The following is a 49,003-nucleotide window of genomic DNA, read 5'->3' on the forward strand; positions in this document are numbered from 1 at the left end:
GACGGCGGAGACGGGTGCGGCATGTCCCCAGGTCATCACCGGGGGCGACCCGCCCGGATCAGCCCGGGGGACCGACCTGGTCCGGCGCCGTCCCCCCGGGGCACGACCCGGTGTCGGAGCCTGGTCCTACGCTGCCGGGCATGACGATCTCGTCGGCGCAGGCGCTGGCGTGGCGGCTCGGCCGGCAGCACCTCGTGTCCGGCGCGGCGACCGCCGCCGACGTCGTGCGCCGCCTCGGCGCCGTCCCCGCGTGGTCCGGGGACCCCGACCTCGCGGTGCGCCGGCGACTGGCGGACCCGGCACCGGACGCCGTCGCGGCCGCCGTCGGCTCCGGCGACCTGATCCGCACGTTCGCGCTGCGCGGTTCGACCCACCTGCTCGCGGCCGACGAGGCGGGCGTGCTGCTCACCGTCCGGACCGCGAGCCGGCAGTGGGCGCTGCGCAGCTGGCAGGAGCACTACGACCTGCGGCCCGACGACTGGCCGGCACTGCTCGACGCGGTCCGCGCGGCGCTCGCCGGCGGGCCGCTGGACCGGGAGGCGTTCGCCGCCGCGGTGACCGCCGTCCCCCGGTTCGCGCACCTCGGGCCGGCGCTGCTGCACCCGAGCATGACGCTGCTCAAGCCGATCGCCTGGCACGGGGAGCTCTGCTTCGGCCCGGTGCTGGACGGCCGGCCGACGCTGGCCTCACCCGCCGCGAGCCCGGTGTGGGGCGGCCTGCCCGACCTCGACGACGCGGGCCGCCGCGCCGTCACCGGGTACCTGGCCGCATACGGCCCGGCCACCCGGGCGAACCTGCACTACTGGCTCGCCGAGGGCCTCAGCGCGGGCCGCCGCCGGGTCGAGCGCTGGACCGACGAGGTGCTGCGCGACGCCGCGGCCGAGGTCCCCGTGGACGGGGCGCCCGCGCTCCTGCTGCGGGAGCACGTCGCGCAGGTCGAGGCCGCGGAGCCGACGGACGCGGTCACGCTGCTCGCCGGGCACGACCAGTGGGTGCTCGGCCCCGGGACGGCCGACACCCGGGTCGTGCCCGCGGCCCGCCGACCCGGGGTCACCCGCGGGGCGGCGCTCGTGCTGCAGGGCGGGGTGGTCGCGGGCACCTGGGCCGCGCGTTCGGGGGTGGTCGAGGTGACGTGGTTCCCCGAGGCCGGAACCCCGCCCGCCGGCGCGCTCGCGGCCGAGGCCGCCCGCCTGGGCGCCCTGCTCGGGCACGCGGGCGAGCTGCGGCTGACCGCGGGCTGACCCGCGGACCAGGCCGCGGCCAGGCGCAGCACGCACGGCCCGGTCACGCCGCCCGGCGCCGCTCGACCGCCCGCGCGGCGCCGTTCGCCCGCGCGTCCATCGCCAGCGCCCGGTAGGTGTCGGCCACCGGCGTCCGCCGCCGGTCGAGCCCGCCGGCGCCGTCCTCGACCAGGTCCCACAGCCCCATGGTCAGCAGGTACTCCTCGCGCTCGGCGGTGCCGTGCCGGTACGTCCACTCGTACATGTCGAACACCGGCCACCAGGTGTACCCGACGACGCGGTGCCCCACGGACCGCAGGGTCCGGATCGCGGCGACGGACTCGTGCAGCCACGCCACCCGGTCGGCGACGGGCGCGGTCACGGCGGTCTCGGTCAGCATCACGGGCGCCCCGTGCCGGCGCTCGGCCTCGAGCAGCACCTCCACCAGCCCGGCCACCCCGGCGTCCTGCGCGGGGCGGGGGTCCGCGAACCCGCCGCCGTGGTGCACGCCCTCCTCGAACACCTCGGTGGAGATGCGCGGGTAGTAGTTCACGCCCATCACGTCCGGCCGCACGGCGTGGTCGGCGAACCACGCGAGCGCGTCGTCGGACGTCCCGTGCGCGCGCAGCACGCCGACCAGGGGGTGCGCGTCGTCCACGCGCCCGGTCACCAGGTCCTCGACGAGGTGCGCCTGGTGCGTGAGCCGCTCGGCCTGCGCCCGGTGCTCCCCGTGCACGTCGCCCGCGTACCGCATGGACGCGTCGACGTGCATGAACGTCGCCCGGTCGCCCAGCACGTCCGCGATCCCGCGCTGGGTCCGGACGAAGCCCTCGCCCAGCGCGCGGACCATCGTCGTCAGCCCTGCGTCGCCCGTGAGGTACGGCGGCCAGTAGCCGTAGACCCCGCAGAACAGCGCGTGGATCATCGGCTCGTTCACCGGCGTGTAGTCGGTGACCCGGTCGCCGTACCGCTCCGCGAACGCGACGCCGTACTCCGCGACCACCTGCGGGTAGTCCGGGTGCGCGAACTGCCCGTCGAGCCACAGCGGCGTGCCGTAGTGCAGCAGGTCGATCACCGGCCGCAGCCCGAGCTCGCCGAACCGGTCGATCACCCGGTCCACCCAGGACCAGTCCCAGACCCCGCGCCCGGGGTTGACCCGGTGCCACGGGACGCCCCAGCGCAGGAACGTCGCGCCGGCGTCCGACGCGAGGCCGAGGTCCTCGGCGTACCTCGCGTAGTGGTCGGTGAGCGCGTACTCGTCGATCGGGCGCTCGCCCGGGCCGCCCTGCGGCACGAACGTGTCCTCGATGCCGAGCCCGAAGTGCAGCGCCCCGTCCTCGAACCAGCGACCCCCGGCCGCGACCCCGGTCACTTGAGCCCCGTGGTGGCGATGGACTCGATGAACTTGCGCTGCACGAGCATGAAGGCGAGGACCAGCGGGACGACGGCGACGAGCGCGCCGGCCATCATGACGCCGTACGGCACGATGCCGCCGGGGCCGGTGAGCTGGGTGAGTCCGGAGGTGATGGTGCCCATCTCCTGCTGCGTCGTGAAGACCAGCGGCCAGAGCAGGTCGTTCCAGTTGTTGACGAAGATGTAGATCGCCAGGGTGAGGATCGCCGGCCGGGCGTTCGGCAGGACGATCTGCCAGAACACGCGCAGCTCGGACGCGCCGTCGATGCGGGCGGCGTTGTCGAGGTCCCGCGGCAGGCCGATGAAGAACTGCCGCAGGAAGAAGATGCCGAACGCGTCGGCGGCGCGCGGCACGATGAGGCCCGCGAAGGTGTTGACCCAGCCCAGGTCGGTGACGATCTGGTAGACGGGGATCAGGGTCGCCTGGAACGGGATCATCAGCGTCGCGATGATCGCGACCAGGAGCACCTGCCGCCCCCGGAAGTCGATCCGGGCGAGCGCGTACGCGGCCAGGGCGTCGAACGCCACGGCGAACAGCGTGACCCCGCCGGCGAACACGAAGCTGTTCGCGATCAGCCGGGCGAACGGCAGGTCGGAGAAGATCCGCTCGAAGTTCGCCGTCGTCCAGGCGTCGGGCAGCAGCGTCGGCGGGTAGGCGTTGACCTCCGCCGTCGGCTTGAACGCCGTGAACAGGACGATGAACAGCGGCAGCAGGACGATCAGCGTGGTGACCGTGACGCCGGCCGTCATCAGGACGGTCGACACGCGGACCCGCCGGCGCCCGGCGCGCACGACGCGGGCGTGCTCGGGGGCCGAGGTCGGCGCGAGGGTGGCGGCGGACATCAGGACTCCTTCTCGCGGCGCCCGAAGAACACGAGCTGGACGACGCTCAGCACGAGCGTCGCGAGCAGCAGGACGTAGGACAGGGCGGAGGCGAACCCGAGCTCGAGCTTCCGGAAGCCGGACTCGTAGATCTCCATGACGACGGTCTGGGTGTTCCGGTAGGGGCCGCCGCCGGTCATCACGTAGATCTGGTCGAACGCCTGCAGCGCGGCGATCATCGCGAAGATCAGGACGAACGCCATGGTGTTCGACAGCATCGGCAGCGTGATGTGCCGGAACCGGGACCAGGCGCCGGCGCCGTCCATCTTGGCGGCCTCGTACAGGGAGCCGGGGATCTCCTGGAGTCCGGCCATGAAGATCACCATGTAGAAGCCGAAGTTCTTCCACACGGCGACCAGCGCGACCGCCGGCATCGCCAGCGTCGGGTCCTGCAGCACGTCGCCGAGGTCGATCCCGATCCCCCGCAGCCAGTAGTGCAGGAGCCCGACCTGCGGGTCGATCAGGTACGACCACGCCAGGGCGGCCACGGCCAGCGAGATGATGAAGGGCAGGAACAGCGACGTGCGGAACAGCCCGCGCAGCGGCAGCCGGTCGTTCGTCAGCAGCAGCGCCAGGGCGAGGGCCACGACGACGGCCGTCGGCGTGAAGATCACCGCGTAGAGGACGGTGTTGAGCACCGCGTCGCGGATGTCGCCGTCCGTGAAGATCCGGGCGTAGTTGTCCAGCCCCACCCACTGCGCCTCGCCGAAGCCGCTGGCGTCGGTGAAGGAGAGCTGCAGCGCGGAGACCATCGGCCAGGCGACGAACACCGCCATGATGATCAGCGCCGGGGCGAGGAAGGCGAGAGCGGTGCGGTTCCGGCGCCCGCCGGTGCGCGTGCGCTGCAGGCTCCGGTCCGGTCGCCCGCCGAGGGGGGCGGGGGCACGGTAGGCCCGCTTGCGGGATCCCGTCACGTGCGCGGTGGTCATGGGGCTGTGCCTCTCGGGAGGGAGGCCGTCCCCGGGGTCGCTGCCCCGGGGACGGCCGGTCCGGGTGGGTCGGTCAGTCGTCGAGCGCGGCCTGGATCGCGGTCTGCGCCTGGGCGAGCAGGTCGTCGACCGGCTCGCCGGCCATCGCCCGCTGGGTCAGGTCGTCGACGGCCGTGAGCACGTCGGTGCTGTTCACGACGCCGGGCAGCAGCGGGCGGCCCAGCTCGGCCTGCTCGGTCAGCGCCGCCACGACCGGGTTCTCGTCGACCTCGTCCGCGGCGATGTCGGTGCGCAGCGGGGGCCAGCCGGAGCCGAGTGCCCAGTCGACGGACTCCTCGCGGGACAGGAAGTAGGAGAAGAACTCCTGCGCGGCCTGCTGCTGCGCCTGGTCCGCCTGACGGGTCAGCGCCATCGAGACGCCGATCGCGGACGCCGCCTGCTCCTGGGGCCCGGCCGGGATCGGCGCGATGCCGTAGTCGATCCCGTTCTCCTCGGAGACGGTCGCCATCCACGGGCCGCCGATGTACATCGCGACGCGGCCGCTGCTGAACAGGCTGTCGCCGCTCACGCCGTCGACGCCGGTCGGGCTGATCTTCCCGGCGGTGATCGCGTCGTGCCAGAACTCGAGCGTCTCGGCGTTCTCCGGGGAGTCGATGACGGCCTCGCCGTCCTCCACGATCGCGCCGCCGTTGCCGTAGAACAGCGACGGCCAGACGCCGTTGCCGACCGTGGCGTGGTCGGCGAGGGCGAGGCCGTACTGCTCGGGAGTGCCGTCGCCGTTCTCGTCGATCGTGAGCGCCTCGGCGGCGGTGACCCACTCGTCCCAGGTCGTCGGGACCGCGACCCCCGCGGCGTCGAACAGGGCCTGGTTGTAGAACATCGTCAGCGGCACGAAGCCGGTCGGGACGCCGTAGGCGGTGCCGTCGACCGTCACCATGTCGAGCGCGCCGGCGTTGAGGTCCGGCGTGGCCTCGTCGTCGGCGTAGAAGTCGTCCAGGTCGACGAACGCGCCGCGGTCGGCGTAGACCGGCAGCCGCTCGGCCGGCATCGCGACGATCTCGGGGCCGTTGTCCGCCGACAGGGCCGGCAGGAACGTGTCGTCGATGACGTCCCAGGGGTTCACCTGCGTGGTGATCGTGATCTCGCCGTCGTGGGCGGCGTTGAAGTCGTCGACGATCTGCTGGAGCACGTCCCCGTCGGCCTCGGTGTACCCGTGCCAGAAGGTCAGCTCGACGGGGCCGGCGGAGTCGGAGGAACCGCCGCCGCCGGAGCAGGCGGCGAGGGCGAGCGCCAGGCAGACCGGCGCGACGACGAGGGCGGGGGTGCGCTTCATTGCGTGGTGTCCTTTCGGGATGGGCCCGCTTACAACGTTGTAAGACAACGTTGTAAGTGCGATCTTGCGGCCCCAGGTGGCGGCGTGTCAACCCGGGGGGCGGGTGACCCGGCGGGCGACCGCGCGCGTCCGCGGCGGGCGCGCGGCGGCCGGCGGCGCGGAGCCGCGGGTCAGGCGCCCGTCGACTCCCGGACGACCAGCCGGAACCCGGGCGCGATCACGCGCGGCTCGAGCTCGCCGCGGGCCCGGTCGTCGATCCGCTCGCGCAGCAGCCGGACGGCCTCCCGGGCGATGGCGTGCCGCCCGGGCTCGACGGTCGTGAGGCTGGGGAACGTGTACCGGCCGTCGGCGACGTCGTCGAACCCGACCAGCGCGACGTCCGCCGGGACCGCCACCCCGCGCTCCTGCAGCGAGCGCAACGCGCCGAGCGCGAGGTCGTCGTTCATCGCGAACACCGCGTCCATCCGCACGCCGGCGTCCAGCACCCGCGCCATCGCGTCCGCCCCGCTGCTGCGGTCCCACGTCTCGACGGGCACCACGAGCGCGTCGTCGAGCCGGAGCCCGGCCGCCTCGACCGCGGCCCGGTACCCCGCGTACCGCAGCGCGGCCACGCCCGTCTCCTCCGTGGCGTGGGCGCCGAGCAGCATCACGCGCCGCCGGCCGAGCCCGAGCAGGTGCTCCGTCGCGGCGCGCGCGGCCGCCTCGTGCTGCATCGTCACGTGGTCGACCGGGCCGGGGAACAGCGGCTCGCCCAGCACGACCAGCGGCCGCCCCGCCGGGTCCGGCGTGATGTCCTCGCGGGTCAGCCCGAGGGGGGCGAGCAGCAGGCCGTCGGTCAGCGACAGCCGCGGATTCCGCAGCGCCTCGAGCTCGCGCTCGCGCAGCCCGCCCGTCTGCTCGACCAGCACGACCAGGTCCTGCTCCGCGGCCACCCGGATCACCTCGTCGGCGAGCTGGGCGAAGAACGCCTGACTCAGCTCCGGGACCGCGAGCCCGATGACGCCGCTGCGCCCGAGCCGCAGGTTCCGCGCGGCGAGGTTCGGCCGGTACCCGACCTGCTCGACCGCCGCGAGCACCCTGGCCCGGGTCGCCTCCCGCACCTGCGGGTGGTCGTTGAGCACGTTGGACACGGTCTTGAACGACACGCCCGCCACCTGCGCGACGTCGCGCAGCGTCGGGGCGGCCCTGCCCTCGGGTTCGATCGCCACGGTGTGAGGTTACAACGTTGCAACCAAAGCATGGGCGTTCTGCTCGCGTCAGCGTTCGCGCTTCGGCGCGGTGATCGCGGTGTACGCGTGGGCGACCGCCACCGCCGTGGCGAGCACCGCCATCACGAGGTCGAGCGTCCCGCCGCGCAGCACGAACGTCACCGCCAGGCAGGCGAAGACGACGGCGCCGATCGCGCCGATCACCCGCGTGCGTCTCATGGGCACCACTGTGGCGAACCGCGCGGTCCTGCGCAGGCGATCCGCGGACGGTCCGGCTGTCCGCGCTCGCCTAGACCCGCGGGCCGCGGGCGGTGCGGGGCACGAGGTGCCGGCGGGCTGATCGCGCGGGAGCGCCCGCGATTGCCCGCGGCACCCGTCCGCGGGATGCTCGACGCGCACGCCCGGGCGGTACGCAGGGGGCTCGGGCGCCGACGACGAGCGAGCCCGACCGCGGCCGCGAGGCGCTCCGGTCGAGGTGCCGCTCCAGCAGGGGGGCAGCGACATGTGCACAGGAATCCGGTTCTCGGACGGCCAGGGACATCTCTACCTGGCGCGCAATCTCGACTGGACCAGCGGCTACGGCGAGCGCGTGGTGGTGACGCCGACGGGGTACCGCCCGCGGTCGCCGTTCGGCGCCGTCGCGGAGGTCCGGCACGCGGTCATCGGCATGGGGATCGTGGAGGCGGGCACGCCGCTGTACTTCGACTGCGGCAACGACGCCGGGCTGGCCGTCGCGGGCCTCAACTTCCCGGGGTACGCGCAGTACGCGCCCGGACCGGTCGACGGCGCGACCAACGTCGCCGCCTTCGAGGTGCCGTTCTGGGTGGCCGCGCAGTTCTCCTCGATCGACGAGGTCGAGGCGGCGCTCCGCGACGTCGTGATCGTGGACCGGCCGATCGACGAGCGGTACCCGAGCTCGCTGCTGCACTGGGTCGTCGGCGACGCGGACCGCGCGATCGTCCTCGAGCAGACGGCCGACGGCCTGCGCGTCTTCGACGACGACGTCGACGTGCTGGCGAACCAGCCGGGCTTCGGCTGGCACCACGAGAACCTCCGGAACTACCTGAACGTCTCGCCGGAGTTCCCCGAGGAGACCGTGCTCGGGCGGGCCAAGCTCGCCCCGTTCGGCTCGGGGTCGCACATGCGCGGGGTCCCGGGCGACTACTCCTCGCCGTCGCGGTTCGTCCGCGCGGCCTACGTGAACACCCACTACCCGGAGAAGGCCACGGAGGAGGAGAACGTCAGCCGCGCCTTCCACACGCTGCAGCAGGTGGCGATGGTGGACGGCTGCGCGGCGATGGCGTCCGGCGAGTTCGAGCGGACGATCTACACCGGGCTGTTCTCGTCGCGGACCTCGACGTACTACTGGAACACGTACGAGGACCCGGCGATCCGCAGCGTGGCGCTGGGCGACCAGCCGACCGACGGGGCGGACCTGGTCGAGGTCTGACCCCGTGGCGTGACCCTCCGGCCGGCAGGACTCGCGCCCTCAGGCCCCCTCGGCCCGCCCCTCGCGCCAGTACCCCATGAACGCCACGGCCTTCCGGTCCACCCCGCAGGTCCCGACGAGGTGCCGCCGCAGCGTCTTGATCGCCCCGGCCTCCCCCGCGAGCCACGCGTACAGCGCGGCGGACTGGCGCAGCGGCTCACCGGTGGCGTGGTCCACGGGGACCTCCCACAGGATGCCGGAGTCGATGTCGACGTCCTCGAGCTCCATGCCCTCGGGCAGCGGGGCGTCGTGCGGCATGAGGCGCTTGCACGCGGCCTGGACGGCCGGGACCAGCAGCGAGCCGTGCGCGGCGCCGTCGCGCGGCAGCCAGCGGACGGTCACGCCGGCCGGGGCGTCGACGGGGATCGCGTCGCCGGTGACCGGGACCTCGATCAGGGCCTCGCCGCGGGCGTCGCGGGGCAGTCGCTCGAGGATGCCGGCGATGGCCGGGGCGGCGGTCTCGTCGCCGGCGAGCAGCAGCCGGTCGGCGTGCGCCGGCGGGACGAAGTCGACGCCGCCGGTCGGGCCCTGGTGCTCGCGGTTGGGGCCGAGGACGACGAGCGAGTCGCCGACCTGGGCGCAGCCGGCCCACGCGGACGCCGGTCCGCCGTCGCCGTGCAGGACCATGTCGACGTCGAGCTCGCGCAGGTCGTTGCGGGCGGTCCGCGCGGTGTAGGTGCGGATCGGGTGCCGGAGCTCGTCCGGCAGCTCGCGCCACTGCAGGTACCAGGACTCGCCGGTCGGGACGACGTCGTAGCCGCAGGGCAGCGGGAGCAGCAGCTTGATGCGCTGGTCGAAGCCGTTGTCGGCGAACTGGTCGAGGTCCTCGCCGGTGAACGTGAACCGGCGGAACGACGGGCTGAGGTCCACGATCCGCGACACCCGGACGTCGAAGAACCGGAACGGCGTGGTGACGGCCGGCGCGGCGGTGGACGCTGTCATGCCGTCACCGTAACCCGAAGGCAAGGCTTACCTCACCCCCCGTGTGACACATCCCACAGAGTGGACGGATCGGGGCCTCAGGCCGCCGACGTCCCGAACGCGAGCCCCAGCAGGTACGTCGCCGCGGCGGCGCCGAACCCGATCGCCAGCTGCCGCAGCGCGCGCTTCGCCGGCGAGGACCCCGACAGCACGCCGACGGTCGCCCCGGTGCCGAGCAGCGCGATGCCGACGAGGCCGGAGGCCAGCGCCACGGCGGCCCAGCCCTCCAGGCCGATCAGGTACGGCACCACGGGCACGATCGCGCCGCCGGCGAAGAAGCAGAACGAGGCCAGCGCGGCGCCCACGGCGCTGCCGACGGTCTCGTGCTCGTCGACCTCCTCGCCGGCGCTCGCCGCCTCCTGCGCGGGCAGCGCGGCGGACGCCCCGCCGACCGCCGACAGGTCCGCCAGCACCGTGGCCGCGCGGACCTGCGCCTCGTCGGCGCCCATGCCGCGCGCCCGGTAGACGAGCGCGAGCTCGTTGGCGTCGAGGTCGAGGTGCGGGAGCGCGTCCCGCGCCTGGGCGCTCGGCCGCGAGGCCTCCAGCAGCTCGCGCTGCGACCGCACGGAGACGTACTCGCCCGCGCCCATCGACAGCGCCCCGGCGAGCAGGCCGGCGAGGCCGGTCAGCAGGACGGTCGACGTGGCGACGCCGCTCGCGCCGATGCCGAGCACCAGGGCGAGGTTGCTCACCAGGCCGTCGTTGGCGCCGAACACCGCGGCGCGGAACGTGCCGGACATCCGGCTGCGCCCGCGCATCGCGAGGCTGCGCACGACCTCCTCGTGGATCCGCTCGTCCGCGGCCATCGTGGGCGTCGCGTCGACGTCCTCGCCGTAGGTCGACCGGGCCTCGGCGCGCTGCGCGAGCGCGAGGACGAACACGCCGCCGAACCTCCGGGCGAGCGCGCCCAGCACCCGGGACCGGATGTCGCCGGGCAGCGGGCGGCCGACCTTGTCGCCCAGCAGGTCGAGCCAGTGCTGCTCGTGCCGCTTCTCCGCGTCGGCGAGCGCGAGCAGGATCGCGCGCTCCTCGCCGGTGCGGCGCGAGGCGAGGTCGCGGTAGGCGGCGGCCTCGGCGCGCTCGTCGGCGAGGTAGCGGCGCCAGCGGCGGATCTGGCGCGCGGTGGGCGCGACGGTGAGGGCCTCGGGGGCCCGGTCGGTGGGTGGCACGGTGCTCCATCGTGGGCGACGCACGCCCGCGAGTCACGCGTTCCGCGCCGATTCGGCCGCCCGAATCGGGACGTCCGCACTCCCGTCGGGCGGCGCCCCGGGAACCCCCGCGCGCGGGTGCGGTGAGGCGTCGCGCCGAGCCGGGGCCGCGGCCGGCCCTCAGTCCTCCCAGGGCGGCGTCTCGTCGAGCTTCGCGTAGTACTTCGCGAGGTGGCTCTTGACCCGGTCGACGTCCTTCGCCGGCAGGTCGACCCCGCCGCGCGAGCCCTGCATGACGGCCGCCGCGGCGAACACGCCGCGCGGCACCGCGACGAGCTTCCCGCCGACCACGTCCGCGATCAGCAGCTTGTAGGCGGTGAAGTTCTGCTTGGCGTCGGCGTCGTACCAGACGTGCGCGCCGCGGTACTGCTGATTCGGCTCGTCCTCGGCGTCCGCCCACGCGCGGACGCGCTTTTCGGCGGCGGCACCGTCCCACTCGCGGTCGCGGTCGGCCAGCGGCAGGTCCTGGAACGCGGTGACGGCCATCGGCCGCACCTCCTCTCAACTCCTCGGGTGCGAAACCTGGCGGTTGCGCAAGCGCGCGGTTCAGGACGACGGCGCGGCGGCCCGGAGCTTGTCGAGCAGCGGCCCGGCGACCTCGTCGAGGAACCGCTGCTGCGCCTGGTCGCCGACCTGGACCAGCGCGATGTCGGTGAACCCGGCCTCCCAGTACGGCTGGACCTTCGCGACGATCGCGTCGAGGTCCGGACCGCACGGGATGGTCTCCGCGACGTCGTCCGGCCGCACGAACTGGCTCGCGGCGTCGAAGGCCTCGGTCGTCGGCAGGTCGGCGTTCACGTGCCAGCCGCCGGCGAACCAGCGGAACTGCTCATGCGCGCGCTCCTTCGCCGTGGCGAGATCAGGGTCCCACGAGATCGGGATCTGGCCGATCTTGCGGGACGGCGGCGGGGTCTCGCCGCCGATCGCGTGCGCGGCCTGGGCGCGGGCCTCGTCCCAGGACGACAGCAGGTCCGCCTCGGGGTCGGTCGCCACCAGGTGGTCGGCCAGCGGCGCGAACCGGGACACCGACTGCGCGCCGGACACCGCGACGCCGATCTCGACCGGCGCGTCCGGGAGGTCCCAGAGCTGCGCGGAGTCGGTGCGGAAGTGCACGCCGTCGAAGGTCAGGCGCTCGCCGTCCAGCAGCGACCGGATGATCTCGATGGCCTCCTCGAGCATGTCGTGCCGCTCGCCGACCGCGGGCCAGCGCTCGCCGACCACGTGCTCGTTGAGGTTCTCGCCCGCCCCGAGGCCCAGGGTGAACCGGCCGTCGGACAGCACGCCGAGCGTGGCGGCCTTCTGCGCGACGACGGCCGGGTGGTACCGGACGGTCGGGCAGGTCACGTAGGTCATCAGGTCGACGCGGGACGTCACCTGCGACACCGCGCCGAGCAGCGACCAGGCGTACGGCGCGTGCCCCTGCTCGTCGACCCACGGGAAGTAGTGGTCGGAGGAGACGAGGAAGTCGAAGCCGGTCTTCTCGGCGTCGGCCGCGTACCCCACGAGCTGCTTGGGCCCGGACTGCTCGGTCATGAGGGTGTACCCGAATCGCGTCATGCGATCGAGCCTCACACCGACCGGCCGCCCCGGCATCCGGAGCGGCCGGCCAGCACCGAGGAGACGGAGTCGTCAGGCCTGCGCGAGCGCGGACCGGAGGGCGTCGACCAGCGGGGTGGTCGGGCGGCCGATGAGGCGGGAGAGGTCGCCGGGGGTCTCGGCGAGCAGGCCGTCGCGGGTGTTCTCCTCCAGGGCGACGACGAAGCCGACCGTGCCCTCGTCGAGCCCGGCGGCGGCCAGGTCGGCTGCGCGCTGCTCGGACGACACCGTGCGGTAGGTCACCGGGCGGCCCAGCACCTCGGACGCGGCGGCGGCGAGCTCGTCGAAGCCCCACGCCTCGTCGCCGGACAGCTCGTACACGGCGTCGTCGTGGCCCTCGGTGCGCAGCACGACGGCGGCCGCGGCGGCGAAGTCGTCGCGCGGGGCGGAGGCCACCCGGCCGTCGCCGTAGGCGCCGACGATCTCGCCGGTCTCGGCCGCGCGCTGCACGTCGCCGACGTAGTTCTCGGTGTACCAGCCGTTGCGCAGGATGGTGAAGGTCAGGCCGGAGGCCCGCAGGATCTCCTCGGTGGCCTTGTGCTCCGGGGCGAGCACCAGCGGCGACGTGTCGGCCTTCGGCGCCGACGTGTAGACGAGGCGGCGGACGCCGGCGGCCTTCGCGGCCTCGATGACGGCGCGGTGCTGGTCGACGCGCTGCCCGACCTCGCTGCCCGACACCAGGAGGACGGTCTCGGCGCCCTCCAGCGCGGCGGCGCTCGTCTCCGGCTGCCCGTAGTCGAGGGTCGCGACCCGCACGCCGCGCTCGGCCAGGTCGGCGAGGGTCTCGGTGCGGCGGCCCGCGGCGACGATGCTGTCGGCCGGGACGCCGTCGGCGAGCAGGTGGGTGACGACGAGGCGGCCGAGGTGGCCGGTGGCGCCGGTGACGACGATCGACATGGTGGAGCTCCTCCGAGATGGGCGTGGCCGGCCGCCTGACGCGTCCGGCACCTGCACCAACGGCGGCCGCGCGGCCACCCTTCCCGGTCACCGGTACCCACTTTCGCGTAAGGTACTGGCATGGCGGTAAGCATCGAGGACACAGCACCGGCGGCCCCCGGATCCGTCCTGGGCGACCTGCTCACGGACGGCGTGCTCGCCTCGGCGTGCCCGAGCCGGGTGGTCCTCGACCACGTGACCAGCAAGTGGGGCGTGCTCGTCCTGGTCGCGCTGTCCGAGCGGACGCTGCGGTGGGGCGAGCTGCGCCGGCTCGTCGAGGGCATCAGCGAGAAGATGCTCGCGTCCACCCTGCGCACGCTGGAGGCCGACGGCCTGGTGCTCCGCGAGGCCACGCCGTCCATCCCGCCGCGGGTCGACTACTCGCTGACCCCGCTCGGCCGCGGGCTCGCCGATCACCTGCTGCCCCTGATGGGCTGGATCGTGCGGCACGCGGACGCGATGGTCGCCCGGCCCTGAGGCCGCCTCCCGGGCCACCCGCCCGGGAGCGTCACAGCGGGGGCGCCTACGATGGCCCACCGCAACCCCCCGCACCCGACCGAAGGACGAGCACGTGCGCCGTACGGCCGCCACCCTCCTCGCCGCGTCCCTGCTGCTGCTCGCCGCGTGCAGCGACGGGGGCTCCGACGACTCCGCCTCCCCCAGCACCTCCCCGTCGGCGACGGCCGAGGCGACCGCGTCCGCCGAGGACGTCGCCGCCCTCGAGGCCGTGACCCTGACCGGCGACGCCGGGCAGGAGCCGGTCTTCGACTTCGAGCAGCCGTTCACGGTGTCGGCCCCGGTCGCGCGGGTCGTCACCCCCGGCACCGGCGACACCGTGGCCGAGGGCGACCTGGTCACCGTCAACATCGCCGCCGTGAGCGGCGAGGACGGCAGCACCCTCGGCGGCACCTACGGCGCCGAGCCGCAGCAGTACCTCGCGACCAGCGACAACCTCCCGCCCGCGCTGCTCGAGCAGCTCGTCGGCCAGCAGGCCGGCGCCCGGGTGCTGTTCGCCAACCCGGCGGACGACGTGACCTCGCTGCTCGCCGTCGAGGTCGTCAGCACCGAGGCCGTCCCGACCCGCGCCGAGGGCACCGCGGTGACGCCGCTGCCCGAGGGCCTGCCGACGGTCACGCTGGACGAGGACGGCGCGCCGTCGATCGAGCCGCTCGAGACCGACCCGCCCACGGAGCTCGTCGTGCAGCCGCTGATCCAGGGCGCCGGCGCGCCCGTCGAGGCGGGCCAGACCCTCACCGTGCAGTACAGCGGCTGGCTGTGGGACGGCACGTCGTTCGACTCGTCCTGGGACCGCGGCTCGGCCACGACCTTCCCGCTGAGCAACGTCATCCAGGGCTGGCAGCAGGGCCTGGTCGGCCAGACGGTCGGCAGCCAGGTGCTGCTGATCATCCCGCCGGACCTGGGCTACGGCGACCAGGAGTCGGGCAGCATCCCGGCCGGCTCGACGCTGATCTTCGTGGTGGACATCCTCACCGCGTCCTGATCGCACCCGGCGGGGCACGCGCAGCACAGGGACCTCGGTCGCACCAGCGCCCGAGGTCCCTGTCGTTCCCGCGACCCGCGTGGTTAGCCTGGCCGTCCTGGCACCTGATCCTCGAAGGACGTGCGATGGACGCGGCAACGACGCCGACGGTCCGCAACGTGGCGCTCGTCGGCCACGCCGGATCCGGCAAGACGACACTCGCCGAGGCCCTGCTGCTGCGCGCCGGGGCGATCCCCCGCGCCGGCCGGGTCGAGGACGGCTCGACGGTCTGCGACCACGAGCCCGAGGAGGTGGCCCGCGGCTCCTCCGTGGCGCTCGGCGTCGCCGACCTCGACTGGACGTGCAGCCAGGGCCACCCGCACCGGGTCACCCTCCTGGACACCCCGGGGGCGCCCGACTTCGCCGGGGCGGTGGACGCGGCCCTCGCGGTCGCGGACCTCGCGGTGGTGGTGGTGAGCGCCGTCGACGGGGTCCAGTCCGGGACGGAGGCGGTGTGGCGCAGGTGCGACGAGGCGGGGATCCCCCGCCTCGTCGTCGTCTCCCAGGAGGACCGCGCCCGCGCCGACTTCCACCGGGTGCTCGACCAGGTCCGCGACCTCGCGGTCCGCACCGGGCACGACGCCGCCGCGGTGCTGCCGCTGGAGCTGCCGCTCGGCGAGGAGCAGGCCCTGCACGGGGTCGCCGACGTGCTGTCCGATCGGGGCCTCGACTACGGCGCCGACGGCCGGCACCGCGACTGCGACCTGCCCGCCGACGTCGCGGAGGAGGAGCACCGGCTGCACGGCGAGGTGACGGAGGAGATCGTCGCCCACGACGACGACCAGCTGGAGCGGTACCTGTCCGGCGACGAGCCCGGCCCGGCCGACCTCGAGCGCACCCTGGCCCACGAGGTCGCGGCCGGTGGTGCGGTGCCCGTCCTCGTCGCGTCCGCGGCCACGGGCGTCGGGATCGACCGGCTGGCCGACCTGGTGTGCGAGATCGGCCCGGCACCGGCCGACCGGCCCGCGCGGCTTCGGGTCGGCGGCGGACCGGACGACGGCGCGGAGACCGACCTGCCCGCCGACCCGGCCGGCGAGACGGTGCTGCACGTGTTCCGCACGGTCGCCGACCCGTTCGTCGGGCAGGTGTCGGTGTTCAAGGTGCTGTCCGGCACCGTGCGCTCCGGCGACCGGCTGACGACCACCACGGGCACCGAGGAGCGGCTGCACGGCCTGTTCCGGCTGCGCGGTCGCGAGCACCTGCCGGTCGACGCGGTCGCCGCGGGCGGGATCGCCGCGGTCGCGAAGCTCGGCTCCGCCCCGACCGGCACCCTGCTCGCGGCGCGCGCGCAGCCGGTCCGGCCCGCCACGCTGCCCGCCCGGCCGCCGGTCCTCGGCCTCGCGCTGGTGCCGGTCAGCCAGGCCGACGACGACAAGCTGTCCGGCGCGCTCACCCGGCTCGCCGCCGAGGACCCGACGCTGGTCGTCGAGCGCACGGCGCACCAGGCGGTCCTGCGGGGGCTCGGCGACGCGCACCTCGCCGTCGCCGTCGAGCGGCTGGCCCGGGTGTTCGGCGTGCACGTCACGACCGAGCCGGTGCGGATCGCCTACCGGGAGACGATCGCCCGGCCCGCCGAGGCCGAGGGCCGGCTGAAGAAGCAGTCCGGCGGGCACGGCCAGTTCGCGGTCGTGCAGCTCCGGCTGCGCCCGCTGCCCCCGGGGTCCGGGTTCGCGTTCGTCGACTCGGTGGTCGGCGGGGCGGTACCCCGGTCGTACCTGCCCGCCGTCGAGCGCGGCGCCGCGGAGGCGCTCGCCGCCGGCGGCCCGCTCGGGCACCCCGTCGTCGACGTCCAGGTCGAGGTCTACGACGGCAAGGCGCACGCCGTCGACTCCTCCGACATGGCGTTCCGGACCGCCACCGCGGCCGGGGTCCGCGCGGCCCTCGCGTCGGCCGGCACGGTGCTGCTGGAGCCGACGCTGCGGGTCACCGTCGTGGTGCCGGGCGAGGCCCAGGGGGACGTGCTCGGCGACCTCTCCGGGCGCCGGGGGCGGATCAGCGCCAGCAGCACCACCGACGACGGGCGGGTCCGGATCGAGGCGGTCGTGCCCGAGGCCGAGGTGGTCCGGTACGCGCTCGACCTGCGGGCGCTGACCGGTGGGCGGGGCGAGGTGCTGCTGGAGCCCGGGGACTACGAGGTCCGGCCGGGGCACCTGGCCCCGGTGTGACGCCGGGAGGGCGCATCCGTGGACGAGCAGCGGACGGGGCGACGGGCTGTCGCGTAGGGACGCGACGATCTGTAGCGTAGGCAGGCGACGATCTGTAGCGTAGTGGCGCGACGACCTGTAGTGTGCCGTCGTGCACACCCCCGCGGCACCCCTCCCGTCGTATCGGCGGCGCGTGGTGGACGACGAGCTCGACGACCTGGTCACCGGTGTCGCGGCCCTGGCGATCGAGGGCGCCAAGGGCGTCGGCAAGACCGCCACCGCGACCGCCCGCGCCGCGACCGCGCACCGGCTCGACGACCCGACGACCCGCGCCGTGCTCGGAGGCGACCCGGCCCGGGTGCTGCAGGGCCGGTCGCCCGTCCTCCTGGACGAGTGGCAGCTGATGCCGCAGACGTGGGACCTCGTGCGGCGGGATGTCGACCGCGATCCGACTCCGGGCCGCTTCCTCCTCACCGGGTCCGCCTCGCCCCGGACCCCGGGGACGCACTCCGGCGCGGGGCGCATCGTCCAGGTGCGGATGCGACCGATGAGCCTCGCCGAACGAGGCTTCGCACCGTCCGTCAGCCTCGCGGAGCTGCTGCGGGGCGGACGACCGCCGATCTCCGGGTCCACGAGCTCGGCGCTGTCCGACTACGTGCGGGAGATCGTGGGCGGCGGTTTCCCCGGGCTGCGCGGCCTCCCCCGCCGGGCGCTGCGCGCGCAGCTCGACGGGTACCTCGCCCGCGTCGTCGACCGCGACTTCGCCGACCTCGGGCAGGAGGTGCGCCGACCGGACGCCCTGCGCCGCTGGATGGCGGCGTACGCGGCGGCGACGGCGACCACCGCGAGCTACGAGACGATCCGCGACGCGGCGACGTCCGGCGAGGGGGACAAGCCCGCGAGGACCACGACCGGGCCCTACCGGGACACCCTGGGACGACTCTGGCTGCTCGATCCCGTCCCCGCCTGGTCTCCGTCCGCCAACCACCTGAAGCGACTCGGGTCCGCGCCCAAGCACCACCTCGCGGACCCCGCGCTCGCGTGCCGCCTGCTGGGGGTCAGCGAGGAGATGCTCCTCGACGGACGGGAGGCCGGCCCGGTGGTCCCGAGGGACGGGACCCTCCTCGGAGCGCTCTTCGAGTCGCTCGTCACGCTCGGCGTGCGGGTGTTCGCGCAGAACGCGGAGGCCTCGGTCGGCCACCTGCGGACCAAGGGCGGTGAGCGTGAGGTCGACCTCGTCGTGAGCCGCGACGACGGCCACGTCGTCGCCGTGGAGGTGAAGCTGGCAGCCGAGGTCGGGGAGCACGACGTCCGCCACCTGCACTGGCTCCGGGAGCAGCTCGGCGCGCGGCTGCTCGACGCCGTGATCGTGACGACCGGGCGCGAGGCCTACCGGCGACCGGACGGCGTGGCCGTGGTGCCCGCGGCGCTGCTCGGGCCGTGACGCCCGCGACGGCGGCGCGCGGTCAGCCCGCGGCCGCCTCCGGCACCGGCGTCCCCGACGCGAGCCGCCCGGCGTAGACGTCGATCTTCATCTCGATCGCCGCCAGGTGCTCGGTCACCTCGGCCAGCTGCGCCCGCACCGCGTCCCGGTGCGCCTGCAGCAGCGCCATCCGCTCCGGCTCGGTGCCCTCGCCCTGCCGGACCAGGTCGGCGTACTCGCGGATCTCCCGGATCGGCATGCCGGTGGCGCGCAGCCGGGTCAGCAGGTGGATCCAGCCGAGGTCCCGCTCGGTGTACCGCCGGTGCCCCGAGGACGCGCGCTCCACCGCGTCGAGCAGCAGCCCGTCACGCTCGTAGTAGCGGAGCGTGTACGGGGTCAGGCCGGTCGCCGCGGCGGCCTCGGCGATGGTGAGGGTCCGGCTCTCCTCGGTCACGCCCCTCAGCATGCGCCGCTCACCGCCCGATGGTCGACATGTCGGGGTACCGGTCGCCGACGACGGCCTGCGGCGGCACGGCGTCCGCGAGCGCCGCGAGGTCCTCCGCGCCGAGCCGGACGTCGGCGGCACCGACGTTCTGCTCCAGGTAGCGGACCCGCCGGGTGCCCGGGATCGGCACGACGTCCTCGCCCTGGGCGAGCACCCACGCGAGGGCGAGCTGCGCCGCCGTGACGCCCCGGTCGGCCGCGAGCGCCTGCACCCGCTCGACCAGCGCGCGGTTGGCGTCGAACGCCTCGCCGGCGAACCGCGGGTTGGCCCGCCGGAAGTCGTCGGCCGCGAGGTCGTCGGCCGCGGTGATCGCGCCGGTGAGCATCCCGCGGCCGAGCGGCGAGTACGGCACCAGGCCGATGCCGAGCTCGCGGAGCGTCGGCAGCACCTCGGCCTCGACGTCCCGGGTCCACAGCGAGTACTCGGTCTGGACGGCGGTGATCGGGTGCACGGCGTGCGCGCGGCGGATCGTCGCCGGGCCGGCCTCGGACAGCCCGAGGTGCCGGACCTTGCCCGCCTGCACGGCCTCGGCGAGCGCGCCCACCGTGTCCTCGACGGGGACCTTCGGGTCCATGCGGTGCATGTAGTAGAGGTCCACGTGGTCAACCCCCAGCCGCTGCAGGCTCGCGTCGAGCGCCGCGCGGACGTACTCGGGGCGGCCGTCGACGCCGCGGGTCGTCACGGTCGGGTCGGGGTCCCGGACGATGCCGAACTTGGTCGCCAGCACCACCTCGTCCCGGCGGCCGGCGATCGCCCGGCCGACCAGGCGCTCGTTGGTGTGCGGGCCGTAGATGTCGGCGGTGTCGAGCAGCGTGACGCCGAGGTCGAGCGCGCGGTGGATCGTCGCGACCGACTCGCGCTCCTGGTCGGAGCCGGGAGCGGACGTCGCCCCGTAGAACTCGGACATGCCCATGCAGCCGAGCCCGAGGGCGGAGACGGTGAGGGCGGTGCCGTTCGTGGCGCTGCCGAGGGTGCGGGTGGAGAGGCTCATGGCGACGACGCTCCACCTTGGAGCGCGCTCCAAGTCAACCCGTCGCGCTGCGGGCCCGGGCGCCCGGTCGTAGCGTCGAGCCCACACCCCGCTCCCCGAGGAGGACGCGTGAAGCTCCGCCACCTGCCGCTGCGTCTCGGCGCCGGCGCCTACATCCTGAACTCCGGCCTCGACAAGCTCGGTGCCGACGAGGAGACCGCGAAGGGCCTGCACGGCACCGCGGCCGGCGCGTACCCGTTCCTGTCCGGCGTGGACCCGAAGACGTTCACCACGGCGCTCGGCGCCACCGAGGTGAGCCTCGGCACGGCCCTGCTCGTGCCCGTGCTCCCCCGGGTCGCGGTCGCCACCGGGTTCACCGCGTTCTCCGCCGCGCTCGTCGGCCTGTACCTGCGCACCCCGGCGCTGCACCGCGGCGAGGGCGACCCGCGGCCCAACCCGGACGGCGTCGGCATCGCGAAGGACGTCGTCATCCTGGGCGCCGCCGCGTCGTACCTGATCGACACCCTGACGTCGTCGGCCAAGAAGGCGGGCACGAAGGCGGCGAAGAAGGCCGCGAAGGCCGTCCACCGCTGACGCCCGCCGGTCCCGGACGGCGGGGCGGCCCGGGCCCTAGGCTCGGGCCGTCGTCAGCCGCCGTCCCGAGGAGCGTCATGCGCCGGCCCACCCGCTGGGAGCAGATCGGCCAGCAGAACCCCGACCGGTCCGCCTGGTACGTCGAGCGGTTCCGCAGCATGGCGGCGGAGGGCGCCGACCTGGCCGGCGAGGCCCGGCTGGTCGACGCCATGCTGCCGCGCGGGTCGCGGGTCCTGGACGCCGGCTGCGGCCCGGGCCGGGTCGGCGGCGAGCTCGCGCGACGCGGGCACACGGTCGTCGGGGTCGACGTCGACCCGCTGCTGGTCGAGGCGGCGCGCGCCGACCACCCGGCCGGCGACTGGCACGTCGGCGACCTGGCGGAGCTGGACCTGCCGGCGGCGGGGGTCGCCGAGCCGTTCGACCTCGCCGTGATGGCGGGCAACGTGCTGACGTTCGTCGCGCCGGGCACCGAGGCCGAGGTGCTGCGCCGCATCCGGGCGCACCTGGTCCCGGACGGCCGGCTGGTCGTCGGGTTCGGGGCCGGGCGCGGGTACGCGTTCGACGCGCTCGACGCCGACGCCGCGGCCGCCGGGTTCGTCGTGCAGCACCGCTTCGCGACCTGGGACCTGCGGCCGTTCGGGCCGGACGCGGACTTCCTGGTCGCGGTCCTGGGCTGAGCCCCGGCCGGTGGTCCCGGGCTGGTCCGGCCGCGCGGGCCGTGCCACCCTCGACCGCATGGCCCGGTTCTTCGACGTCCACCCCCACGACCCGCAGGCCCGGTCGATCGGCCAGGTCGTTCAGCTGCTGCGCGACGACGCCCTGATCGCCTACCCCACCGACTCCGGGTACGCGCTCGGCTGCCGCATGGAGAGCCACACCGGCGCCGACCGCATCCGCGCGATCCGGCACCTGACCGACAAGCACCACTTCACGCTCATGTGCACGGACTTCGCCCAGCTCGGGCAGCTCGTGCGGCTGGACAACGCGCCGTTCCGGGCGATCAAGGCCGCCACCCCGGGGCCGTACACGTTCATCCTGCCGGCGACCAAGGAGGTCCCCCGGCGGCTGGCGCACCCCAAGAAGAAGACCGTCGGCGTGCGGATCCCGGACTCGCGGGTGGTGCAGGCGATCCTGCGCGAGCTCGGCGAGCCGCTGCTGTCCTCGACGCTGATCCTCCCGGGCGACACCGAGCCGCAGACCGACGGCTGGACGGTCAAGGAGGAGCTCGACCACGTGGTCGACGCCGTGCTCGAGGCGGGCGAGGTGTCCGCGGAGCCGACGACGGTCGTGGACTGGTCCGAGGGCTTCCCGGAGGTGGTCCGCGTCGGCGCGGGCGACCCGGACCGGTTCGCCTGAGTCCGTCGGGACGGATGTCAGACACACGTAGTACGTTGGCAGCATGGAGACGGTCACCAAGCGCGAGCTGAACCAGCACACCGCCACCGTCCTCGCGCGGGTCGACGGTGGCGTGGAGGTCGTCGTCACCGAGCGCGGGCTCCCGCGGTGGCGGGTGTCCGGCTACACCGAGCCGTCCGGGGGGCTCGACCGGCTGCACCGCGAGGGGCGGTACACGCCTCCGGCCGGCGCGGCCGTCGCCTGGCCGCAGCACGGCGCGGGTGACCCGATCTCCAGCGACCGCGTGGACGAGCTGCTCGCCGAAGCCCGGGGCGAGCACTGACCATGACGTACTACCTGGACTCGTCGGTCGCGCTGCGCGCCGTCCTGGAGGTGCCCGAGCGGCCGCGGGTCCTGCGGTGGCTCGACGACCGCGCCGGCCAGCTCGTCTCGTCCCGCCTGCTCCGCACCGAGATCGTGCGGGTCCTGCGTCGCGAGCAGCTCCCGGTCTCGGCGGCGGCTGCGCTGCTGTCCCGGGTGGGACTGATCTCGCTCTCGGACGAGGTCGCGTCCGTCGCGGAGTCCATCGAGCGCCACGTCAAGACGCTCGACGCCCTGCACCTCGCCACGGCGCTGGTCATCGGCGACCCGGTGGTCGTCGTGACCCACGACGCCGGCATGGCCGCGGTCGCCGGACACCTCGGGCTCGACGTCGAGGACCCGGTGGCATGACGGTGCCCGCCCTGCCCGACGACCCCGGGTTCCCCGCGGCGACCGCGCCCGGCGCGCGCGACCTCGCCGAGCTCGACGGCGCCGTGGTCGAGTGCCGCGCCTGCCCGCGGCTCGTCGCGTGGCGCGAGCACGTCGCGACCGTGAAGCGCGCCGCCTACCGGGACCAGGAGTACTGGGCCCGCCCGGCGCCGGGGTTCGGCGACCCGGACGCGTCCGTCCTCGTGGTCGGCCTCGCCCCCGCCGCGCACGGCGCCAACCGCACGGGCCGGATGTTCACCGGCGACCGGTCGGGCGACTTCCTGTTCGCGGCCATGCACCGGGTGGGGATGGCGTCCCAGCCGACGTCCACGCACGCCGGCGACGGGCTGACGCTCACCGGCGTCCGGATCACGGCGCCGGTGCACTGCGCGCCGCCGGACAACAAGCCGCTGCCCGAGGAGCGGCACCGCTGCGGGCCGTGGCTGGCGCGGGAGCTCAACATCGTGCGGCCGCGGGTCGCGCTCGTGCTGGGGGCGTTCGGCTGGGACGCGCTGCTGCGCACGCTCGGCGAGCAGGGCTGGGCGGTGCCGCGTCCGCGCCCCCGGTTCGGGCACGGCGCCGAGGTGGTGCTGGACCACCCCGGCACCGGCGAGCGCCTGACCCTGCTGGGCTGCTTCCACGTCAGCCAGCAGAACACCTTCACCGGCCGTCTGACGCCGGAGATGCTCGACGCGGTCCTGCTCCGCGCCCGCGCCCTCGCGGGCTGACCCCGAGTTCGGCACTCCGCTGCCGAGGTCGGCAGCTGGAGGTGCCGAACTCGGCGCGGGAGTGCCGAACTCGGCGGGGGCTCAGGCCAGCGGGCGGCCGCCCGTGACGCCGATGCGCTCGCCCGTGATGTAGCTGCTCTCCTGGCTCGCGAAGAACACGTACGCCGGGGCGAGCTCCGCCGGCTGGCCCGCGCGGCCCAGCGGGGTGTCGGCGCCGAACTCCTTGACCTTCTCGGCCGGCATCGTCGCGGGGATGAGCGGGGTCCAGATCGGCCCCGGCGCCACCGCGTTGACCCGGATGCCCTGCTCGGCGACCTGCTGCGCGAGCGCCTTCGTGAAGTTGAGGATCCCGGCCTTGGTGGTGGCGTAGTCGATGAGCTGCGGGCTCGGCTCGTAGGCCTGGACCGACGTGGTGTTGATGATGCTCGACCCCGGCTGCAGGTGCGGGAGCGCGGCCTTGGTGATCCAGAACATCGCGTACAGGTTGGTCTTGAACGTGCGGTCGAGCTGCTCGGTGGTCAGGTCCAGCAGCCCGTTCTCCTGGGACATCTGGAACGCCGCGTTGTTGACGAGCACGTCCAGCCCGCCGAGCTCGGACACCGTGCGCTCGACGATCTCGGAGCAGAACGCCTCGTCGCGGATGTCGCCGGGCAGGGTCAGCGCGCGGCGGCCGGCGGCCTCGACGAGCCGCACCGTCTCCTGGGCGTCCTCCTCCTCGTCGGGGAGGTACACGATCGCGACGTCCGCGCCCTCCCGGGCGAACGCCAGGGCGACGGCGCGGCCGATGCCGGAGTCGCCGCCGGTGATGAGGGTGCGCTTGCCCTCGAGCCGGCCGGAGCCGACGTACGACTCCTCGCCGTGGTCGGGCTGCTGCCGCATGTCGTCCGTGAGGCCGGGGTGCGGGATCCTCTGCGCCGGCTGCTCGGGCTCCGGGTGCTGGGTCTGGGGGTCCTGGGGCGTGGTCTGGTCGCTCATGCTCACCCATCGTCCGCGCCCGTCGGCGAGCCGCCACCGGAGCGGGTGAACCGTCGGCGTGTCGGCTCCCGGCGCGTCGCCCCGAGTTGCCCCGTCGGGCCAGGTCACCCCACAGTGGCGGTCGGCCACCGCGCTCCGACCCGCACGTCCACGTCGCGCGCACAACCGCCGCACAGCCTCCCCGCAGGGGACGTCCTAGGGTGGCGGTCCGGACCTGAGGAGGAACGTGAGCCAAGCCGACGAGCAGTACGTCGAGATCTGGGGCGACCGCGTGTCGATGCGCGACCTGCTCCTGGCGCTCGCGGTCACCGCCGCCGCGACGGTCGGCGCCGTCGTGATCGGCCGGGCGCTCGGCTCGTCCGAGTTCTTCTGGGGCCTCGGCGGCTCCGTCGTCGGGTTCGTCGCCGCGGTCGCGCTGATCCGGCCGAAGCGGGACGTGCGGGTCGTGGCCGACGAGGACGTGGACGCGGGGCCGCCACCGGCCTGACGCCGCCCGTCCTCCGTGGCGCGCACCCCCCGCGCCAGCCGCCGCACCCGCCGCCACCCATCCGGGCGGGCGCCCCGCACCGAAAGACCTCCGTGGACCTCTCCCTGCTGCTGCCGATGGTCGCCGCCGCTCTCGCGGCCGTCGCGCTGTACACGCTGATCGGGTTCATCCCGGGCACCGACGAGACGTCGGTGCTGCTGCCCGTGACGCTCGCGCTCGTGCTGGCGGGCACCGACCCGCAGGTGGTGCTGGCGTTCTTCATCGCCGCCGTCGTGACGCTGAACCTGACCAACTCGATCCCGACCGCCCTCGTCGGCCTGCCCGGCGGGGTGCTGTCCGCGCCGATGATCGACCACGCGCTGCTGCTCAAGCGGGAGGGCCGGGCCGCGGAGACGATCCGCAAGATGGCCGCCGGGTCCGTGGTCGGCACGCTGATCTCGGTGCCGCTCGCGCTGCTCATCGCGAGCGCCATCACGCCGTTCGCGGACCAGCTGCGGGAGTACGGGTCGCTGCTGTTCGTCGGCGGCGCGGTGGTCCTGGCGCTGATCGGGAAGAACAAGGTGCTGTCGCTGCTGGCGATCATCCCGCTCGGCCTGCTGTTCCAGGGCGTGCAGGCGCTGTACCGGCAGACGGGCGTGCTGCCCGAGGACGGCACGATCACGGTGTCGTTCTTCCTGTCGATCACCGCCGGCCCGCTCCTGCTCAGCCTGGCGACGCTGCTCAACCCCACGCTGCGCGCCGCGCTCCCCCGCGCCGGCCGCACGCCCGTGGTCATCACGCGGTCCGAGCTGAAGGGTGCGCCGCTCAGCCCGCGCCGGCTGCTGACCCGTGCGGAGCTCGGCGCCTCGGCCACGGTGTCCGCCGCCTCCACGCCGCTGTTCTTCCTCAGCCCCGTCGCGCTGACGCTGCTCATGGGCGAGGCGTCCGGCGCCCGCGCCCAGCAGCCCGTCGAGCGGTCGTCCCGGGCGATCACGTCGATGGCGGCGCTCGCGCACTCGACCTACCTGGCCGGCGTGATCATCCCGCTGCTCGCCGTCGGGCTGCCGCTGTCGCCGGTCGCCGTCGGGCCCGCGAACGCGCTGTTCAACGCGCCGCCGGTGCTCACCCTCGACAACAACCTGCACCAGCTGCTGACGACGTCGCAGTTCGTGCTCGCCGTCGTCGTCGGCGGGGCGCTCGCGCTGGTGCTGTCCTACGTGCTCGCGGTCCGGTACTCGTTCCGGCTCACCGCGCTGGTGACCCGCTACGTGCCGCACGAGGCCGTGCTCGCGCTGTTCATCGTGTTCGTCCTGCTCCTCGCGTACCTGGACGCAGGGCTCGTCAACGTCTTCGCCGTGCTGCTGGTCGGGCTGACCTGCGGCACGCTGAACCGGTTGGGCGTCAACTTCGGGGTGCAGTTCATGTCGCTGTACGCGGCCCCGTGGTTCGTGGCGCACCTGATGTGAGGAGTCGGACCATCTCGAGCACGAACCCGCGCAGCACCGGCCCGGGCGCGCCGCGCGCCACCGGGACGGGGCACACCCGCGCGAAGGCGATCCTGGTCGGCGAGCACGCCGTCGTGTACGGCGAGCCCGCGATCGCGCTGCCCCTCGCCAGCCTCCCGATGCGCGCCGTCGCGCGGCGGGAGGAGGGCCCGCTGTCGCTCGAGTCGGTCCTGTACTCCGGCCGGCTGGCCGACGCCCCGGAGCAGCTGGCCGCCCCGGTCGCCGCCGTCGAGGCCACGCTCGACCACCTCGGCCTGCCGCACCGCGACATCGTGCTGGCGACCGAGTCGACGATCCCCGCCGCGCGCGGCCTCGGCTCCAGCGCCGCCACCGCCGGGGCGCTCGCGCTCGCGCTGGCCGACCTCGCCGGCCGGACCCTGACCGCCCAGGAGCACTTCGACCTCGTGCAGGTCGGCGAGCGGGTCGCGCACGGCAACCCCAGCGGGCTCGACGCCCGGACGACCGCCTCGACCGAGCCGGTGTGGTTCCAGGCCGGGGAGATCCGGCCGCTCGACCTCGCGCTGCGCGCGCACCTCGTCGTCGCCGACACCGGCGTGCACGGGCGGACCCGGGTCGCGGTCGCGGACGTCCGCTCGTTCCGGGACCGGCACCCCGCACGCGGGGCCGAGCTGATCGCGGAGCTCGGGGCCATCACGCGGGACGTGGTCGACGACCTGGCCCTGGACCGGCCCGCGGAGCTGGGCGCGCGGATGACCCGCGCGCACGGCGCCCTCGCCGAGCTCGGCGTCTCCTCCCCGGAGCTCGACCGGCTGGTCGGCGCGGCGCTCGCCGCCGGCGCCCTCGGCGCCAAGCTCACCGGCGGTGGCCAGGGCGGATGCCTGCTGGCGCTCGCGGACGACGCGGCGTCCGCTGGTACGATCGCCGCTGCCCTGCGCCGCGCGGGAGCGGCGCGCACGTGGCTGCACCGGACCGACGCGCGGCGACCCGCCGCCCCCTCCGCCCAGGTGCCCCTCGGATGACTGACTCCGCGACCGCCGTCGCGCACGCGAACATCGCGCTCGCCAAGTACTGGGGCAAGCGCGACGAGGCCCTGGCGCTGCCCGCGACGTCCAGCCTGTCGCTCACGCTCGACGCGTTCCACGCGACGACGACCGTCAAGCTCGACCCGGCGGCGACCGACGACTCCGGCACGCTGGACGGCCGGCCGATGTCCGACGCCGAGGTGACCCGGGTCCGGCGGTTCCTCGACCTCGTCCGGTCGCTGGCCGGCTCGTCGGTGCACGCCGCGGTCACCTCCGTGTCCACGGTGCCGACCGGCGCGGGCCTCGCGTCGTCGGCGAGCGGGTTCGCCGCGCTCGCCGGTGCCGCGGCCGCCGCGTACGGCCTCGACCTCGACCCGCGGGCGCTGTCCCGGCTGGCGCGGCGCGGCTCCGGGTCGGCGGCGCGCTCCGTGTTCGGCGGCCTGGTCGTCTGGCACGCGGGCACCGACGACGCCACGTCGTTCGCCGAGCCGGTGCCCGGCGGCGAGGCCGGCGGTCCGCTCGACCCGGCGATGGCCGTGGTCGTGCTCGACGCCGGACCCAAGTCGATCTCGTCCCGCGAGGCCATGCGCCGCACCGTCGAGACTTCCCCGTTCTTCCCGGCCTGGACCGAGTCGACCGAGGCGGACGTCGCGCTCATGCTCGACGCCGTGCGCGCCGGAGACCTGCCCACGCTCGGCGCGCTCGCCGAGTCCAACGCCCTGCGGATGCACGCCACGATGCTCGGCGCCCGGCCCCCGGTCCGGTACTGGACCGCGCACACCGTGGGCGTGCTGGACCAGGTGCAGGCGCTGCGCGCCGACGGCCTGCCGTGCTGGGCGACCATCGACGCCGGGCCCAACGTCAAGGTGCTGTGCGCCGGCCGGGACCTGCCCGCCGTCGCCGAGGCGCTGTCCGAGGGCCGCACCCGCCGCGTGGTCACCGCCCGCCCCGGGCCGGACCTGCGCGTGACCGCGGGGGGTGCCGCGTGACCGCGCCCGCCGCCGGGACCCCCGCGCCCGCCGAGGCGGCCATCGAGGTCAGCGCGCCCGGCAAGCTGTTCGTCGCCGGCGAGTACGCCGTGGTCGAGGCCGGCTACCCCGCCGTGCTCGTCGCCGTCGACCGGCACGTCACGGTGCGCCTCGCGCGCGCCGAGGGCGCCGGGTCCATCGCGTCCGACCAGTACGGCCGGCTGCCCGTGGTGTGGCGCCGCGACGGCGGCCGGGTGGTGCTGGACCACGACAGCCGCCCGTTCGACTACGTGCTCGCGGCCATCGACGTCGTCGAGCGGTTCGCCGCGGAGCAGGGGCGCGAGCTCGGCTTCTACGACATCACGATCACCTCCGAGCTCGACGACCAGTCCGGCCGGAAGTTCGGCCTCGGCTCGTCCGCCGCCGTCACCGCCGCCACCGTGCGGGCGCTCGACCGGTTCTACGCCCTCGACCTGCCGACCGAGCGCCTGCTGCGGCTCGCGCTCCTCGCCACCGTCGCGGTGAACCCGATGGGCTCCGGCGGCGACGTCGCGGCCAGCCTGTACGGCGGGTGGATCCGGTACGCGGCGCTCGACCGCGACTGGCTGCGCGCCGCCCAGGCCGCCGCCGAGTCGTCGGGCGCCGTCCGGCCGCTCTCCGCGCTGCTCGACGCCGACTGGCCCGGCCTGTCCGTCCGGCGGCTGCCGACCCCGCGCACGATGCGGCTGGTCGTCGGCTGGACCGGCGTCCCCGCCTCGACCACCCGCCTGGTCGAGCGGATGCAGTCCCGCAAGGGCGCCGCCGAGGCGCACTACCCGGACTTCCTCGCCGCCTCCCGGGAGTGCGTGGACGCGCTGGCCGAGGCCATCGAGCGCGACGACGCCCCCGCCGCCAAGGCCCAGATCCACCGGGCGCGCGGCCTGCTCACCTCGCTGGCCCGCGCCGCCGGCGTCGACATCGAGACCCCGGCGCTGCGCACGCTGTGCGAGACGGCCGAGAGCGTCGGCGCGGCGGCCAAGTCGTCCGGCGCGGGCGGGGGCGACTGCGGCATCGTGCTGGTCGACGCCGACACCGACCTGGAGCCCATGCTGCGGGACTGGGCGCTGTCCGACGTGCGGCACCTGTCGCTGCGGGTCCAGCAGCCGTGCGACGCCGAGGACGCGCGATGACCGCCGACGACGCGCCCCTGTCAGGGCAGGACCAGCCGACGACCGACGCGACGGCGGCCGAGCAGGACGCACGCCGCAAGGACGACCACGTCCGCCTGGCCGTCGCCCAGCACGCCGAGCCGGGCCCGAGCGACTTCGACCACGTCCGCCCGATGAACCACCCGCTCGCGGCGGGCGACCGCGCGCAGGTCTCGCTGCGCGCCACCGGCCGGGTCCTCGACTGGCCCGTGCCGCTCTACATCAACGGCATGACGGGCGGCACGGCGCACACCGCGACGATCAACCGGGCGCTGGCGATCGCCGCCCGCGAGACGGGCGTCCCGATCGCGTCCGGCTCGACGGGGATCCTGCACCGCGAGCCCGCCGCGATCCCGTCGTTCCGGGTGCTGCGCGACCTCAACCCCGACGGGTTCGTGCTGGCGAACGTGAACCCGAACCTCACGCCCGCCCAGGCCCGGCGCTCGGTCGAGATCCTCGGCGCCGACGGCCTGCAGGTGCACGTGAACCCGGCGCAGGAGATCGTCATGCCGGAGGGCGACCGCGACTTCACGCGCTGGGCGGACAACATCGCGGCGATCGTCGACGGCGTGGACGTCCCGGTCGTCGTCAAGGAGGTCGGCGCCGGCATGAGCCGCGGCACCGTCGAGGTCCTGCGCGACCTCGGCGTCGCGGCCGTCGACGTCTCCGGCCGGGGCGGCACCGACTTCACCGCCATCGAGTCCGCCCGCCGCACCGACGGCGGCATGGACTACCTGGCGTCCTGGGGCCAGTCGGCCGTCGAGGGCCTGCTCGACGCCTCCTCGGTCGACGGCGTGGACCTGCTGGCGTCCGGCGGCGTCCGGCACCCGCTCGACGTCGTCCGTGCCCTCGCGCTCGGCGCGACGGCGGTCGGCGTCGCGGGCGGCTTCCTGCGCACCCTGCTCACCGACGGCGAGACGGCCCTCGTCGCCCGCATCGAGTCCTGGCTGACCCAGGTCGGCGACATCATGACGCTGCTCGGCGCCCGCACGGTCGGCGACCTGCGGCACGTGGACCTGCTGCTCACCGGGCCGGTCCGCGAGTTCTGCGACCTGCGCGGCGTCGACGCCCGCGCGTACGCCCGCCGCAGCGGCCGCTAGCCCGCCCCGCGGCGCGGCCGGGAGGTGGCCCTTCCGCGCCCCGGTATACCGATCGTATCCTCGCCGCATGACCATGACGACGATCAAGATCGACTCGGACCTGCGCGACCGGCTCAACGGCGCCGCGCGCGAGCAGGGCGTCACGGCGGGGTCGTTCGTCGAGCTGCTGTTCGAACGGTGGCTGCGGGAGCAGCGGTTCGCGGCGATGCGCGAGGCGATGGCGCGGACGCCCGACGACCTCGCCGAGTCCTACCGTCGGGAGACCGCGGCGTGGGAGGCCGTGGCTACGGACGGGCTCGCGGGCGACGCGCCGTACGGCTCGGACCCCGCGTGACGGCGCTGCCCGAGGCGGACCCGCTGGCGCACGGGGAGCTCGTGTGGGCCCACCTGTCGCCCGCCGTGGGGCGCGAGCAGGACGGCCACCGGCCGGCGCTCGTCGTCGCGTCGGACCCGTACCTGCGCACGGTCACCTCGCTCGCGGTGGTCGTCCCCCTGACGTCCGTCGACCGCGGGTGGCCGAACCACGTGCGGGTCCGGGGCGCGCACCGGCTGCCGTCGCCGTCCTGGGCGATGACCGAGCAGGTGCGGACGATCGACCGGGCGCGGATCACGGGCCGGGCGGGCTACGCGGACGCCGCCACGCTCACGGAGGTCGCGGTCTACCTCGGGGACTTCCTCGGCCTCGGATGACCGGGACCTCGGTCCCCGTGGAATACCCCCAGGGGGTATAGCGTTGCGGCACTGACGGGGTGCGGTCGCACCCCGCCCGGGAGGAGCGGACATGCACGGCTACAGCGGCGACAAGGACGACTACCTCAAGCGCCTCAAGCGCATCGAGGGGCAGGTGCGCGGCATCGCGCGCATGGTTGACGAGGACGTGTACTGCATCGACGTCCTGACCCAGGTCGCCGCCGTGACCAAGGCGCTGCAGGCCGTGAGCATCGGCCTCGTCGAGGACCACCTGGGCCACTGCGTCGTCGACGCGGCCCGGCAGTCCGAGGAGGCCGGCGCCGAGAAGGTCCGCGAGGCCTCCGAGGCGATCGCCCGGCTCGTCCGCTCCTGACCCCGACCCGCACCGCGAGAGGAAACCCCATGAGCCAGACCACCAGCTTCTCCGTCGACGGCATGACCTGCGGCAACTGCGTCCGCCACGTGACCGAGGAGCTCACCGCGCTGCCGGGCGTCACCGACGTGCAGGTCGACCTGGTCGCCGGCGGGTCGTCGCCGGTCACCGTCACCTCGGACGCGCCGCTCACCGACGAGGCGATCGCCGCCGCCGTCGACGAGGCCGGCTACGCCGTCACGCCGCGGAAGTCGCTGCTGTGACAGCCGACGACCCGCGCACCACCACCGACCTGCCGGTCGCGCCCGTCGGCACCGTCGACCTCGCCGTCGAGGGCATGACCTGCGCGTCCTGCGTGGCCCGCGTCGAGAAGCGGCTCAACCGCGTCCCGGGGGCCCGCGCGACCGTGAACCTCGCGCTGGAGAGCGCGCACGTCGAGGTGACCACCGCCGAGGACGGCAGCACGCCGGACGTCGACGCCCTCGTCGCCGCCGTGCGGGCCGCCGGGTACGACGCCACGGTGACCGGGCGGCGCGACCTCGCCGCCGCCACGGCGCCCGCCGGGACGCCCCCGACGTCCGCCACGACCACGACCGTGACGGACGAGCACGCCGGCCACGACATGGGCGGCATGGATCCGACCGAGCACGCCCTGTCCGGGCACAGCATGGCCCCCGGCCACGACATGGACCCGGACGAGGACACCTCCGCCCCGACGGACGCGCGCGGCACCGACCTGCGCCGCCGGCTCCGGGTCGCGGCGGTCCTGACCGTCCCGGTGCTCCTGCTGTCGATGGTGCCCGCGTGGCAGTTCACCGGCTGGCAGTGGCTGGTCACCGTGCTGGCGCTGCCGGTCGCGACCTGGGCGGCCTGGCCGTTCCACCGCGCCGCGGTCCGGGCGGCCCGGCACGGCGCCTCCACGATGGACACGCTCGTGTCGATCGGCATCGTCGCGGCGACCGGCTGGTCGCTGTGGGCGCTGCTCCTCGGCGGGGCGGGCGAGCTCGGGATGACCATGTCGCCGACGCTGTGGCCCGCCGCGGACGACGGCATGGGCGGGCACATGCCGGAGCTGTACTTCGAGGTCGCGGCCGTCGTCACGACGTTCCTGCTGGCCGGCCGGTACGCCGAGCACCGCTCGCGCCGCCGCGCCGGGGACGCCCTGCGGTCGCTGCTGGACCTCGGCGCCAAGGACGTCGCGCTGCTGGTGACCGGCCCGGACGGGCGGCGCACCGAGCAGCGCGTCCCGGTGGACCGGCTGGGCGTCGGCGACGAGTTCGCCGTGCGCCCGGGCGAGAAGGTCGCCACGGACGGCGTCGTCGTCTCCGGCACCAGCGCCGTCGACACGAGCCTGCTGACCGGTGAGCCCGTGCCCGTCGACGTCGGCCCGGGCGACGAGGTGGTCGGCGCGACGATCAACACCGGCGGCCACCTCGTCGTGCGGGCGACCCGCGTGGGCGAGGACACCCGGCTGGCGCAGATCGGCCGGCTGGTGGCGGCGGCGCAGACCGGCAAGGCTCCGGTGCAGCGGCTGGCGGACCGGATCTCGGCGGTGTTCGTGCCGATCGTGCTGGTGCTCGCGGTCGGCACCCTCGCGGTGTGGCTGCTGTCGGGCGCCCCCGCGCAGACGGCGTTCACGGCGGCCGTCGCGGTGCTGATCATCGCCTGCCCCTGCGCGCTGGGGCTCGCCACGCCGACGGCCCTGCTGGTCGGGACCGGGCGCGGCGCGCAGCTCGGCGTGCTCATCAAGGGCCCGGAGATCCTCGAGCAGACCCGCGCCGTCGACACCGTGGTGCTGGACAAGACCGGCACGGTCACCGAGGGCCGCATGGCGCTCGTGGCGGTGCTCGCCGCCGGGGACGCCGCCGAGGACCCGGGCGCCGGGTCGGCGCACGCGGCCGGCCCGGTCCGCACCGCCGCCCAGCGCGAGGTGCTCCGGTACGCCGGCGCGGTCGAGGCGCTGGCCGAGCACCCGATCGCCCGCGCGGTCGCCGAGGCCGCGGCCGGGCTGGGGCCCGAGGCGTCCGGCGTGGGCGGCGACGGCGTCGGGATCGGCACCGACCAGGTGCACGAGTTCCGGGCCGAGGCCGGCCGCGGCGTGAGCGGTGTGGTCCGCGCGGCGCACTCCGGCGTCGGGCTGTCCCGGCGCGTGCTGGTCGGCCGGCCCGCGTGGCTCGCCGAGCAGGGCGTCCCCGCGGACGACGACCTGGGCGCGCGGTTCGCCGCCGCCGAGGCCGACGGCGCGACGGCCGTCCTGGTCGCCTGGGACGGCGCCGCACGCGGCGTGCTGGTGCTGCGCGACCCGGTGAAGGACGGCTCGCGGCGCGCGGTCGAGGACCTGCGGGCCCTCGGGCTGCGACCGGTCCTGCTGACCGGTGACAACGCGGGCGCGGCCCGCGCGGTGGCCCGGTCCGTCGGCATCCCCGAGGCGGACGTGGTGGCCGAGGTGCTGCCCGCCGACAAGGTGGACGTCGTCCGACGGCTGCAGGGCGAGGGCCGGCGGGTCGCGATGGTCGGCGACGGCGTGAACGACGCCGCGGCGCTCGCCACCGCGGACCTGGGTCTGGCGATGGGCACCGGCACGGACGTGGCCATCGAGGCAGCCGACGTGACGCTCGTCCGCGGCGACCTCCGCTCCGCCCCGCAGGCGGTCCGGCTCGCGCGGCGCACGCTGCGGGTCATCAAGCAGAACCTGTTCTGGGCCTTCGCGTACAACGTCGCGGCGATCCCGCTGGCGGCGCTCGGCCTGCTCAACCCGATGATCGCGGGCGCGGCGATGGCGTTCTCGTCGGTTCTGGTGGTGGCGAACTCGCTGCGCCTGCGCCGGTTCGCCTGACCGCCGCCGCGAGCGCACCCGCTCCCGGCACCGCGACCGGCCCCGGGCGTCCTGTGGACGTCCCGGGGCCGGCGCGCGCGGAGGCGCTACCGTCAGCACCGACCGCCGCCCCGCCCAGGAGGAGCAGCCCGTGCCGACCCGTCCCGTCCTCGAGATCGCCGTCCAGGACCTGGCGGGCTACCGCGTGGCCGCCGACGCCGGGGCCGCGCGCGTCGAGGTGTGCGCCGCGCTCGCCGCGACCGGCGGGCTGACCCCGGGCGCCGGCCTGCTCGCGGCGCTCGTGGCCGAGCGCGAGGCCCGGGCCGCCGGGGGCGCGGCACCCACCGGCGTGCACGTCCTGGTCCGGCCGCGGCCGGGGTCGTTCGTGTACGACGCCGACGAGCTCGACGTCCAGGTCCGGGAGGTCCGCGCCGCCGTGGACCTCGGGGTGGACGGCGTCGTGGTCGGCCCGCTGACCGCCGACGGCCGGGTGGACGAGCCGGCGCTCGCCGCTCTGGTCGCCGCCGCGGACGGCCGCGAGGTCACCTTCCACCGGGCGGTCGACTCCGTGCCCGACCCGCTCGCGGTGCTGGACGCACTGGCCGCGGCCGGCGTGACCCGGGTGCTGTCGTCGGGCGGCGAGGCCCGCAGCATCGACGGCGTGCGCCGGCTGGCCGCGATGGTCGAGCACACCGCGGGCGCGGTGCAGGTGATGGCCGGTGGCGGCGTGCGGCCCGTCGACATCGGGGCGCTGATCGCCGCCGGCGTGGACGCGGTGCACCTGTCCGCGAGCCGCGCGGTCGCCGGTGACGGCGGCCCGGGCGGCGGCGGATCGGCCGGCGGCCACACCGTCACCGACCCGGAGCTGGTGGCCCAGGCGGCCGCGGCGCTCGCGCGCGCCTGACCGGGCACAGGCGGCGTGCAGGCGCCGTCCAGCCACGGGTTCTACGCTGCCGGGCGTGACCGCTCCCGATCCGAGCACGCAGGCGCCCCCCGCCGCCGACGACGCCGCCCCGGCCGCGTCCGGCGCACCCGCGCCCGCGCCGGCCCCGTCCGGCACCCCGCCCGTGTCGGAGCGTGCCCGGCGGCGCCGCCTGACGGCCGAGATCTGGATCGTCCTCGGCCTGTCGCTCGGCCAGTCCGCCGTGTACGCCGTGGTCAACATCGCCGCCCGGCTCACCGCCGGCACCCCGCTGGCGTCGCAGAGCGCGACGCTCAACGCCAGCCGGTCCGCCCGGCCGTACCTGGACCTGACCTACCAGCTGCTGTCGATCGGGTTCGCCCTGGTCCCGGTCGCGCTGGCGCTGTACCTGCTGTCCGCCAACGGCCGGAGCGCCGCCCGCCGGATCGGCCTCGACGGCTCCCGGCCCGGGCGGGACGTCGGCGTGGGGTTCGGGCTCGCGGCGCTGATCGGGCTGCCGGGCCTCGCCCTGTACGTCGTCGGGCGCGCGGTCGGGATCACCGTCGAGGTGCAGGCGGCCGCGCTGAACGCCGCCTGGTGGACGGTGCCGGTGCTGATCCTGTCGGCCGTGCAGAACGCGCTGCTAGAGGAGGTGGTCGTCGTCGGCTACCTGATGGAGCGGCTGCGCGAGCTGCGCTGGCGGACGCCGGCGATCCTGGTCACGTCGGCGGTGCTGCGCGGGTCGTACCACCTCTACCAGGGCATCGGGCCGTTCGTCGGCAACGTCGTGATGGGCCTGGTGTTCGCCGAGTACTACCGGCGCAGGCGGCGCACCATGCCGCTCGTGGTGGCGCACACCGTCCTCGACGTGGTGGCGTTCGTCGGCTACGCGCTGATCCCCGTGGCGTGGCGCGAGGCGCTGGGCATCCGCTGACGCGGGCGACCGGTCAGCCGGCCGACGGCCCCGCCGCCGGTCCGGCCGACGCGCGCGAGCCCGCCGCGAGCTGCCGGCTCAGCGACCGGGTCGCGAACCCCGAGACCAGCATCACGACGCCCGCGACGAACGCGAACAGGCCGTACACGGTGAGGATGACGTCGACGGTGCCCTGCGGCTTGATGGCGAGCAGCAGCCCGAACAGGAACCCGATCAGCCCGAACACCAGCGTCCCGGACCAGGCGAGGTCCCGCGCCCGGTACTGCGTCACGGCCACGACCACCGCCGTGACGCCGAGCACCAGCACCCAGAGCGCGAGCAGGTAGAACAGCACCAGCGCGGTGACGTCGGGCCACAGCATGATGAGCGCGCCGAACGCGATGCTGACCAGGCCCTCGGCGACGAGCCAGCCGAACCCGGGCCGCCCGCGCGCGAGCAGCGCCTGCATCAGCACGACGGCGCCGTCGACGACCGCGAACACGCCGAACACCCAGACGAGCGCCACCAGCGTCCCGAGCGGCTCGACCAGCAGCAGCAGGCCCAGCACGATCATGAGCACGCCCCGGAGCACCGGCAGCCACCAGACCGACCGCAGCACCGCCGCGACCCGGCCCTCCACGTCCTGAGCCACGTGCGCCTCCCGGTGGTCGAGCCGTCCGTCCGCCGCCCGTCCGGCGGCGTCCTCGCCGGTCACGCTAGCCCCCGGGAGTCATCCTCGCGACGGAGAGCCGTCCCGACGGGCGTCATCCTCGAGGACGGAAATACGCACGGCACGCACGCACCGGCCACCCGGGACGACCCGCGCTGCCTAGACTCGCGACCATGCCCGACGCCTCGACCAGCGCGCCGGCGGCGCCCGGTCGACCCGACGGGCCCGCCGCGGCCGAGCGCAACCAGGTGCCGCTCGACGGCCTGGGCCGGCCGCAGGTCCTCGACACGCCCGCGGTCCGGGTGCACCACCCGAGCGACCTGCTCGGCGTCGTGCTCAGCCTGGTCGGGGCCGTCGCCGTCATGGCGCTGGCCACCTACGCGCACAACACGACGTCGGGCGTCGCCGAGGACGTGCAGGGCTTCGCGTCGCTGCTCCGGCAGATCCTCGTCGTGCCGGTCGCCCTGCTGGAGACCGTCGTCACGTACCTCGTGCCGATCGCCGTGCTGACCGAGCTGGCGCTGCGGCGGCTGGGGCGGCAGATGGTCGAGGCCTCGATCGCCGCGATCGTCGCCGTGCTGGCCGCGGCGGGGGTCGCCTGGCTGGTCCAGCACCTCGGCTCCGAGCAGCTGGTCGCGGGCCTGTCGGTGCGGCTGAACGGCCGGCTCACGCTCTCGATCCCCGAGTACATCGCGCTGATCGCGGGGCTGCTGACCGCCACCGGCCCCCGCACCCGCCGGCGCACCGTCTCCTGGTCCTGGAACCTGGTCTGGGTAGCCGTCGGCGTCATGGTCATCACCGCGGGCGCGTCCCTGCCGGGCGTCGCGGTCGCGCTGCTGATCGGCCGCGCGTCCGGGCTCGCCGTCCGGTACGTCTCCGGCGTCCGGTCGGAGCGTGCCTACGGCGCGAGCCTGGTCGCGGGCGTGCGCCGCGCCGGCTGGGAGCCGCGGGTCCTGGTCCGGGTGCCCGACGAGGACGACGACGCCGCCGACGACGCGGACCACCGCCGGCCGGACCTCCAGGGCACGCCGGGCACCCCGGCCGTCCCCGCCAGCGCCGGCGCCCGCGCGGCCGTCCGGTACGCCGACCACCGCGCGTACGAGATGGTGACCGAGGACGGCCGCGAGCTCGACGTCCTCGTGCTCGACGGCGACCGCCAGGTCATCGGCTTCCTGAGCCGGCTGTGGCGGTCCCTGCGGCTGCGCGGCCTCGACGGCCGGTCCGTGGTCTCGCTCCGGCAGGCCGCCGAGCGCGCCGCCCTGCTGTCGTACACCGCCACCGCCGCGGGCGTCCGCACCCCGGCGCTGCGCGGCATCGCCGAGGCGGACTCCTCGATGCTGCTCGTGCAGGACCCGGTGCCGGCGGCCACCTCGCTGGCGGACCTCGACCCCGAGGTCATCACCGACGACGTGCTGCGCGCGATCTGGGCCCAGCTCGGCACGGCGCACGAGGCCGGGCTCGCGCACCGGGCCCTCACGAGCGACGTGATCCTCGTGGCGGACGGCCCGGACGACCCGACCGTCTGGCTGGTCGGCTGGGACCAGGGCGACGTCGCGTCCTCGGAGCTCGCCCAGCGGATGGACCGCACGCAGATGGTCGCGCTGCTCGCGCTCCGCGTCGGGCCCGCCCGGGCCCTGGAGTCGGCGGTCGCCGTGCTGCCCGAGGGCGACATCGCGGCGATCGGCCCGCTGCTGCAGACCATCACCCTGCCCCGCCGCACCCGCGAGGAGCTGCGCGCGCACAAGGAGGTGCTGGCCGAGCTGCGGTCCGCCCTGGTGGCGCGGCTGCCCGAGGCCGACGTCGAGCCGGTGCAGCTGGTCCGGTTCGGCGCGCGCGCCGTGCTGACGATCCTGCTCACCACGGCCGCCGTCATCATCCTGCTGACCTCGATCAACCTGCAGACCATCCTCGACGCGCTGTCGACGACGGACTGGCGGCTGAGCGTCCTGGCCTTTCTGCTCGGCATGGCGACGCTGTTCGGGGCCGCGCTGTCGCTGGTGGCGTTCTCGCCCGTGAAGCTGTCGCTGTGGCGGGCGTCCGTCGCCCAGTCGGCGTCGACGTTCGTGGCGCTCGCCGCGCCGGCCGGCATCGGGCCGGCGGCGATCAACCTGCGGCTGCTCACGCGGCGGGGCACGTCGACGTCGCTGGCGACGGCGACGGTCGCGCTCGTGCAGGTGTCGCACTTCGTGGTGACGCTGCCGATGCTGCTCGTGCTGTCGGTGGCGTCCGGGACGAACCAGCTCGAGCGGTTCACGGTCTCGCCCACCGTGGTCGTCGTGATCGGCGTCCTCGCCGCGATGATCGGCGCCGCGCTGCTCGTGCCGAAGGTGCGCCAGTGGGTGGCCGCCAAGACCCTCCCGACGGTGCAGCAGACCTGGCCCCGGCTGATCGAGGTGGTCGGGCACCCGTTCCGGCTCGCGGTCGGCCTCGCCGGCAACCTCATCACGACGTTCGGCTACATCCTCGCCTTCGAGGTGTGCCTGCTCGCGTTCAACCAGCACCTCTCGCTGGTGCAGGTCGCGATCGTCTACCTGGCCGGCAACACCGCCGGGTCGATCGCCCCGACGCCGGGCGGCATCGGCACCACCGAGATCGCGCTGGCGGGCGCGCTGACGGTCATCGGCGTGAACCCCGGCGTGGCGACCTCCGTGGCGGTGCTGTTCCGGGTGCTCACCTACTGGCTGCGCATCCCGGTCGGCTGGGCGTCGATGCGGTACATGCAGCGCGTCGGCGAGCTCTGACCCGGGCCGATCCACGCCCTGCGGGCACGCCGACGGGCGCCCGGCGCGGTACGCGGGCGCCCGGGGGGCGTGCGGTCAGGAGGCGGCGGTGCACTCGCGCTGCGCGGGGACCCGGTCCCCGTGCGTGGCGAGGGTCGCCGCGATGCGGGACCAGGAGGAGAGCCGGGTCGCGGTGCGCCCGGTCACGTCGGAGCGGAGGTCGGAGCCCTCACGCTCGGCCGGCTCGTAGAAGCCGCGCTGTTCCATGGCAGATCCTTCGTTCGGCAGCCCGGCTGACCTGCGGGGGTCCCGTGGCTTTGCGTCCCCTCCTCGCGGAGGGTTTGCCCTTGTCGCTGACACGGCGACTGTAGGCCCGGCGCGCGGCCGAGCGGAAGGGGGCGGACGCGAAACGTCCGCCCAGAACACGCATTTCACCCACTCGGGCCAAAGCGGACAAATCGCACGGAGAGCGCGTCCCCGCCACGACGGACGGCGCTTTCCGATGAATGCGCAGGTCACACCCGCTTTTCAGGCCGCCGGCACCGCCACCGCCCGGAGGAACGACTCGAGCAGCGGCCCCGAGGTCGTCGAGCCGAAGTCGCCGGTCTCGACGAACACCGCGACCGCCAGGTCACCCTGCGCCGCGATCATCCACGCGTGGTTCTGCAGGTCGGCGCCCGACCCGTACTGCGCGGTGCCGGACTTGGCGATCACCTCGGGACCGGGCACGTCCTGCAGGAGCTCGCCGCCGCCCTCGGTGACCACGGCGCGCATCATCGACCGCAGCGCGTCCGCCTCGGCCGCCGTGAGCGGCTGCTCCGGCTCCGGGGCGGCCGTCGCGGTCTCCGCGCCGCCGAGCAGGAGCCGCGGCGTGACCCGGGCGCCCGCCGCGACCGACGCCGCGACCGTCGCCATGCCGAGCGGCGTGGCCTGCACCCGCGCCTGGCCGATCATCGACGCGGCGTGGTCGGTGCCCCCGGTGGCCTCGGCCGGCACCTCGCCCAGCGTCGCCGCGAACCCCAGGTCGGCGTCCGCGACCAGCCCCAGGGACGCCGCCGCGGCGGCGAGCGCCTCCTGCGGCGCGGTGTCCGCCGCGGTGAGGAACGCGGTGTTGCACGACTCGGCGACCGCGGTGCGCAGGGTGATGTCGCCCAGGGCGTCCGCCGGGTACCCGGGGTAGTTCTGGAACGTCCGGCCGTCGACGGAGGCGGTCTCCGGGCAGGTGACCGTGCTGTCCGGGGTCAGGCCGGCCCGGAGCAGCGCGAGCGACGACGCGACCTTGAACGTCGACCCGGGCGCGTACAGGCCCAGCGTCGCGGTCGACATGCCCCCACCGCCCGGACCGCTGGCGGCGGCGAGGACCTCGCCGGTCGACGGCCGGATCGCCACGATCGCGCTCGCGCTGTCCGTCACCGTCGCCACCAGGTCCTCGGCGGCCTGCTGCACGCCGGGGTCGAGCGTCGTGCGCAGCGGCTCGCCGACCTGGGGTTCCACGTGGAACAGCTCGCGCTCCTGCGCGCCGCCCGCGCTCGCGACGACCGTGAGCCCGGGCTCGCCGCGCAGCTGCTCGTCGAACTGGGCCTGCAGGCCGCTCAGGCCGGCCAGGTCGCCCGCGACCACCGCGCCGTCCGAGTCCTCGACCACCTCCGCCGTGGCCGGCCCGACCGTGCCGAGCACCGGGCGCGCGAACGCACGGTTCGGCGCCAGCGGCAGCTCGGTCGCGATCATGTTGACGCCCGGCAGCAGCCCCAGCGCCCCCCGGTCGTAGCCCGCGTCGTCCGCGCGCACCACGATCGCCTCGACGAACGCCTTCTCCCCCGCCGCCGCGACCTGCGCCGCGTAGGCCTCCGGGTCCAGGCCGAGCGCCGCGGCGAGCCCCCGGGCCGCCGCGTCCGCGTCCGCCCCGGCGACCCGCGTCTTGTCGATGCCGATGCGGAACACCGGCCGGGACTCCACCAGCACCGCGTCGCCCGCGCCGAGCACGTCCGCGCGCTCGGCCTGCACCCGGTGCACCTGCAGGCCCTCGCCGGCCGCGAGGTCCGGCGCCAGCAGCATCGTCGACCACCGGGCGCGCCACTCGCCGTCGACCTCGGCCAGGTTGGCGTGCGTGCTGTACGTCCAGGCCGTGGTGCTGCTGCCGACGTCCCAGGTGAAGGTCAGCTCGACCGAGGCGGCCGCGTCGTCGTCCGCCGCGGCCACGACATCGCCCGCGACGACCTCCGGCTGCCACGGGTCGAGGCCCTCGTAGGCGGCGGTGCGCGCCTCGACCGCCTCGGCGGCGGTCGCGCCGTCCAGCGGGACGTCCGCGAAGTCGCCGGACGCGAGCGCGTCCGCGAGGGCGTCGGCGGTCCGCTGCCGGTCGTCCGGCCCGCCCGAGCACGCCGCGAGCGCGCCGACCAGCGCGAGCACCACCCCGACGGCGACCCCGCGCCGTCCGGCGACCCGACCCCCTGCGACCCGCACCGGCCTCACACGCCTCACCCCTCCGCTGCCTCCCGGGGCGACGCGCCGCCGGCACGGTCAGCCTAGGGACCGCGACCTGCACCCACGGGCCGTTCCGGGCACGGATCCGAGGACGTGCTGTGCGCGTCCTGTGCGCACGGCGCCGGGTCGCGGGCCGGCGTCCCCGCCAGCGGTTGACGATCGCCCGCCTCGCCTCTGGAATGGTGCGATGTCGCCTCCTGACCAGCCCTGCAGTCCCGTGCGGCGAGCCCGCACCACCCCGGGCGGCCCGACGGCCCGCGCCGACCGCACGGGGGCTCGCCGCTGATGGACTCCGAGACCTGGGGCAGCATCGGCCTCGTCCTGCTCTTCATCCTGATCGGCGGCGTGTTCGCCGGGACCGAGATCGCGCTCGTCTCGCTGCGGGAGAGCCAGATCAACCGGCTCGAGCGGCAGAGCGCCCGCGGCGCCCGGGTGGCCTCCGTGGCCCGCGACCCGAACCGGTTCCTCGCCGCCGTGCAGATCGGCGTCACCGTCGCCGGGTTCTTCTCCGCGGCCTACGGCGCCTCGACGATCGCCCCCGACTTCGCCCCCGTCATCGAGGCGCTCGGCGCCTCGGAGGCCCTGGCGCGCACCATCGCGCTCGTCGTGCTGACCCTCGTGATCGCGTACCTGTCGCTGGTCCTCGGCGAGCTCGTCCCCAAGCGCATCGCCCTCCAGCAGTCCGCCCGGGTCGCGCTCGCCGTCGCGCCGCCGCTGGACCGGTTCGCCACCCTGATGCGCCCGGTGATCTGGCTGCTGTCCGCGTCGACGAACCTGCTCGTGCGGCTGTTCGGCGGCGACCCGCACGCGACCAGCGAGGAGATGTCCGAGGCGGAGCTCCGCGACCTCGTCATCGCGCACCAGGGGCTGCCCGAGGACGAGCGCCGCATCCTCGGCGACGTGTTCGCGGCGACCGACCGCTCCGTCGCCGAGGTGATGCGCCCGCGGCCCGAGGTGCACTTCCTCGAGGCCGACCTGACCCTCGAGGACGCCCTCGGCCGGGTGCGCGAGCAGCCCTGGTCCCGGTACCCCGTGATCGGCGAGGACTTCGACGACGTGCTCGGGTTCCTGCACATCCGCGAGCTGCTGGAGGCCACCGACCGCACCCGCGTCCGGGTCCGGGACGTCATGCGCGAGATCGTCGTGCTGCCCGGGACCAACAAGCTGCTGCCGTCGCTGTCCTCGATGCGCCGCGAGGGCGTGCACATCGCGGTCGTCGTGGACGAGTACGGCGGCACCGACGGCATCGTCACGCTCGAGGACCTGGTCGAGGAGCTCGTCGGCGACATCCGCGACGAGTACGACATGCCCGGGTCCTCCGGCGCGGAGGCCCGCGAGGGCGCGCCCGGGTCCTACGACGCCGGCATCACCATCGAGGAGTTCACCGAGCTCACCGGGGTGCCGCTCGCCGACGGGCCGTACGAGACCGTCGCGGGCTTCGTGATCGCGCAGCTCGGGCGGCTCGGCGAGGTCGGCGACGCGGTCGAGGTCGACGGGCACCGGGTGGAGGTGACCGCCGTCGACGGGCGGCGCATCGCCCGGGTGCGGGTGGTGCCGCCGCCGGAGGAGCCGGCGACGGCGGACCCGGGCGACGCGGGCGCGGGCGAGCCCGGTGGGGGCGAGCCCGGGGACGGGCGGGGCTGACGCGCGCTCGGGCGGTCCTGCCGACGGCGGCCGGCCGTTCGGGATGCGGACGCGCGTCGCCTGCCGCACCCTGGTCCCCAGTCAGCCGGGAGCAGCACCGACGGGAGGGAGCACGCGTGGGCCGCCGACCGCACCGCCTCGTCCTCGACCCCGAGCCCGGCTCCGTCGCGACCGGCCGCCGCTGGGCCGCGCACGAGGCCGAGCTGGGCCACGCCAGCGCCGAGGCCGCGCGCACCGTCGAGCTGCTGACCAGCGAGATCCTCACCAACGCGGTGGTGCACACCCGCGCGCACCGGCACATCGCCCTCACCGCCGAGTGCCACGACGACTGCGTGCGCGTCGAGGTCACCGACCCCGACCCGACGCTGCCGCTGGTGAAGCCGGGGAACTCCCGCAGGATCGGCGGACACGGCATGCGGCTGGTCGACGCGCTCGCCACCGCGTGGGGCATCGAGCTGCACCCCGGCCACGGCAAGACGGTCTGGTTCGAGACCCGGGCGAGCGCGCACGGCCACCACCTGACGGCCTGACCACCCCCGGCGCCGGTGCCGGCCGGCCCGCACCGCCCGCAGCGGGCGATGCCGTCGACCCCTCGTCCCGCCACGATGGCCGGATGGAGGCGCAGCCGGCCGACCCCGTACCGCCCACCGGGCCGCGAGACAGCACGCGGCCGTCCGGGCGCCGGACGCGGCTGCGCACCGCCGTCCGCACGGTCGGCAGCACGGTCCTGCTCGTCGGGCTGTACCTGGGACGGCCGCTCGACCGCCCCACCCCGGCCACGCTCGCGCTGCTGGTGGCGGGGCTGGTGCTGCTCGTGCTGCTGCTGGGCTGGCAGATCCGCAGCGTCGTGCGGTCCCCCTACCCGGTGCTGCGCGCCATCGAGGCGTTCGTCACCGCGACCGTGCTGTTCATCGTGCTGTTCGCCGCCGGGTACACCTCGCTGTCCGAGGCGGACCCGGACGCGTTCAGCGAGCCCGTCGACCGGCTCGACGCCCTCTACTTCACGATGACCGTGCTGGCCACGGTCGGGTTCGGCGACATCACGCCCGTCACCGGCCCGGCGCGCGTCGTCGTGACGGTGCAGATGGTGTGCGGCTTCGCGTTCGCGGCGCTCGTCGGGCGGGAGTTCCTCGCGGCGGTGCGCCGGGCCCAGGACGGGGACCAGGGCGACGGCGCGACCGCCGGCCGGTGACTCAGGCCGGGGCCCGGTGCGCGCCCGTCCCGTCCGGCTCCGGCGCGACAGCGCGGGCCTGCCCCAGCGCGTGGTCCTTGAGGGCGGTGAACTCCTCCGCGGTGATCGCACCCTCGTCGAGCAGCGCCTTGGCCTGCGCGATCTGCTGGCCCGGCGACCCGGACCCGGCGACCTCCCGGATGTACGCGTCCCCCGCCCGGCGCGCCGACACCGCCGCGCGGGTGCTGCGCTCGGCCATCCCCCGCCCGCGGGCGATCAGGTAGACCAGGGCGGTGACGAACGGCAGCACGAGCAGGAAGATCAGCCACACCGCCTTCCACCAGCCGCTGAGGTCCCGGTCGCGGAACAGGTCCGTGATGATCGAGAACAGCGCGAACAGGTAGGCGATGAACACGAAAGCCCAGACGAACCACCAGATGATGTCCCAGAAGTCGGTCCAGAACTCCACGGCGACCACGCTCCTCCCCCGCCCGGCGGGCGCCTCCCGCCCGGGCACCGGGCGCTCGTGGGTCGCCCCGCCCTCCGGACGCTAGGCGGGCCCGCGCCGGCCCGGACCACCCGGTCGGGATGAGCGCCCGTCCGCGGAGGCATGGAATGCGACGGCACGCGGGCCGGTTCGCACCGGTATGAGAGCTGTCGTGTACGAGGAGTTCGGCGGGGCCGACGTGCTCCGGGTCGTGGACCGTCCGGAGCCGCACATCGGGGCGGACGCCGCGGTCGTGAAGGTCGCCGCCGCGTCGCTGAACCCGGTCGACTACAAGATCCGCGAGGGGTACCTGCGCGGCCTGATGGACGTGCTCTTCCCGGCCGTCCCCGGGTGGGACGTGTCCGGCACCGTCGTCAAGGCCGGGCTCGACACCCCGGAGCTGCAGGTCGGCGACGAGGTGCTGGCGTACGTCCGCAAGGACGTGGTGCAGGACGGCACCCTCGCCGAGTACGTCGCCGTGCCGGTGCGCACCGCCGCCAAGAAGCCGGCCGGGCTGTCCTTCGAGGAGGCCGCCGCGCTGCCGCTGGCCGGGCTCACCGCCCTGCAGAGCATCCGCCGCGCCGGGCTGACCGAGGGCTCCACCGTCCTGGTGCACGCCGCGGCCGGCGGCGTCGGGTCGATCGCGGTGCAGCTGGCCGTGCACGCCGGCGCCCGCGTCGTCGGCACCGCCTCGGCCGGCAACCACGACTACCTGCGCTCGCTGGGCGCGGAGCCGGTCGCGTACGGCGACGGCCTCGTCGAGGCGGCCCGGGGCCTGGTCCCGGACGGCTTCGACGTGATCCTGGACTACGTCGGCGGCCAGGCGATCGAGACCGCGCCCGCGCTGCTGCGCCCGGGCGGCACGATCGCGTCGATCACCGACGCCCGCGCCCGTGACGAGCTCGGCGGCCAGTACGTGTGGGTCCGCCCCGACAGCGCCGACCTCGCGGAGCTGGCCGAGCTCGCCGCCCGCGGCGTCGTCAAGGTCGAGATCGCCGGGACGTACCCGCTCGAGGAGGCCGCCGAGGCGTACCGCGCCCTGGAGACCGGCCACACCCGCGGCAAGATCGTCGTCACGGTCTGACCCTCTCTCCCCTCGCCGCCCCGCCCCTCTCGCCGAGATAGGACCCGCGGCGCGAGATAGGACCGTCTACGGCCCTATCTCGGCCCGACGGTCCTATCTCGGCGACCGGCAGGGTCGGGCGCGCGGGGGTCAAACCGCTCGGGCGGCCAGGAGGTCGCGGGTCACCGGGTGGGCCGGGGCGCCGAAGACGTCCGGGACCGTGCCCTGCTCCACCACGCGGCCGCCGCTCATGACGAGCACCCGGTCGCACACCCGCCGGACCACCCCGAGGTCGTGCGAGACGAGCACCATCGCGACGCCGGTGTCCCGCCGCAGCTCCACGAGCAGGTCGAGGATCGCCGCCTGCACCTGCACGTCGAGCGCGGACACCGGCTCGTCGAGCAGCAGCACCCGGGGGTCCGAGGCGAGCGCCCGGGCGATCGCGACCCGCTGCCGCTGACCGCCGGACAGCGTGCGGGGCCGCCGGTCGAGCACCTCCGTCGGCAGGTGCACCCGCGCGAGCAGCGCGGCGGCCGCGGCGTCCCGGTCGGCCCGGGCAGGCGGGCGCGGCCCGGTGGCCAGCGCCGCGCGCAGGACCGCGCGCACGGTCAGCCGGGGGTCGACGGTGCCCAGCGGGTCCTGCGGCACGAGCCGGATCCCGGACCGCAGCGCGCGGCGGTCGCGTTCCGGCAGCGCCGACCAGGGCATGCCGTCGAGCAGCACCTCGCCCGCGTCGGGCGTGTCGGCGGCGAGCAGCAGCCGGGCCAGCGTGGTCTTGCCGGACCCCGACTCCCCCACCAGCCCGACGGCCTCGCCCGCGCGCACCGTGACGTCGAGCCCGTCGACCGCCGTCACCGACTCGCCGCCGGGCAGCGCGAACACCCGGCGCAGCCCGCGGCCCTCCAGCACCGGCACACCGGGCTCCGGCACGGCGCCCGGACCCTCGCCGAGCCGCGCCGCGGCGACGAGCTCGCGGGTGTACTCCTCGCGGGGCGCGCCGAGCACCCGGGCCGTCGGACCCTCCTCCACGACCCGGCCGTCCCGGAGGACGACCACCCGGTCCGCCACCCGGGCGACCGCGCCGAGGTCGTGGGTGACCAGGACGACCGCGGTCCCCGCGTCGCGCAGGTTGCCGAGCAGGCCGAGCACCCGCGCCGCGACCGTGGCGTCCAGCGCCGTCGTCGGCTCGTCAGCGACCAGCAGCGGCGGCCGCGCGACCACGGCGGACGCGATCAGCGCGCGCTGCCGCATGCCGCCCGACAGCTCGCCGGGTCGCTGCCGCGCGCGGACGGCGGGGTCGGGCAGGCCGGCCTCGTCGAGCGCCGCGAGCACCCGCTCGGCGCGCTCGACCCGCGCCCGCGTCGCCGGACCCGCGCGGACGGCGCACCGCGAGCGCCTCGCCCACCTCGGCCCCGACGGTGCGCAGCGGGTCCAGCGACCCCAGCGCGTCCTGCAGCACGAGGCCGACGTCCCGCCCGCGCGCCGCGCGCCAGTCCCGCTCCGAGAACCGCAGCGCGTCCCGGCCGAGCAGGACGAGCCGGTCCGCCCGCACGTCGGCGCGCGCCCCCTCGCCCGCCAGCCCGACGAGCGTCCGCGCCAGCACCGACTTGCCCGCGCCCGAGCCGCCGACGACCGCGACGCACTCCCCCGCGGCCACCCGCAGGTCCACGCCGTGCAGCACCTCGCCGCCGCCCGGGAACGCGACCCGCAGTCCGACGACGTCGAGCACCGCCGCGCCGCCATCCGGCGCACCGGCCGCGCCCGCGCCGTCGACCGTGCGCTCACCGGCCGCGCCCCCGCCGTCGGACGGACGCCCACCGGCGGCGCCGCCGGCCACACCCGGCTCCCGTCCGGTCACGACGCCACCGTCCCGACCCGCCGGCCGAGCACCGTCAGCGCCGCCGCGGTCACCGTGATCGCCAGGCCCGGGAACACCGTCAGCCACCACGCCGTGTCGATGTAGACCCGCCCGGCGTTGAGCATCGCCCCCCACTCCGGCGACGGCGGCAGCGTCCCCAGGCCGAGGAAGCTCAGCGCGCACACCCACACCACGGCCTGCCCGATCCCGAGCGTCGCGACCGACACCAGCGGCCACAGCGTGTTCGGCACGACGTGCCGGCGCAGCACCGTCAGCGGCGGGTGCCCCTCGAGCCGCGCGGACTCGACGTAGCCGCTGGTCGCGACCGAGCGCACCCGGGCGCGCAGCATCCGGGCGTACCCGGGGGCGGTGGCCGCGCCGACGGCCAGCACCGACGCCTCGACGCCCGCGTCGAGCACCGCGACCAGCAGCAGCGCCAGCACCAGCGTCGGCAGGGCGAACAGCACCTCGAGCACCCGCCCGATCGCCGCGTCGAGCCACCGGGGCCCGAGCCCGGCGGCGAAGCCGAGCACGAGGCCCGCGCCGACGCCGATCGCGGTCGCCGCCGCCCCGATCCCGAGCGACGCCGCCGCGCCGTGCACCACGCGGGTGTAGACGTCGCGCCCCGACTCGTCGGTGCCGAACCAGTGCCCGGGCTCCGGCGCGGTGAACGCCGCGCGCGTGTCGATGGCGTTCGGGTCACCCGGGGCCAGCAGGTCGGGCCGCAGCACGGCGACGGCCATCCAGAGCACCGCGAGCGCGGCCAGCACGCCGGGCACCCCGAGGCCGCGCAGCGCCCGCCCGGCGCCGGCCGCGGCCCGCGCACCGGCACCCGCGACCCCGCCG

51 protein-coding genes and 1 riboswitch are annotated in these 49,003 nt (G+C 75.6%); of the genes, 30 read left to right on the top strand and 21 right to left on the bottom strand.

Going from position 1 to position 49,003, the window contains the following annotated elements; genetic code table 11:
* Positions 1-140 precede the first annotated feature (140 nt).
* Positions 141-1,241 (top strand): crosslink repair DNA glycosylase YcaQ family protein, encoded by a 1,101-nt coding sequence (locus G6556_RS01035; RefSeq protein WP_166937791.1) that lies wholly within the window; start codon positions 141-143, stop codon positions 1,239-1,241.
* Positions 1,242-1,284: 43 nt separating this feature from the next.
* On the opposite strand, the gene G6556_RS01040 is transcribed toward G6556_RS01035, so the two are convergent.
* From G6556_RS01040 to G6556_RS01065, 6 genes are all read right to left on the bottom strand, one after another.
* A complete protein-coding gene (locus G6556_RS01040) occupies positions 1,285-2,592 on the bottom strand; it encodes a family 1 glycosylhydrolase (RefSeq protein WP_166937793.1) in 1,308 nt (435 codons plus the stop codon).
* Positions 2,589-3,476 carry a carbohydrate ABC transporter permease gene (locus G6556_RS01045; protein WP_205692847.1) on the bottom strand — a complete coding sequence of 296 codons (888 nt, stop codon included), beginning with the start codon at positions 3,474-3,476 and terminating at the stop codon, positions 2,589-2,591. Before G6556_RS01045 ends, G6556_RS01040 begins: the two co-directional genes overlap by 4 nt.
* Positions 3,476-4,444 carry a sugar ABC transporter permease gene (locus G6556_RS01050; RefSeq protein ID WP_166937795.1) on the bottom strand — a complete coding sequence of 323 codons (969 nt, stop codon included), beginning with the start codon at positions 4,442-4,444 and terminating at the stop codon, positions 3,476-3,478. Before G6556_RS01050 ends, G6556_RS01045 begins: the two co-directional genes overlap by 1 nt.
* Before the next feature lie 73 nt (positions 4,445-4,517).
* On the bottom strand, positions 4,518-5,777 hold the full coding sequence (locus G6556_RS01055; protein WP_166937797.1) for an ABC transporter substrate-binding protein: 1,260 nt from the start codon (positions 5,775-5,777) through the stop codon (positions 4,518-4,520).
* 170 nt (positions 5,778-5,947) lie between these two features.
* Complete coding sequence (locus tag G6556_RS01060; RefSeq protein ID WP_166937799.1) at positions 5,948-6,985, bottom strand: LacI family DNA-binding transcriptional regulator; 1,038 nt, start codon at positions 6,983-6,985, stop codon at positions 5,948-5,950.
* A gap of 48 nt (positions 6,986-7,033) precedes the next feature.
* Complete coding sequence (locus G6556_RS01065; RefSeq protein ID WP_166937801.1) at positions 7,034-7,204, bottom strand: hypothetical protein; 171 nt, start codon at positions 7,202-7,204, stop codon at positions 7,034-7,036.
* Positions 7,205-7,487: 283 nt separating this feature from the next.
* Between G6556_RS01065 and bsh the strand changes: the two genes are divergently transcribed.
* The gene (gene bsh / locus G6556_RS01070) at positions 7,488-8,435 is read left to right on the top strand and encodes a choloylglycine hydrolase (RefSeq protein ID WP_166937803.1); all 948 of its coding nucleotides are present in this window, start codon (positions 7,488-7,490) and stop codon (positions 8,433-8,435) included.
* Between the two features lie 39 nt (positions 8,436-8,474).
* On the opposite strand, the gene G6556_RS01075 is transcribed toward bsh, so the two are convergent.
* From G6556_RS01075 to G6556_RS01095, 5 genes are all read right to left on the bottom strand, one after another.
* A complete protein-coding gene (locus tag G6556_RS01075; RefSeq protein WP_166937805.1) occupies positions 8,475-9,416 on the bottom strand; it encodes a siderophore-interacting protein in 942 nt (313 codons plus the stop codon).
* A 77-nt stretch (positions 9,417-9,493) separates the two neighbouring features.
* Positions 9,494-10,624, bottom strand: coding sequence for a VIT1/CCC1 family protein (locus G6556_RS01080; RefSeq protein ID WP_166937807.1), 1,131 nt, complete (start codon positions 10,622-10,624; stop codon positions 9,494-9,496).
* A gap of 159 nt (positions 10,625-10,783) precedes the next feature.
* Positions 10,784-11,149 (bottom strand): hypothetical protein, encoded by a 366-nt coding sequence (locus G6556_RS01085; protein ID WP_166937809.1) that lies wholly within the window; start codon positions 11,147-11,149, stop codon positions 10,784-10,786.
* A 60-nt stretch (positions 11,150-11,209) separates the two neighbouring features.
* A complete protein-coding gene (locus G6556_RS01090; protein WP_166937811.1) occupies positions 11,210-12,220 on the bottom strand; it encodes a TIGR03557 family F420-dependent LLM class oxidoreductase in 1,011 nt (336 codons plus the stop codon).
* A 72-nt stretch (positions 12,221-12,292) separates the two neighbouring features.
* Entirely contained in the window at positions 12,293-13,156 is an 864-nt protein-coding gene (locus tag G6556_RS01095; protein WP_166937813.1) for an SDR family oxidoreductase, read from the bottom strand.
* A 120-nt stretch (positions 13,157-13,276) separates the two neighbouring features.
* Here G6556_RS01095 and G6556_RS01100 point away from each other — a divergent pair, with 120 nt between their 5' ends.
* From G6556_RS01100 to G6556_RS01115, 4 genes are all read left to right on the top strand, one after another.
* Positions 13,277-13,672, top strand: coding sequence for a helix-turn-helix domain-containing protein (locus G6556_RS01100; protein ID WP_166937815.1), 396 nt, complete (start codon positions 13,277-13,279; stop codon positions 13,670-13,672).
* 94 nt (positions 13,673-13,766) lie between these two features.
* Positions 13,767-14,696: an FKBP-type peptidyl-prolyl cis-trans isomerase gene (locus tag G6556_RS01105; protein ID WP_166937817.1), complete on the top strand. Its 930-nt coding sequence runs from the start codon at positions 13,767-13,769 to the stop codon at positions 14,694-14,696.
* Between the two features lie 125 nt (positions 14,697-14,821).
* Positions 14,822-16,900: an elongation factor G gene (locus tag G6556_RS01110; protein WP_166937819.1), complete on the top strand. Its 2,079-nt coding sequence runs from the start codon at positions 14,822-14,824 to the stop codon at positions 16,898-16,900.
* Between the two features lie 172 nt (positions 16,901-17,072).
* The gene (locus tag G6556_RS01115) at positions 17,073-18,323 is read left to right on the top strand and encodes a DUF4143 domain-containing protein (protein ID WP_346774644.1); all 1,251 of its coding nucleotides are present in this window, start codon (positions 17,073-17,075) and stop codon (positions 18,321-18,323) included.
* 22 nt (positions 18,324-18,345) lie between these two features.
* On the opposite strand, the gene G6556_RS01120 is transcribed toward G6556_RS01115, so the two are convergent.
* Both G6556_RS01120 and G6556_RS01125 read right to left on the bottom strand, forming a co-directional pair.
* Complete coding sequence (locus tag G6556_RS01120) at positions 18,346-18,756, bottom strand: MerR family transcriptional regulator (RefSeq protein ID WP_346774645.1); 411 nt, start codon at positions 18,754-18,756, stop codon at positions 18,346-18,348.
* 19 nt (positions 18,757-18,775) lie between these two features.
* Positions 18,776-19,798 (bottom strand): aldo/keto reductase, encoded by a 1,023-nt coding sequence (locus tag G6556_RS01125; protein ID WP_166937825.1) that lies wholly within the window; start codon positions 19,796-19,798, stop codon positions 18,776-18,778.
* Positions 19,799-19,906: 108 nt separating this feature from the next.
* Here G6556_RS01125 and G6556_RS01130 point away from each other — a divergent pair, with 108 nt between their 5' ends.
* The 6 genes from G6556_RS01130 (at position 19,907) to G6556_RS01155 (ending at position 23,184) form a co-directional block, all read left to right on the top strand.
* Positions 19,907-20,371, top strand: coding sequence for a DoxX family membrane protein (locus tag G6556_RS01130; RefSeq protein WP_166937827.1), 465 nt, complete (start codon positions 19,907-19,909; stop codon positions 20,369-20,371).
* Between the two features lie 77 nt (positions 20,372-20,448).
* A complete protein-coding gene (locus G6556_RS01135) occupies positions 20,449-21,048 on the top strand; it encodes a class I SAM-dependent methyltransferase (RefSeq protein ID WP_166937829.1) in 600 nt (199 codons plus the stop codon).
* Positions 21,049-21,106: 58 nt separating this feature from the next.
* Positions 21,107-21,727 (top strand): L-threonylcarbamoyladenylate synthase, encoded by a 621-nt coding sequence (locus G6556_RS01140; RefSeq protein WP_166937831.1) that lies wholly within the window; start codon positions 21,107-21,109, stop codon positions 21,725-21,727.
* A 43-nt stretch (positions 21,728-21,770) separates the two neighbouring features.
* On the top strand, positions 21,771-22,049 hold the full coding sequence (locus G6556_RS01145) for a hypothetical protein (RefSeq protein ID WP_166937833.1): 279 nt from the start codon (positions 21,771-21,773) through the stop codon (positions 22,047-22,049).
* A gap of 2 nt (positions 22,050-22,051) precedes the next feature.
* Complete coding sequence (locus G6556_RS01150) at positions 22,052-22,438, top strand: type II toxin-antitoxin system VapC family toxin (protein ID WP_166937835.1); 387 nt, start codon at positions 22,052-22,054, stop codon at positions 22,436-22,438.
* The gene (locus tag G6556_RS01155; protein ID WP_166937837.1) at positions 22,435-23,184 is read left to right on the top strand and encodes a uracil-DNA glycosylase; all 750 of its coding nucleotides are present in this window, start codon (positions 22,435-22,437) and stop codon (positions 23,182-23,184) included. Before G6556_RS01150 ends, G6556_RS01155 begins: the two co-directional genes overlap by 4 nt.
* 81 nt (positions 23,185-23,265) lie before the next feature.
* Here G6556_RS01155 and G6556_RS01160 read toward each other — a convergent pair whose 3' ends face one another.
* Complete coding sequence (locus G6556_RS01160) at positions 23,266-24,159, bottom strand: SDR family oxidoreductase (RefSeq protein WP_166937839.1); 894 nt, start codon at positions 24,157-24,159, stop codon at positions 23,266-23,268.
* A 226-nt stretch (positions 24,160-24,385) separates the two neighbouring features.
* On the opposite strand from G6556_RS01160, the gene G6556_RS01165 reads away from it, so the two are divergent.
* From G6556_RS01165 to G6556_RS01225, 13 genes are all read left to right on the top strand, one after another.
* Positions 24,386-24,646, top strand: a complete 261-nt coding sequence (locus tag G6556_RS01165) for a hypothetical protein (RefSeq protein ID WP_166937841.1) — start codon at positions 24,386-24,388, stop codon at positions 24,644-24,646.
* A 92-nt stretch (positions 24,647-24,738) separates the two neighbouring features.
* Positions 24,739-26,091, top strand: a complete 1,353-nt coding sequence (locus G6556_RS01170) for a tripartite tricarboxylate transporter permease (protein ID WP_166937843.1) — start codon at positions 24,739-24,741, stop codon at positions 26,089-26,091.
* Positions 26,088-27,110, top strand: coding sequence for a mevalonate kinase (mvk, locus tag G6556_RS01175; RefSeq protein WP_205692848.1), 1,023 nt, complete (start codon positions 26,088-26,090; stop codon positions 27,108-27,110). Before G6556_RS01170 ends, mvk begins: the two co-directional genes overlap by 4 nt.
* Entirely contained in the window at positions 27,107-28,102 is a 996-nt protein-coding gene (gene mvaD / locus G6556_RS01180; protein ID WP_166937845.1) for a diphosphomevalonate decarboxylase, read from the top strand. The genes mvk and mvaD overlap by 4 nt, the downstream gene beginning before the upstream one ends.
* Positions 28,099-29,250 (top strand): phosphomevalonate kinase, encoded by a 1,152-nt coding sequence (locus G6556_RS01185; RefSeq protein WP_205692858.1) that lies wholly within the window; start codon positions 28,099-28,101, stop codon positions 29,248-29,250. The genes mvaD and G6556_RS01185 overlap by 4 nt, the downstream gene beginning before the upstream one ends.
* Positions 29,247-30,368 carry a type 2 isopentenyl-diphosphate Delta-isomerase gene (fni, locus tag G6556_RS01190; RefSeq protein ID WP_166937847.1) on the top strand — a complete coding sequence of 374 codons (1,122 nt, stop codon included), beginning with the start codon at positions 29,247-29,249 and terminating at the stop codon, positions 30,366-30,368. The genes G6556_RS01185 and fni overlap by 4 nt, the downstream gene beginning before the upstream one ends.
* 67 nt (positions 30,369-30,435) lie before the next feature.
* Positions 30,436-30,702, top strand: a complete 267-nt coding sequence (locus tag G6556_RS01195) for a toxin-antitoxin system protein (protein WP_166937849.1) — start codon at positions 30,436-30,438, stop codon at positions 30,700-30,702.
* Positions 30,699-31,058, top strand: a complete 360-nt coding sequence (locus tag G6556_RS01200; protein WP_346774646.1) for a type II toxin-antitoxin system PemK/MazF family toxin — start codon at positions 30,699-30,701, stop codon at positions 31,056-31,058. The genes G6556_RS01195 and G6556_RS01200 overlap by 4 nt, the downstream gene beginning before the upstream one ends.
* Before the next feature lie 91 nt (positions 31,059-31,149).
* Positions 31,150-31,431, top strand: a complete 282-nt coding sequence (locus tag G6556_RS01205) for a metal-sensitive transcriptional regulator (protein ID WP_147794991.1) — start codon at positions 31,150-31,152, stop codon at positions 31,429-31,431.
* A 29-nt stretch (positions 31,432-31,460) separates the two neighbouring features.
* Positions 31,461-31,694, top strand: a complete 234-nt coding sequence (locus G6556_RS01210) for a heavy-metal-associated domain-containing protein (protein ID WP_166937851.1) — start codon at positions 31,461-31,463, stop codon at positions 31,692-31,694.
* A complete protein-coding gene (locus tag G6556_RS01215; RefSeq protein ID WP_346774647.1) occupies positions 31,691-34,267 on the top strand; it encodes a heavy metal translocating P-type ATPase in 2,577 nt (858 codons plus the stop codon). Before G6556_RS01210 ends, G6556_RS01215 begins: the two co-directional genes overlap by 4 nt.
* Positions 34,268-34,397: 130 nt before the next feature.
* A complete protein-coding gene (locus tag G6556_RS01220; protein WP_166937853.1) occupies positions 34,398-35,150 on the top strand; it encodes a copper homeostasis protein CutC in 753 nt (250 codons plus the stop codon).
* 163 nt (positions 35,151-35,313) lie between these two features.
* Positions 35,314-36,081 (top strand): CPBP family intramembrane glutamic endopeptidase, encoded by a 768-nt coding sequence (locus tag G6556_RS01225; RefSeq protein ID WP_166937879.1) that lies wholly within the window; start codon positions 35,314-35,316, stop codon positions 36,079-36,081.
* Positions 36,082-36,094: 13 nt separating this feature from the next.
* Here the strand turns inward: G6556_RS01225 and G6556_RS01230 are convergent, their stop codons facing one another.
* The gene (locus tag G6556_RS01230) at positions 36,095-36,712 is read right to left on the bottom strand and encodes a DUF308 domain-containing protein (protein ID WP_346774648.1); all 618 of its coding nucleotides are present in this window, start codon (positions 36,710-36,712) and stop codon (positions 36,095-36,097) included.
* A 191-nt stretch (positions 36,713-36,903) separates the two neighbouring features.
* Between G6556_RS01230 and G6556_RS01235 the strand changes: the two genes are divergently transcribed.
* Positions 36,904-39,471, top strand: a complete 2,568-nt coding sequence (locus G6556_RS01235) for a flippase-like domain-containing protein (RefSeq protein ID WP_166937855.1) — start codon at positions 36,904-36,906, stop codon at positions 39,469-39,471.
* A 75-nt stretch (positions 39,472-39,546) separates the two neighbouring features.
* Here the strand turns inward: G6556_RS01235 and G6556_RS01240 are convergent, their stop codons facing one another.
* Positions 39,547-39,717, bottom strand: a complete 171-nt coding sequence (locus G6556_RS01240; protein WP_166937857.1) for a hypothetical protein — start codon at positions 39,715-39,717, stop codon at positions 39,547-39,549.
* 13 nt (positions 39,718-39,730) lie between these two features.
* A riboswitch (cyclic di-GMP riboswitch) is annotated at positions 39,731-39,806 on the bottom strand.
* A 172-nt stretch (positions 39,807-39,978) separates the two neighbouring features.
* Complete coding sequence (locus tag G6556_RS01245; protein ID WP_346774649.1) at positions 39,979-41,859, bottom strand: penicillin-binding transpeptidase domain-containing protein; 1,881 nt, start codon at positions 41,857-41,859, stop codon at positions 39,979-39,981.
* A 360-nt stretch (positions 41,860-42,219) separates the two neighbouring features.
* On the opposite strand from G6556_RS01245, the gene G6556_RS01250 reads away from it, so the two are divergent.
* The 3 genes from G6556_RS01250 to G6556_RS01260 all read left to right on the top strand — a co-directional run bounded on the left by G6556_RS01250 (position 42,220) and on the right by G6556_RS01260 (position 44,770).
* Entirely contained in the window at positions 42,220-43,578 is a 1,359-nt protein-coding gene (locus tag G6556_RS01250) for a hemolysin family protein (protein ID WP_166937859.1), read from the top strand.
* Between the two features lie 116 nt (positions 43,579-43,694).
* The gene (locus G6556_RS19835; RefSeq protein WP_166937861.1) at positions 43,695-44,108 is read left to right on the top strand and encodes an ATP-binding protein; all 414 of its coding nucleotides are present in this window, start codon (positions 43,695-43,697) and stop codon (positions 44,106-44,108) included.
* Positions 44,109-44,191: 83 nt separating this feature from the next.
* Positions 44,192-44,770: a potassium channel family protein gene (locus G6556_RS01260; RefSeq protein WP_166937863.1), complete on the top strand. Its 579-nt coding sequence runs from the start codon at positions 44,192-44,194 to the stop codon at positions 44,768-44,770.
* Between the two features lies 1 nt (position 44,771).
* Here G6556_RS01260 and G6556_RS01265 read toward each other — a convergent pair whose 3' ends face one another.
* The gene (locus G6556_RS01265) at positions 44,772-45,218 is read right to left on the bottom strand and encodes an SHOCT domain-containing protein (protein ID WP_166937865.1); all 447 of its coding nucleotides are present in this window, start codon (positions 45,216-45,218) and stop codon (positions 44,772-44,774) included.
* Positions 45,219-45,396: 178 nt separating this feature from the next.
* Here G6556_RS01265 and G6556_RS01270 point away from each other — a divergent pair, with 178 nt between their 5' ends.
* Positions 45,397-46,320, top strand: a complete 924-nt coding sequence (locus G6556_RS01270; RefSeq protein WP_166937867.1) for an NADP-dependent oxidoreductase — start codon at positions 45,397-45,399, stop codon at positions 46,318-46,320.
* A 129-nt stretch (positions 46,321-46,449) separates the two neighbouring features.
* Here the strand turns inward: G6556_RS01270 and G6556_RS01275 are convergent, their stop codons facing one another.
* The 3 genes from G6556_RS01275 to G6556_RS01280 form a co-directional block, all read right to left on the bottom strand.
* On the bottom strand, positions 46,450-47,604 hold the full coding sequence (locus G6556_RS01275; RefSeq protein ID WP_346774652.1) for an ATP-binding cassette domain-containing protein: 1,155 nt from the start codon (positions 47,602-47,604) through the stop codon (positions 46,450-46,452).
* Positions 47,489-48,157 carry an ATP-binding cassette domain-containing protein gene (locus G6556_RS20090; RefSeq protein ID WP_346774650.1) on the bottom strand — a complete coding sequence of 223 codons (669 nt, stop codon included), beginning with the start codon at positions 48,155-48,157 and terminating at the stop codon, positions 47,489-47,491. Before G6556_RS20090 ends, G6556_RS01275 begins: the two co-directional genes overlap by 116 nt.
* A partial coding sequence (locus G6556_RS01280; protein WP_346774651.1) for an ABC transporter permease occupies positions 48,154-49,003 on the bottom strand: 850 nt, incomplete at its 5' end. The genes G6556_RS01280 and G6556_RS20090, both read right to left, overlap by 4 nt.

This window comes from Cellulomonas sp. IC4_254 (genome assembly GCF_011603975.1).
Classification (GTDB): Bacteria; Actinomycetota; Actinomycetes; order Actinomycetales; family Cellulomonadaceae; genus Cellulomonas.

Bases quoted from the DNA above. Each gene is read 5' to 3' on its own strand.
- G6556_RS01160 (WP_166937839.1), bottom strand. From the start codon at position 24,159: ATGAGCGACCAGACCACGCCCCAGGACCCCCAGACCCAGCACCCGGAG.
- G6556_RS01110 (WP_166937819.1), top strand. From the start codon at position 14,822: ATGGACGCGGCAACGACGCCGACGGTCCGCAACGTGGCGCTCGTCGGC.
- G6556_RS01045 (WP_205692847.1), bottom strand. From the start codon at position 3,476: ATGTCCGCCGCCACCCTCGCGCCGACCTCGGCCCCCGAGCACGCCCGC.
- G6556_RS01095 (WP_166937813.1), bottom strand. From the start codon at position 13,156: ATGTCGATCGTCGTCACCGGCGCCACCGGCCACCTCGGCCGCCTCGTC.
- G6556_RS01085 (WP_166937809.1), bottom strand. From the start codon at position 11,149: ATGGCCGTCACCGCGTTCCAGGACCTGCCGCTGGCCGACCGCGACCGC.
- G6556_RS01205 (WP_147794991.1), top strand. From the start codon at position 31,150: ATGCACGGCTACAGCGGCGACAAGGACGACTACCTCAAGCGCCTCAAG.
- G6556_RS01260 (WP_166937863.1), top strand. From the start codon at position 44,192: ATGGAGGCGCAGCCGGCCGACCCCGTACCGCCCACCGGGCCGCGAGAC.
- G6556_RS01075 (WP_166937805.1), bottom strand. From the start codon at position 9,416: ATGACAGCGTCCACCGCCGCGCCGGCCGTCACCACGCCGTTCCGGTTC.
- G6556_RS01125 (WP_166937825.1), bottom strand. From the start codon at position 19,798: ATGAGCCTCTCCACCCGCACCCTCGGCAGCGCCACGAACGGCACCGCC.
- G6556_RS01090 (WP_166937811.1), bottom strand. From the start codon at position 12,220: ATGACGCGATTCGGGTACACCCTCATGACCGAGCAGTCCGGGCCCAAG.
- G6556_RS01065 (WP_166937801.1), bottom strand. From the start codon at position 7,204: ATGAGACGCACGCGGGTGATCGGCGCGATCGGCGCCGTCGTCTTCGCC.
- G6556_RS01270 (WP_166937867.1), top strand. From the start codon at position 45,397: ATGAGAGCTGTCGTGTACGAGGAGTTCGGCGGGGCCGACGTGCTCCGG.
- G6556_RS01195 (WP_166937849.1), top strand. From the start codon at position 30,436: ATGACCATGACGACGATCAAGATCGACTCGGACCTGCGCGACCGGCTC.
- G6556_RS01145 (WP_166937833.1), top strand. From the start codon at position 21,771: ATGGAGACGGTCACCAAGCGCGAGCTGAACCAGCACACCGCCACCGTC.
- G6556_RS01050 (WP_166937795.1), bottom strand. From the start codon at position 4,444: ATGACCACCGCGCACGTGACGGGATCCCGCAAGCGGGCCTACCGTGCC.
- G6556_RS01140 (WP_166937831.1), top strand. From the start codon at position 21,107: ATGGCCCGGTTCTTCGACGTCCACCCCCACGACCCGCAGGCCCGGTCG.
- bsh (WP_166937803.1), top strand. From the start codon at position 7,488: ATGTGCACAGGAATCCGGTTCTCGGACGGCCAGGGACATCTCTACCTG.
- G6556_RS01150 (WP_166937835.1), top strand. From the start codon at position 22,052: ATGACGTACTACCTGGACTCGTCGGTCGCGCTGCGCGCCGTCCTGGAG.
- G6556_RS01100 (WP_166937815.1), top strand. From the start codon at position 13,277: ATGGCGGTAAGCATCGAGGACACAGCACCGGCGGCCCCCGGATCCGTC.
- G6556_RS01135 (WP_166937829.1), top strand. From the start codon at position 20,449: ATGCGCCGGCCCACCCGCTGGGAGCAGATCGGCCAGCAGAACCCCGAC.
- fni (WP_166937847.1), top strand. From the start codon at position 29,247: ATGACCGCCGACGACGCGCCCCTGTCAGGGCAGGACCAGCCGACGACC.
- G6556_RS01250 (WP_166937859.1), top strand. From the start codon at position 42,220: ATGGACTCCGAGACCTGGGGCAGCATCGGCCTCGTCCTGCTCTTCATC.
- G6556_RS01155 (WP_166937837.1), top strand. From the start codon at position 22,435: ATGACGGTGCCCGCCCTGCCCGACGACCCCGGGTTCCCCGCGGCGACC.
- G6556_RS01240 (WP_166937857.1), bottom strand. From the start codon at position 39,717: ATGGAACAGCGCGGCTTCTACGAGCCGGCCGAGCGTGAGGGCTCCGAC.
- G6556_RS01210 (WP_166937851.1), top strand. From the start codon at position 31,461: ATGAGCCAGACCACCAGCTTCTCCGTCGACGGCATGACCTGCGGCAAC.
- mvaD (WP_166937845.1), top strand. From the start codon at position 27,107: ATGACTGACTCCGCGACCGCCGTCGCGCACGCGAACATCGCGCTCGCC.
- G6556_RS01035 (WP_166937791.1), top strand. From the start codon at position 141: ATGACGATCTCGTCGGCGCAGGCGCTGGCGTGGCGGCTCGGCCGGCAG.
- G6556_RS01235 (WP_166937855.1), top strand. From the start codon at position 36,904: ATGCCCGACGCCTCGACCAGCGCGCCGGCGGCGCCCGGTCGACCCGAC.
- G6556_RS01055 (WP_166937797.1), bottom strand. From the start codon at position 5,777: ATGAAGCGCACCCCCGCCCTCGTCGTCGCGCCGGTCTGCCTGGCGCTC.